Here is a 57100-nt window from a genome sequence, read left to right as displayed (position 1 = left end):
TACCCGATTTCACCGCTTGATTGGACCCGTTGAGGGAACCATTGGAGTCCTACCATCTCCAGACATGACCTCCCTCATGAAGCCCCCCATAGCCACGGCCCGGCCACGCCGTACCGCCCACCTGCGCACCACCGCGAGCGCGGCGGCGGCGATGTTCATGGTCGGCACCCTGGCGGCGGTCTCCGGCGTCATCGGGACCTACCCGGTCTATGGCGGCCAGGCCCTGCGCTACGCCCTCGCCGCCGTGATCCTGCTCGCCGTCGCCCGTGCCCGAGGACTCGGTCCCGTACGGCTCGCCCGCCGCGCGGGACCCGTGCCGGCGATTACGCCCCCCGTGGCGCGGGATCGGACGGCGCGGGAGCCGGTGCGGTTGGCGCCGGGTGGGTGGGCACTGCTCGGACTCCTGTCGCTGACCGGGCTGGTGATCTTCAATGTGTGCGTGATCGAGGCAGCGCGGGCGTCCAGCCCCTCCCTCGTCGGGACCATCGTGGGGACCGTGCCGCTCGCGCTGGCCGTCCTCGGACCGCTCACCCGGCCTGCCGACGCGAGGTCGCTACCGTCTCCCCGCCTCATCGGCGCGGCGATCGTGGTGGTCGCGGGAGCCACGCTGGCCACGGGCCTCGGCAGCGGCAACCTGCCCGGCCTCATGTGGTCGCTCGGCGCGCTGGCGTGCGAGGTCTGCTTCTCGCTCCTCGCACTGCCGCTGCTCCCCACGCTCGGGGCCATCCGGGTGTCGGCCTACTCCGCGGCCCTCGCCGTGCCGTTCCTGCTGGTCATGGGCGCGATCGTGGACGGCGGGGCGATGCTGCGGATGCCGACGACGGCCGAGGCCCTGGGCCTGGGCTACCTGGCGGTGATCGTGACGACGGTGGCGTTCTTCCTCTGGTACACCGCGCTTCCCCGGCTGGGCGCGGACCGAGCCGGGCTGTTCGCCGGGATGATCCCGGTAGGGGCCATCGTGACCACGCTGGTCCTCGGCCTCGGCACGCCGTCGGCGGCCGACCTCGCCGGAGCGGCGGTCGTCATCGCCGGACTCGCGCTCGGGCTGCGGACGGGTTCGAGCTAGCCGGGCGCGGATTCGCGGCTCCGACAACCGCAGCGCCTACAGCTCCGACCTCGACCACACCCGCCCCCACCACCGCGGCGGCCCGACGGCGGACGCCAACCTCGCGGCGCTTCACCGACGCCACCACAAGATCAAGGCTCTGCCGGGCAACCACGTCACACAGCCACGCCCCGGCACGCTGCTGTGGCGCACCCGCACCGGCGACTGCTACCGCGTCACCCCCGACGAGTTCTAGGGGTCGCGAGCCGTACGCTGTGACGACCACCAGTAGAGGCAGACGCAGAGGGATCCGAGGACGATGCCGGAGTTCGACTACACCGACCTGCTGCCGCTTGGGCCGGACGAGACTCAATACCGCCTGATCACGACCGAGGGCGTGCGGGTCACCGAGGCGGCCGGACGGAAGTTCCTGGAGGTCGAGCCAGAGGCGCTGCGCCTGCTCACCGAGACCGCCATTCACGATATTTCGCACTATCTCCGGTCGTCTCACCTCGCCCAGCTCCGGAAGATCATTGAAGATCCCGAGTCGAGCGGCAACGACCGCTTCGTCGCGCTCGACCTGCTGAAGAACGCGAGCATCTCGGCCGGCGGCGTGCTGCCGATGTGCCAGGACACCGGCACCGCGATCGTGATGGGCAAGCGCGGCAGGCACGTCCTCACCGACGGCGCGGACGCCGAGCACATCAGCCGCGGCGTGTACGACGCCTACACCCGGCTGAACCTGCGCTACTCGCAGATGGCGCCGCTCACCATGTGGGACGAGAAGAACACCGGGAACAACCTGCCCGCCCAGATCGAGCTGTACGCCGAGGACCCGGGCGGCCACCCGGACGAGTACAAGCTGCTGTTCATGGCCAAGGGCGGCGGCTCGGCCAACAAGTCGTTCCTCTACCAGGAGACCAAGGCCGTCCTGAACGAGAAGCGGATGCTCCAGTTCCTGGAGGAGAAGATCCGCTCGCTCGGCACCGCCGCCTGCCCGCCGTACCATCTGGCGATCGTCGTCGGCGGGACCAGCGCGGAGTTCGCGCTCAAGACGGCGAAGTACGCGTCGGCGCGCTACCTCGACAGCATCCCCACCGAGGGCTCGACGAGCGGCCACGGCTTCCGCGATCTGGAGTTGGAGAAGAAGGTCTTCGAGCTGACCCAGAAGCTCGGCATCGGCGCCCAGTTCGGCGGCAAGTACTTCTGCCACGACGTGCGGGTGATCCGCCTCCCCCGGCACGGCGCGTCCTGCCCGGTCGCGATCGCGGTGAGTTGCAGCGCCGACCGCCAGGCGCTGGCGAAGATCACCCCCGAGGGGATCTTCCTGGAGCAGTTGGAGACCGACCCGGCGAAGTTCCTCCCCGAGACGACGGACGAGCACCTTTCCGACGACGTCGTGAGCATCGACCTCAACCGCCCGATGCCGGAGATCCTCGCCGAGCTGACGAAATATCCGGTCAAGACGCGGCTTTCGCTCACCGGACCGCTCGTCGTCGCCCGCGACATCGCCCACGCCAAGATCGCCGAGCTGCTCGACAACGGCGGGGAGATGCCGCAGTACCTCAAGGACCACGCGGTTTACTACGCCGGGCCGGCCAAGACGCCGGAGGGCTACGCGTCCGGCTCGTTCGGCCCGACGACGGCCGGGCGCATGGACTCCTACGTGGAGCGCTTCCAGGCCGCCGGAGGATCGTTCGTGATGCTGGCCAAGGGCAACCGGTCGAAGCAGGTCACCGAGGCGTGTCAGAAGTACGGCGGTTTCTACCTCGGCTCGATCGGCGGCCCGGCCGCCCGCCTCGCCCAGGACTGCATCACCAAGGTCGAGGTCCTGGAATATCCGGAGCTGGGCATGGAGGCCGTCTGGAAGATCGAAGTCGTCGACTTCCCGGCCTTCATCGTCGTCGACGACAAGGGGGACGACTTCTTCTCCGACACCACCGGCCCCGTCCTCACCATCGGCCGCCGCTGAGCCCGCGCCGGGCGCGGAGGGGGAGGCCCTCGCCGTACGGGGACCTCCCTCACACGCGCCCGGGCGGAGACGCTCAGGCCGGGACCTGCGGGACGGGCTCGGGGTCGGACGCCGGCGCCTGCGCCGACGTCCCGGTGCGAAGCCGCCGGATCGCGAGGACCAGCAGCACGACACCGGCGAGCAGGGGCAGCCCGACGCGGATCCACTGGGTAGCCCCGCCCCACGGCTCGACCGGCCACTGGGTCGCCGTGCCCGCCGTGATGTCCCAGGTGATCAGGATCGCGTTGACGAACGCCCCCGGAAGCACGCTCCCGGTCCTGCGGAAGAAGTAGGTCGAGATCAGCGCCACCGCCGCGAGCACCGGCACGAACTGGTACGCCACGATGATCAGGAGCGGCTGGTCCGGGATCGCCAGGGTCCCGCCCGCGAGGAGCGGGGCGTAGTCGGCGACGAGGAGCACGACCAGGCCCGCCACCAGCACTGCGATGTTCGCGGCCAGCTCGCGGCGGGGGCTGCGGTCAGCGGGCCGAAGCTGGTTGTGCAGGACCAGGCCGAGCACCACGAAGAACACCGTGAACGGGATCAGGTAGCTCAGGAAGATCCGGAAGTGCGTGGCGTCCATGAGGTGGAGCTGCACGACGTAGATCCGGAAGTCGGTCGTGAACGCCCAGTCGGAGAAGGCGAGCAGCGCGTAGAGGCCGGCGACCACGGACGCCGCGAACACGATCGACCGGCCGATGCGGCGCGGCCGCAGGCCGTAGTCGGCGAGGCCCGCCCCGCGGTTGCTCCGGACGTGCCAGACCAGGAACAGCACCAGCGACACGAGGGCGTTCCCGATGGCCCACCCCATGATGCCCGTGGTCACCGTCTGCGGGAACAGCCCGCTCGCCGGGATCAGATAGTTGGCGAAGTCCTGGAACCAGAAGAAGGTCACCGCGGGGATCGCCGCCGCGACCAGGGCCGCCGCCCACCACGGGGTGCCCCGCCGCACGCCACGGGCCGGTGCCGCCTCGGCGGACAGCACGGCGAAGTACGGCGTCCGCAGGAGCAGCGCGCCGAAGGGGAAGAGGAACAGGATCCCGCCGACCAGGGCGATCAGCGTGCCGAGCTCCTTGAGCCACCAGACCTGGCCGGAGGCCGGGTGCCCGCCCTTGAGGGTGCGCGCCATCCAGTCGGTGGCGTGCGAGACGGACTCGAAGCTGAAGGTCAGGCCGGGGTGATTGTTGGCCGGCCGGTAGACCACGCGCGCGTTCCCCGTGTCGATCGAGCCGTAGACCTTGCCCGCGACCACCGGCGCCGCGCTGCCGAACAGGCCCTTCATCTTGGCGGAGGACTGCGCGTCGCCCGGGTTGGCCACGCCGTACATGAGGGGGGAGAACTCCTCCCACTTGCCGTAGATCAGCGCGGTGTTGCGCGGGAACGACGTGTCGCCGTCGGGGGCGGGGACGCCCTTGTCGCCCGGCGACGAGCCGACGAGGACGAGCGACTTGTAGCCGTCGGGGATGGCCTTGGCCGCCGAGAGCACCGTCCAGCCGCCCATGGAGTGGCCCTCGAGACCGATGTTGTCCTTGTCCACGATGTCGAGGGAGCGCAGGTAGGCCAGCGCGGCCGGCCCGCCGTAGCCGTACGCGAACGCGGGCGCGTCGGAGAAGCCGTGCCCCTGCTGGTCGAGGGCGAGCACGACGTACCCCCGGCGGGAGAACTCGATCGCGAACGCGTCCTGGGTCTCCCGCGAGTTGATGTACCCGTGCACGGCGAGGACAGCGGGCGCGGGGGTCTTCGCGGTCACGCCCCGCGGGACGTAGAGCAGGCCGGCGAGCTGGTGCCCGTCGTTGCCGGTGAACCGGACGTCCTGGACCGACACGGCGCCGCCGGCGGTCTGCGTCCACGCGGCGATCCCACCGCCGAGCAGGACAAGGGCTAGAGCCAGGCTGAGCAGGGCCCAGAGCCCTGAGCTCCTGCCTTGTGTGGGGGTCATGTGCCTACCAGACCTTTCGTTGTAGTACGGCCGGAGGCGTCGCCTATCCCCCCGAGACGGGCAGCGCCGCCGGCTACTGATCGGCGAGCCGCTGTTCGGCGTCGCCGAACAGGCAGCGCCGCCGATGCTGCCGGGCGTGGTGGTCCCACCTGCCCGGCGTACGAGGGAGGGGTCACGGCCCTGTGACCGCCGTCCCGGATGCGCGGGACATACCGCCTGGACGGTATGTCCCGATCCACGCAGGTGCACCTCTGATGAACTGCCGGGCTCCTCCCCGGCCGCCGGTCACGCGCCCACCGGGCCCAGCGTGCCGGTCTGTCGGGCATGCGTGCTGCGGTCCAAGCACGAGGAACCTCACAGTCTGCGAATTCGTTCGGTAATGCCGAACGATATGTGCAGTTTATTCACCCGGCGCTTTACGTCAATGACGTGTCCGAAGTGTTACCGGCCGAGGTCGCGGGTGATGGCCCGCGCGGCGTCCCTGACATAGGAGACGATCTCCATGCGCGGCGCCCCGCCCTCGGCGAGCCGTTCCATGGCGCCCCTGACGCCGATCGCGCCGACCGTCATGCCCCGCCCGTCGCGGATGGGGGCGGCGATGGCCACCTCGCCCTCCACGAACTCCTCGATCTCCGCCGCCCACCCCCGCGCCCGGATCGCCTCGAGCTCCTCCTCAAGGTCGGCCACGGTGACCAGCGTCCTCCCCGTGAAGCGCTCCAGCGGACCCGTGATCGCCTCCCCGTACGGGTCGTAGGCGAGCAGCGCCTTGCCGAGCGCCGTCGCGTGGCCGGGCAGGAGGGTGCCCACCTGAAGCACCTGCAGGCTGTCGTCCGGGCGGAACACGTGGTGGACCACGAGGACGCACCCCTCGTGGAGCGTGCCGATCCAGGCGCTCTCCATGCTGCGGCCGGCCAGCGCGTCCGCCCAGTTGAGCGAGCGGGCCCGCAGCTCGTTCACGTCGAGGTAGCTGCTGCCGAGGTGGAGGAGGGTCCCGCCGAGCCGGTACTTCCCGGTGGTCTCGTCCTGCTCCACGAACCCGACGTGCACGAGCGTGCGCAGGATGCCGTGGAGGGTGCCCTTGGGCAGGCCCATGGCCCGGGCCAGCTCCACGACGCCGAGCTGGCGGGGCCCGGACGCGAGCAGTCTCAGGATCGCAGCGGCCCGCTCAACCGACTGGATCATCTCTCCCACGCTGGGACTGTATCCCGAGTCGACAATGCCGAACATCGGCCTCGCGGCCGTCCGGGGTCCTCGAACCTCTGTGGTCGCCGTGAGACGCTTCGTCCCCGGCCTTACCATTGGCCGCCGCTGACCCTACATGCCGGGTGTCAGAACATTTGACAGAAGATCCCAACAATTTCCCGGCATGGTCTCTACAGGACGCATTACCCGAATCGGTAAGCTGCCACCCATGCGTGCGCCGTCCGGATACCAGTTAGCCGCGCGCTACCGGCTTGTCGAGCCGGTAGGCCGCGGTGGAATGGGCACCGTCTGGCGTGCGCGAGACGAGCTCCTCGATCGTGACGTCGCTGTCAAGGAGGTACGGCTGCCGCTGGTCCTCGACGAGGACCTCCGAGCCGAGCTCTGCGCGCGCACCGAGCGGGAGGGACGCGCGACCGCCATGGTCGCCCACCCCTCCGTCATCACGGTGTTCGACGTGGTGACCGAGGACGACCGCCCGTGGATCGTGATGGAGCTCCTCAAGGCGCAGTCGCTGGAGGAGATCGTCAGGCGCGAGGGCCCGATGGACCCCCGGCGGGTGGCCGAGATCGGCAGGCAGGTGCTCGGCGCGCTGCGGGCCGTCCACGCCAAGGGCATCCTCCACCGGGACGTGAAGCCCAGCAACGTCCTGGTGACCGAGGACAGGGCCGTGCTCACCGACTTCGGGCTGGCCGCCCTGGAGGGCGACGTCTCGATCACTCAGGCGGGCATCGTGCTGGGCTCGGCCGGATACATCGCGCCCGAGCGGGTTTTGGGTGACAAGGCCAGTCCGGCCGCCGACCTATGGTCGCTCGGCGCGACGCTCTACACCGCCGTCGAGGGCCGCGGCCTCCACGGCCGCCGTACGGCTGCCGCCGCCCTGGCCGCTCTCACGAGCGGCGCCCCGATCCCCATGGAGAAGGCGGGCCCGCTCGCCCCGGTCCTGCGCGGCCTGCTCCAGATCGACCCGGAGGCCCGCCTCGACGGCGTCCGGGCGGCCCTGACCCTCGCGAGGATCGCCGCCGGCGGAACCGCCGAGGAGATCATCCCCCAGCACCGGCCGGTCCGCCCCTCGATCCCGCCGGCCGTACCGACGATCGGGCGCAAGCCGCCGCACCGCGGGCAGCATCGGGCCGAATCGCGGCCCGCGCCCAGGCCGGTGCCCCCGGGACAGCCGCGCGATCCCCGGGACTCCGGCCCGCACCGGGTCTCCGGCCCGCACCGGACGTACGGCGCTTACGGTCGTGACCTCCGCGACCCCCGCGACTTCCGGGACCTCGGCGCCTCCCGCGAGATGGCCACCGTGCCCGCGCAGCGGCGCCGACCGGCCGAGGGCGTCCACCGCAAGCCGCCCGAGCCGTCTCTGCACCAGATCGGCTACGGCCCGATGATGCGACGCCTCGCCAAGGTGATCACGATGGTTTTGCCCCGCCGGTACTGGCCGAGAAGATTTCTCATGTGAGTAGAAAGCGATTCTCCAGGGAGAATCGCTATCTTTCTTCTCATGCCGGAACAGCAACCGCGGCTGCTCGCTGATCGCTACGAGCTGATCACCCCTATCGGCCGGGGCACGATGGGCACCGTCTGGCGTGCCTTCGACCGGTCGCTCGGGCGTGAAGTCGCCGTCAAGGAGATCCGCCAGGATCCGACGCTCAGCCCACCGCAACGCCGGGAGCTGCGGGAACGCATGATCCGGGAGGGCCGCATCGCGGCCAGGGTCAGCCACCCGTCCGTCGCCACGATCCACGACGCGATCGAGGTGGACGGCAGCCCGTGGATCATCATGGAGCTCGTCGAGGGCCGCTCGCTGGAGCAGGTGATCGACGAGGAGGGCCCGCTACCGCCCCGGCTCGTGGCGGAGATCGGCTACGACCTGCTCGGCGCGCTCCGCGCCGCCCATTCCCAGGACATCCTGCACCGGGACGTCAAGCCCAGCAACGTGCTGCTGACCGAGACGGGCCGGGTCGTCCTCACCGACTTCGGCATCGCCAAGGCCCAGGGCGACAGCCCCCTCACGCAGACCGGCATGGTGATCGGCTCCCCCGGCTACACCGCGCCCGAGAGGGCCAGGGGCGACCACACCGGCCCGGAATCCGACATGTGGTCCCTCGGGGCCACCTTGTACTTCGCGGTCGAGGGACGGCCCGCCTACGAGCGCGGCTCCGTCGGGGAGACCCTCGCGGCCCTCATGACGGAGACCGCCGACCCGCCCACCCAGGCCGGCCCCCTGCGTCCCGTCCTCGACGGCCTGCTGCAGAAGGACCACACGGTACGGCTCACGCCCGAACGAGCCGCCGCGATGCTCCGGATCATCGCCGACACGCCGGCCGCCGCCCCGGCCGGCGCCTCTCCACAACCCGCGCCGCCCGTGAACGCGCCCGCCAAGGCCGCGCCCGCCAAGGCCGCGTCCGCCAAGGCCGCGTCCACGAGCGCTCCCGCCGGACCAGCCTCTCCCACGGACGTCTTCCCAGTCTCCGGGGCCGCCACCGCCGGGGGCGCGTCTCGCGTGGACGGCTCCTCCTCGGAGGACGCGGCCGACCAGACGATGGTGATAATTCGCCCCAAGGGCGGTCTTCGCATCCCTCCTCCGGCTTCCAGTCCGAGCCCTTCGGCCGATGGTGCCATTCCGGCGGCGCCATCAGCCGCCGCCGACGCTCCCGAGGCCATGTCCGCACCCTCCGGTAGCGAGGCGCCCCCTGGTAGCGAGGCGCCCTCCGGTAGCGAGGCGAGCGACGACGACACGGACACGACAGCCCCTCGGAGGTTGCCTGCCAATCGACCTCACACGACTCCTCCACCCGCAGCCACGGCAGGAGCGGCAGCGAAACAGGGCCGAGGTGAGGCGGACTCAGGACAGCCGGAGGCTCACCCGGGAGAGTCAGGACAGCCCGGACATCCCGCGTCCGGTGACAGCGGCAACGGGCACCGCCCCGGCGGGCTGGGGACGGACCTGTTCGCCATGCAGGGCTCTCAGGAACCGGACGCGGGCGGCCGGGTCCGGGTGCTCGTGCTGGCTGTGATCGCCCTCGTGGCCTTCCTCGCGGTCGTGGTCCTGGCGATGGTGGCCTTGGGCCGTTAGCTCGGCCTGGGCTCGTTCCATGCCGGGTGGGAGAGACCTCGCCGCGGGTTCTTGATAGGACTTACACCATGGAAGATTTCCGGATCGAGCACGACTCCATGGGCGAGGTGCGGGTCCCGGCCCAGGCCAAGTGGCGGGCGCAGACGCAGCGGGCGGTGGAGAACTTCCCGGTCTCCGGCCGCGGGCTCGAACCCGCCCACATCGCCGCCCTGGGGCGGATCAAGGCGGCGTGCGCCAAGGTGAACGCCGACTACGGGGTGATCGACAAGGATCTGGCGCAGGCCGTACAGGACGCCGCGAACGAGGTGGCCGAGGGGCGGTGGAACGACCAGTTCCCCGTCGACGTGTTCCAGACCGGCTCGGGCACGTCGTCGAACATGAACGCCAACGAGGTCATCGCGACCCTCGCCGAGGAGCGGCTCGGCCGGCCGGTCCACCCCAACGACCACGTGAACGCCGCCCAGTCGTCCAACGACGTGTTCCCCTCCTCGATCCACGTGGCGGCCACCTACGCGGTGGTCCACGAGCTGACGCCCGCGCTCGAGCACCTGGCGACGGCGCTGGAGGAGAAGGCGTCCGAGTTCGCCGGCGTGGTGAAGTCCGGCAGGACCCATCTGATGGACGCGACGCCGGTCACGCTCGGCCAGGAGTTCGGCGGCTACTCTACGCAGATCGAGCTCGGGATCGAGCGGATCCAGGCCCTGCTGCCCCGCCTGGCCGAGCTGCCTCTGGGCGGCACGGCCGTCGGGACGGGCATCAACGTCCCCGACCCGGGCTGGGCCGGGGCCGTGATCGGGGAGCTGAGCCGCGCGACCGGGCTGCCGTTCACCGAGGCCAGGGACCATTTCGAGGCGCAGGGGGCGAGGGACGGCCTCGTCGAGCTGTCGGGCGCGCTGAAGGTCATCGCGGTCTCGCTCAACAAGATCGCCAATGATCTCCGCTGGATGGGCTCGGGCCCGCGCGCCGGCCTGGGCGAGATCAACCTGCCCGACCTCCAGCCGGGCTCCTCGATCATGCCGGGCAAGGTGAACCCGGTGATTCCGGAGGCGGTCACGATGGTGGCCGTCCAGGTCATCGGCAACGACGCCGCGATCACGATGGCGGGGGCGTCGGGCGCGTTCGAGCTCAACGTCATGCTGCCGGTGATGGCCCGCAACGTGCTGGAGTCGATCAGGCTGCTGGGGAACGTCTCGCGGCTGCTGGCCGACAGGTGCGTCAGCGGGATCACCGCCAACGTCGAGCGGCTCAGGGAGTACGCCGAGTCGTCGCCGTCGATCGTCACCCCGCTGAACCGGTACGTCGGCTACGAGGAGGCTGCCAAGATCGCCAAGCAGGCCCTCAAGGAGCGCAAGACGATCAAGGAGGTCGTCGTCGAGCGTGGCCACGTGGCGAACGGCACGCTGACCGAGCAGCAGCTCGACGAGATCCTCGACGTGCTCTCCATGACCCGGCCCACATAGGGCGGCAGGGATCTATGTCGGCGGCCGCCATGTGCCGGACCGGCCCCGGTTTCTAGGGTGAGACGCCATGAGCCTTGATGGGCGTACCGCCCTGGTGACGGGCGCCGGAAGCGGCATCGGCCGGGCGTGCGCCCGCCGCCTGGCCGCCGAGGGCGCGCACGTGGTCGTGGCCGACGTCGACGCCGACGCCGTCGAGAAGGTGGCCGCGGAGATCGGCGGCACTCCGGTGACCGTCGATCTGTCGGATCCCGAGTTCCTGGTGGCCTGGCGAGGACAGCTCCCGCCGTCGCCGGACACCCGGATCTCCGCCGACATCGTCGTCAACAACGCCGGATTTCAGCACGTGGCCCCGATCGAGGAGTTCCCTCCCGAGGTCTTCGCCAAGATCCTCCGGGTGATGGTGGAGGCGCCGTTCCTGCTGGCCCGTGCCGTACTGCCCGGCATGTACGCCCGGGGGTGGGGACGGATCGTCAACATCTCGTCGGTCCACGGCCTGCGGGCCTCGCCGTACAAATCGGCATATGTCACGGCCAAGCACGCCCTGGAGGGGCTGTCGAAGGTCATCGCCCTCGAAGGCGCGCCCCACGGCGTGACGTCGAACTGCGTCAGCCCCGCCTACGTCCGCACCCCGCTCGTGGAGAACCAGATCGCCGATCAGGCGCGGACCCATGGGATCAGCGAGGACGAGGTCGTGGAGCGGCTCATGCTCGCCCCGACGGCGATCAAGCGGCTGATCGAGCCGGACGAGGTGGCCGGGATGGTCGCCTATCTTTGCGGTCCACAGGGGTCGTTCATCACCGGAGTCTCGATCCCGCTCGACGGAGGATGGAGCGCGCGCTGACGTGAACGTCTATCTCGAACTCCTCGCCCGGGAGGCCTCGGCCGTGGAGTTCGAGGGGCCCGTACTGCAGGCCCGCGCGGCCGGGGCCGACTCCGCGACGCTGGAGGAGCTGGAGCAGGCCAAGGTCGCCGCGCTCAAGGTCAGGGCGATGCTGCGCAGGAGGGCCAAGCGGGAGGCCGAGCTGTCGGCCCTGTTCGACACCGCGAGCGACCTGGCCGGACTGACGGACCTCGACGCCGTCCTGGAGGCGATCGTCCGCCGGGCCAGGCAGCTTCTCGGCACCGACACGGCCTACATGACGCTCAACGACCCCGAGCGCGGCGACACCTTCATGCGGGTGACCGACGGGTCGGTGTCCGCGCGCTTCCGGCGGCTCCGGCTGGCGATGGGCGCCGGTCTCGGCGGGCTGGTCGCCCAGACGAGCACGCCGTACAACACGGCGGACTACTTCGCGGACGCGCGGTTCCAGCACACCACGACGATCGACGAGGCCGTGCGGGAGGAGGGCCTGGTCGCCATCCTGGGCGTGCCGCTGCGGCTCGGCCCCCAGGTCATCGGCGTGCTGTTCGCCGCCAACCGCAGCGCCCGGCCGTTCGTACAGGAGGAGGTGGCGCTGCTCGGCTCGCTGGCCGCGCACGCCGCCGTCGCGATCGACACCGCCCGGCTGCTGCAGGAGACCCGGGCCGCCCTGGCCGAGCTGAGCGAGGCGAACACGCTGATCAGCGCGCACAGCGCGGCCATCGAGCGGGCGGCGGACGCGCATGACCGGATGACCGGGCTGGTCCTGCGCGGCGGGGGCGTCGAGGACGTCGCCGCGGTCGTCACCGAGGTCCTCGGGGGCAGCCTGACCGTGCTGGACGACGAGGGCCGCCCGCTCGTGGGGCAGACCGGCGACCTCGACGCCGGGGTGTTCGACGCGGCCCAGTCGTCGCGGGCGCTGGGCCGTACGGTGAAGCGGGGCGACGCGTTCGTGGCCTCGGTGGACGTCGGAGCCGCGCCGCTGTGCACGCTGGTGCTGCGGACCGACAGCCCGGTGGCCGACACCGACCAGCGCATCCTGGAGCGGGCGGCGCTGGTCACCGCGCTGCTGCTGCTGTTCCGGCGGAGCGTGGCCGAGGCCGAGGGGCGGGTGCGCGGCGAGCTGCTCGACGACCTCATCTCCCGGCCCGAGCTGGCGGGGCTGCGCGACCGGGCGCGGCGGCTCGGCGTGGACCTCGACGCGCCGCACGTGCTGGTCGTCGCGCGGCACGACGCCGGCCGGAGAGAGGGGCAGCGCGAGCGCGCCGCGTTCTGGGCGTCATCCCAGGCCACGCTCGCCCACGGCCTGGCCGCCGCGCGGGGCGACGAGGTCGTGCTGCTGCTGCCAGGGGACAAACCCGGCCTGATGGCCCGCCGCGTCGCCGCCGAGCTGAGCTCCTCCCTGGGCCGGCCGGCCACGGCGGGAGCCGCGAGCGGCAGCCTCACCACGGTCGCGGCCGCCTACCGGGAGGCCCAGCGCTGCGCCGGCGCGCTCGCCGCCCTCGGCCGGGCGGGCGACGGGGCGAGCGCCGAGGAGCTGGGCTTCGTCGGCCTGCTGATCGGCGAGGGGCGCGACGTGCCGGGCTTCCTGGCCTCGTCGCTCGGGCCGGTGCTCGACTACGACGCGCGGCGCGGCACCGCCCTGGTCAGGACACTCGCGGCCTACTTCGGCGCGGGCGGCTCCCTGTCCCGTACGGCCGACGCCCTGCACATCCACGTGAACACGGTGACCCAGCGGCTCGACCGGGTGGGGCAGCTCCTCGGCGCGGACTGGCAGGAGCCCGAGCGATCCCTGGAGATCCAGCTCGCCCTGCGGCTGCACCGGCTGCGAACCCACATGACCGGCGGCTGAGCTGTGTGTGGCGGCCCCATAGGAGTGACCCCGGTCACTGCATACCTTTGCGGAACCCCCTATGCGAGGAGTTCCCATGAGTAAGATCGGAAAAGTCGTCGGGGCCAGCCTGATCGGTACCACGATCGAGTGGTACGACTTCTTCCTGTACGGCTCGGCCGCCGCCCTGGTCTTCAACAAGTTGTTCTTCCCCACCGAGGACGAGCTCACGGGCACGCTCCTCGCGTTCCTCACCTACGCCATCGGGTTCGTCGCCCGGCCGCTCGGCGGGCTGGTCTTCGGCCACTACGGCGACCGGCTGGGGCGCAAGCAGCTGCTCGTCATCAGCCTCCTGATGATGGGCGGCGCGACATTCCTCATCGGCTGCCTGCCGACCTACGCCACGCTCGGCGCGGCGGCCCCGCTGCTGCTGACGGCGCTCCGGCTCGTGCAGGGCTTCGCCCTCGGTGGCGAGTGGGGCGGGGCCGTGCTGCTCGTCTCCGAGCACGGCGACCCGCGCAACCGGGGCTTCTGGGCCTCCTGGCCCCAGGCCGGGGCTCCGGGGGGCAACCTGCTGGCGACCGGTGTGCTGGCCCTCCTCGCCGCGGTCCAGCCGGACGACGCCTTCCTCGCCTGGGGCTGGCGGATCCCGTTCCTGCTCTCCGGCGTGCTCGTGCTGATCGGCCTGTGGATCCGGCTGACGGTGGCCGAGTCGCCGGTGTTCCAGGAGGCCACACGGGAGCCCGCACCGAAGGCCCCCATCCTCGGCGTGCTGCGGCACCACTGGCGGGACGTCCTGGTCGCCATCGGCGCCCGGCTCGCGGAGAACGTCTCCTACTACGTGATCACCGCGTTCGTGCTGGTGTACGCCACGACCGCCGCGGGCCTGCCCAAGGGGACCGTCCTGAACGCGGTGCTGATCGGCTCGGCCGTCCACTTCATCACGATCCCGCTGTGGGGCGCGCTCTCGGACCGGCTCGGCCGCCGCCCGGTCTACCTGATCGGGGCCGCCGGGGCCGGCCTGTGGGCCTTCGCGTTCTTCCCGCTCATCGACACCAAGTCGTTCGGCCTGGTGACCCTGGCGGTGACCGTCGGCCTGCTCTTCCACGGCGCGATGTACGGCCCGCAGGCGGCGTTCTTCTCCGAGCTGTTCGCGACGCGGATGCGCTACTCGGGCGTGTCCATCGGCTACCAGCTCGCCTCGATCGTGGCCGGCGCGCTCGCCCCGATCATCGCCGTCGCCCTGCTCAAGTCCTACGACTCCAGCCTCCCGGTCTCCGTCTACGTGGCGGGCGCGGCGGTGCTCACCCTCATCGCGGTCTTCACCGCCAGGGAGACCCGCAGCCGCGACCTGGCCGCGATCGAGCCGACCTCCGGCGCCGTCCAGCGCGTGGCCCAGGAAGCCTGATGCCGGCCGAGTTCCGCGCGGCGTTCCTGGCTCACCTGCGCGGGCGGTAGCCGATCCGGCCTGCGATCTTCCTGAGCAGCGACGGGGCGGGCGACGTCCCGGCGGGCAGGACCCTCACCTGCCCGCCGCGGCCCACCGCCAGGCCGAAGAGCAGCTCCACGTCCTTCTCGGCGACCCGCAGGCTGGGCCGCCACGCACCGGGGCCGAGGCAGTCCTCCCCGCCCAGCCTGCTCACCGGGACCCGGGCGATGAGCTGACCGGCGAGCCGTCCCGGAATGCCCGGCTCCACCAGCGCGGGCACCGCCATGCTCCGGTGCCGCCCGTCCTGCTCCCGGAGCACCAGCTCCGCCGCCGGCCCGCCACTCGGCGGCACGTACGGCACGGGCACGACGACGAACACGTGACCGTCCTGGCGGGCGACGGACGCCCTCGACGACACCAGGGCGATCGACTCGGCGAAGGACTTCGGCTCCACGCAGACGCTGAGCTCGCCGCGCTCCGACCAGCACGGCACCACGAGCCTGCGGGGCTCGTCGGCGAGCACGCCGGCGCAGTTCATCTGCGCGTCGAGGCGGGCGACGCGGGTGCGGCCGGGGTGGACGCCGCGCATCCGCACGTGGACCTCCCACACTCCCGGGCACAGCGGCCGGCCGAGAGCGGCCGAGCCCACGTCGAGCCGGGCCTCGCCGCTCGCCCAGATCCTCACCTGGCTCCCCACGACCGCCCGGCCGACGGCGCCGCTCACGGGCAGGAAGTAGGTCTCGCCGGTCTGCGCGTCGCGGATGTAGACCTCCATGCGGGCCTTCGCCACCGCCTCGCTGACGTCGGCCGTCTCCTGGTCGAGCAGCCCCTCCATGGGCACCGGAGGCGTCCACAGGAGGCGGCCGTGCTCCACGCGGAACCACAGCGGGGTGCCGTCGCCCCGGACGATCTCGACGCTGAGATCGAGGGTGAGCACGCTCTGGTCCCAGCGCACGTCCCGGAGCTCGGCGCGCAGCCGGGTGCCCCGGAAGGCCCCGGCCAGCTCGACGAGCGCCTCCGGCCTGCCGTCCCGCAGCAGCGCCACCCGGGCCCGCTGGTGCACCGGCAGATGCACGTCGAGGGACGGGGGGAAGCGCTCGACGGTGAGCTGACGGAGAAACGAGTACAGCACCGTCCGCTCCTCGAAGGGAGCGTCCACGAAACGGCCGCCGCCCAGGCGACGGAGCCCGAGCACGCGGAACCAGTGCGCGTAGATCCGGTCTCGCTCGAGGCCCGGCTCGGTGTGCGAGTCGATGACGTCGAAGAGTCCCCGCAGGCCGTCGAAGAGGGCCTCCGCGTCCGGCTGCTCCTCCTCCGCGCGCGCCAGGTGACAGCAGACCTCGTCGGCGAGGATCGCGACGACCTTCGCCGCGAGGTACGCCTTGGTGACGAAGGACTGCTCGGACAGCGGGCGGTCGGGGAAGCGCAGGTGCTGCGACTCGAGGAAGTCGCGGCTGAACAGCTTGTGCGCCGTCGGCAGCGTGAGCAGGTGGTCGCGGAGGATGTCCGCACGGGCCCTGTTCTCCGCGAAGACCGACAGCGGCGGCCCGTCGTCCACCAGCCGGCCGACCAGCACGTCGGCGTCGGTCTCGACCGCCATGCCGTACATCCGCTCAAGGGCGCCGGGCTCCAGCCTGTCGTGCTGGTTGAGCAGGTAGACGTACTCGCCGTGGGCGACGGACAGGCCCACGTTGCGGCCGCGCGCCGGCGAGCCGCTGTGATCGAGGTGGAGCACGCGGACGTTCGGGCGGATCGCGGCGATCGCGTCCAGCCGCCTGCGGGTCCCGTCGGTCGACCCGTCGTCCGCGAAGATCACTTCGTACTCTTCGGGCGGCAGCGACTGCTCAAGCAGCGAACGCACGCACGCGCCGAAGGCGTCGTCCGCCAGCCCGGGGTTGAACACGGGCACAACCACGCTGACCTTCACACCCATGAGCCCAAGGGTGCATTGCGGACGGGCGGAACCCCGTCAGGCTTGCCGAAAGGTCGACCAAACCTGACCAGAGTTTCGGCAGGGCGGCCTGGAGCTGCCGGGGTTAGTGGGGTTGGTGGGCGGCCGTGCACCCGCACGCCTGGCCCTCGAAGAGCGAGACCGATCTCGCTCTTGTAGTTCGCCCGCGCAGCGCAGCCATTCCCCCCGATATCCGTCCGGAACGACGAAAAGGGGCCCACGCGGTCTACTCCGGGTCGGCGATCTCCGAGACCCGCGCCCCATCCAGCTCCTGGCCGTCCCACCGGGCGGCGTCAAGGGTGAGGATGTCTGCCTGCCACAGCCGCGCCAGCATCACCGTGTGCGCGTCCTCCCACCGCTGCTTGTCGCCCAGCCGCGCGGCGACCCGGCCGAGCTCCAGCGCGTCGTCGAAGTCGCCCAGCCCGCCGTACGCGCCGTGCTCCAGCCGCGCGATCCCACGCACCGCCGGTAAGAACCCCGATTCGTCGCCTCCGCCCATCTCCGCGGCCACCGACGCGACGACCAACGCCGGCACCACGAGCGGCAGCCCACGCCCGTCCAGCCCGAACAGCATCGCGATCAACGGCAGGTCCCCCCGCGCGATCTCCGACACCACGGTGGCGTCCAGGACGTAGCCGGTCTCAGTCACCGGCGGCCTGGCGCTCGGCCTGCTCCCGCTGCGACAGCAGGTGGGCGGTCATCCGCTCCATACGCGCCGAGGCGTCCGGGTCCTCAAGCACCGCCTCCACTGCGGCGAGCACCGCGGCGTCGGCCGCGCGGTCGGCCTCGGCCCGGCGGGCGAGCGCGGCGTTGACCACCGCCGACACCGACTTGGCCCGTCCCGCCTCCACCTCGCCTTGAGCGTAGGCGTAGAGCTGCTCGTCGATCGTTACCGACACCGGCCTCGTACTCATGCGATAACTATACGATGATCGCGATCGGGCGTGCAGGAGCCCCGGCAAAGCTTCATCGCGACGTCCTCTGGGCGCGGGCTTCCTGGGCGGCGATCGTGGCCCCCGTCAGCGTCGGCCGGGTGTGGGTCAGTGTTGGTCAGTACCAGCCGGTGGCCTGGGAGTGGCCCCACGCGCCGCAGGGCGACTTGTAGCGGCCGGCGATGTACCCGAGCCCCCACTTGATCTGCGTGGCGGCGCTGGTCTGCCAGTCGGAGCCCGCGCTGGCCATCTTGCTTCCCGGAAGGGCCTGTGGGATGCCGTACGCGCCGCTGTAGCGGTTCATGGCCCGCTCGTTCCAGTGGCTCTCGCGGTCCCACAGCTTCTCCAGGCAGCCCCACTCGTCGCCCCAGCCGCGGGCCGCGGCCATCTCCTTGCCGAGCGCCTTGTTGCTGCCGGGGTCGGGGCTGGAGCCGGGCGGGAAGTCGGCCGGGCTGAAGCCCCCGCCGCCGGGCGCCTTCGGCGCGATCTTGACCGGATCGAGCTTCTGACGGCCCTCTCTGATGGCCTTCAGCCTGCCCCGCTTGAGCGCCTGCACGGCGGCCGCCTTGAGGGCGTCGTCCTCCGGGTTGGGCGCGTAGGGGTCGGCCTTGATGAGGTCGCCCAGGGTCAGCGGCTGCCTGGGGGCGTTCGCGTTCTCGATGGCGACGTGGACCACGTAGGCCGTGCCGCCCGCGAGAACGGCGACCGTGACGCCCATGATGGCGACGCGCTTGGGGGTCAGCCAGCCAGGACCCGGCCGCCCGTCCGTGCGCCTGGCACGCGCCCGCGACTTGGGCGGGTGATCCCTCAGCTGCTGACCAGAACTCACGGCCTATGAGCTTGCCCTGTCTTGGGGGGTGTTGCGCAACCCATACATGGAAGAGGTTGGTGTTCTCTTGACCTAACCCGGCGGCCACTTGGGCTTTCCCGGAAATTGTGAGTTTGGTCACAGGTCATCTCGGGAGGCCGGGCCGCGGAACCCATAGAGCCCCTTCCAGCCTGCCGTTCTTTCATGGGGATCATGTGCCGTCATTGTCACAATGTTGTGACCTAGCGGGGAACACGCCACGTCAGACCCATAATGACCGCGTGGCAGGCATCCTCCTGGTCGAAGACGACCCCTCGGTCCGGGCCGGGCTCGAGCTCGCGCTCACCCGTCAGGGCCACTCCGTGACCTCGTACGCGACCGGGGAAGAGGCCCTCGACCACGTCCGCGCCCGCAGGCCGGAGATCGTCATCCTCGACGTGATGCTCCCCGGCATCGACGGGGTCGAGGTATGCCGCCGCATCCGCAAGCTCGACTCCCTGCCGATCATCCTGCTCACCGCCCGTGGCGACGACCTCGACGTCGTGGTCGGGCTGGAGGCCGGCGCCGACGACTACGTGGTCAAGCCCGTCGAGCCGCGCGTCCTCGACGCCCGCATCCGGGCGATCCTGCGGCGGCTGGAGTCGGCGTCGTCCGACCGGGTGAGCTTCGGCGACCTGGTGATCGACCGCGGCGCGCTGAAGGTGAGCCTGAGGGGCCGCGAGATCCACCTGACCCCGACCGAGCTGCGGCTGCTGCTGGAGCTGGTCCGCCACCCCGGCCAGGTGCTCAACCGCCGCTACCTGCTCCGCGCGGTCTGGGACCACACGCACGTGGCGGACTCGCGGCTCGTCGACGCGTGCGTCCAGCGGATCCGGGCCAAGATCGAGCCGGTTCCCGCCGACCCGATCTTCATCCACACCGTGCGCGGCTTCGGGTACCGCTTCAGCCCGCCATGACCTGGCTGCCCACCGGCCTCCGGGCCCGGCTGGTCATCACGTTCACCGTCGTCGCCGTGACGGCCTCCGCGATGGTCGCCGGGCTGGGATACCAGCTCGTCCGCAAGGAGCTGATCGAGCGGGCCGTACGCGGCGCCGTCGCCGACGTGCGGGACAAGCTGTCCAAGATCACCCTGCCGGTCGGCGCCAGCGACGTGGTCTGGCCGAGCGACACCACCGTCACCGACGAGGACCTCGCGGGCCTCGTGAGCGCGCTGAACGGCCCCGACCGCACGGTGATCGTGACGTACGGCGACCACCGGCGGACGAGCGCCGGCGGGCGGTTCACGATGTCCGACGTCCCCGACCAGCTCCGCTGGCAGGCCGCCAGGCGGCTGGTCTACCAGCGGGTCCGCCTCAGGGACGAGCCCTGGCTGATCGTCGCCACCCAGATCCAGCGGGTCGGCCAGAGCGGCGTCCTGCGGACGACCGGCCTCTCCGCGTACGTCTTCGTGTCGCTGGGCGACGAGGAGGGCGTCCTGTTCCGGTTCCGCAACGCCCTCGCCCAGGCGGGCGGCATCACACTGACGATCGCCCTGACCGTGGCGCTGCTGTCGGCGCGCCGGGTGCTGCTCCCCGTGCGCAGGCTCGGAGCCGCCGCCAGGGCCCTCGGAGCGGGCGACCTGCACATCCGGCTTCCCGTCCGGGGAAAGGACGAGCTGGCGGAGCTGACCGCCACGTTCAACGAGACCGCGGCCGCTCTGGAGAACACGGTCTCCGAGCTGCGCACGCTGGAGTCGATGTCCCGGCGTTTCGTCGCGGACGTCTCCCATGAGCTGCGCACCCCGCTGACGGCCATGACGGCGGTGACCGACATGCTCTCGGAGGACGCCGAGGAGCTTTCCGAAGACGCGGGCGAGGCCGTACGGATCGTCGTCCGGGAGATCGGCAGGCTGCGCGTGCTGGTGGAGCACCTGATCGAGGTGAGCCGTTTCGACTCCGGGGCGGCGGTGCTGAGACGGGAGTCCGTGGACGTGGGCGACACGCTGGCCGACTCCCTGGAGGTTCGCGGCTGGGCCGACCAGGTGAAGCTCAGTGTCCCCGTGGGCCTCGCGTTCTTCCTCGACCCCCGCCGGTTCGACGTGATCGTGGCCAACCTCGTCGGCAACGCCCTGCACCACGGCTCCCCGCCCGTGCTGGTGAGCGCCCGGCTCGTGAAGGGCGGCCTGCAGGTGGCCGTCCGCGACCACGGGCCGGGCATCCCGGAGCAGGCGCTCCCCCACGTCTTCGACCGGTTCTTCAAGGCCGGCCCGGGCCGCGCCCGGAGCGTGGGCAGCGGTCTCGGGCTCGCCATAGCCAAGGCCAACGCCGAGCTGCATCAGGGCGCCATCACGGTGGAGCGGTGCGAGCCCGGCACGCTGTTCACGCTGTGGATCCCACGACAATGACACGACAATGAGGGGCATGCGGAAACTCTCGCGCCAGGCCCTCGCCGGCGCGCTGACCGCCGTTCTCACCACCGTCACGGCGGCGTGCGGGATCGAGCCGACCAAGGTGATCGACGTGGGCCCCGCACCCGTCATCAGCGGGGCATCCACCCCCGCCAGGGTCTACATGATCCGCGACGGCAAGCTCTGGCTCACCACGGTCGCCGCCGCCTCACCGCAGGTCAACGACCTGATGGCCGCTCTGTTCAAGGCGAGCGGGCGGCCGGTGAACGGCCGGTCGACGGCGCTCACCGGGCTGACGCTGGCCCAGGTCCAGCTTGTCCGCTACACGCCCGACCCGAGCAGCCGCAACGACCCCGACAACACCCTCAGTCTGCGCATGCGGATCTTCGTCAGCGGCTGGAAGGTCTCCAGGACCGCCATGGCCCAGATCACCTGTACGGCACGGCTCCGCTCGGAGATCTGGGCCGTGGAGATCGCTCACACGACTCCCGGCAACACGGGACCGTTGAAGATCCACACGTGCCGGGAGTACTGGGATCTGGCCCCCAAGGACGGCCATCTCCCCCCGTGATCGATCGTCAGACGGTGATGTCCTCCAGCATCTCGGTCACCAGCGCGGCGATCGGGGAGCGCTCGGACCTGGTGAGCGTGATGTGCGCGAACAGCGGGTGGCCCTTGAGCTTCTCCACCACGGCCACCACGCCGTCGTGCCGGCCCACCCGCAGGTTGTCACGCTGGGCGATGTCGTGGGTGAGCACGACCCGGGAGTTGGCGCCGATCCGCGACAGCACGGTCAACAGCACCCCGCGCTCCAGCGACTGGGCCTCGTCCACGATCACGAAGGCGTCGTGCAGCGACCGGCCGCGGATGTGGGTCAGGGGGAGGACCTCCAGCATCCCGCGGTCGAGCACCTCCTCGATGACCTCGGGAGTGGTCACGGCGCCCAGCGTGTCGTAGACGGCCTGGGCCCACGGGCCCATCTTCTCGTTCTCCGAACCGGGCAGGTAACCGAGCTCCTGGCCGCCCACGGCGTACAGCGGGCGGAAGACGATGACCTTGCGGTGCTGACGGCGCTCCAGCACGGCCTCCAGGCCCGCGCACAGGGCGAGGGCCGACTTGCCGGTGCCCGCGCGGCCGCCCATGGAGACGATGCCGACCTCGGGGTCCATCAGGATGTCGAGGGCGATCCGCTGCTCGGCCGACCGGCCGTGCAGGCCGAAGACCTCGCGGTCGCCCCGGACCAGCCGTACCGACTTGTCCGGCATGACCCGGCCGAGCGCCGAGCCGCGGCTGGACAGCAGCCGCAGGCCGGTGTGGCACGGCATGTCGCGGGCCTCTTCCAGGTCGGCCGTGCCGGCCTCGAAGAGCGCCTCGACGTCCTCGGTGGTGACCTGGAGCTCCGCCATGCCGGTCCAGCCGGACTCGACCACCATGCCCGCGCGGTACTCCTCCGCGCTCAGGCCGATGGAGGCGGCCTTGACCCGCATCGGCAGGTCCTTCGACACGAGGACCACGTCGCGGCCCTCCGCCGCGAGGTTCTGCGCGACCGTCAGGATGCGCGTGTCGTTGTCCCCGAGGCGGAACCCCGCCGGGAGGACCGATGGATCACTATGGTTGAGCTCGACCCGGATTGTGCCCTCGCCGACAGGCATGGGCTCATCCAGCCGTCCGTACCGCACCCGAAGGTCGTCGAGGAAGCGAAGCGCCTCGCGGGCGAAGTAACCCAGCTCGGGGTGATGCCGCTTGGCCTCCAGTTCCGTTACGACGACGATCGGAAGGACGACCTCGTGCTCGTCGAAGCGGCTCATCGCCGCCGGGTCGGCGAGCAGGACTGAGGTGTCCAGGACGTAGGTGCGGGATGTGGACGGGTTACTCGAGGACACTGCCACGCGTTCTCCCCCGGGCGCTGTCAGGCGCCCTGCCTTGACTGGTGGTGAACGGACCGGGCCCGTGACCTGCCGAAGCGGGCCGGGACTCCGGCCCTCCTCGCAAGGTCGTGACGCAAGGACGGGCCCTCTCCCGAGGTAAGAGCCATCGATCCGCTCGATGGCCGCTTACCTACCACGGTACGTAATGAACCTCCGTCGCCCAATAGTTGAACGCTGACCGAAAGAGGCCGTTCACGTCCCGTTCTAGGAGCCGTACCGACGGTGACGCGCGGCATATGAGCGGAGTGCCCGCAGGAAGTCGACTCTGCGGAAGTCAGGCCAGTAGGCCTCGCAGAAGTAGAACTCGGAGTGGGCGCTCTGCCAGAGCAGGAATCCGGAGAGTCGCTGCTCTCCCGAGGTCCGGATGACAAGATCCGGGTCGGGGAGGCCGCGCGTGTAGAGATGCTCCGCGATGTGCTCGACGTCGAGAACCTCGACGAGTTCCTCGATGCTCGCGCCCTTGCTTGCGTGCTCCTGGAGGAGGGAGCGCACCGCATCAGCGATCTCACGTCTTCCTCCATACCCAACCGCAACGTTCACAATCAGGCCGGGGCGATGCGATGTGGTTTCTTTCGCATCTTTGAGGACACGGGCGGTGTGATCGGGCAGCAAATCGAGCGACCCCATCGGCTTCACATGCCAGCCCTGATCGACGATGTCCTGCACAAGACCCTCGATGACCTGCAGCAACGGCTCCAGCTCGGCCTTGTCCCTGGTGAGGTTGTCGGTGGACAGCAGCCACAGCGTCACGTACTCGACGCCGGCCTCCCTGCACCACACCAGCAGTTCTGAGATCTTGTCGGCGCCCTTCTGATGGCCGCGGTTGACGTCGCGCAGGCCCATGGCCCGCGCCCAGCGCCGGTTGCCGTCGACGATCACGCCCACGTGCCGGGGGATCTGGTCAGGGGAGAGCTTCCGTTCGAGCCTGCGCTCGTACAGCTTGTACACGAGATCGCGCACGCTCATGAAGCCCTCTTCCCTTGCGACCCTGGAGCTCGGTCAGGCAATTATCGCGGTCGCCGCGAGGTGCCCGCGCCGCCCACGACGGGCGCGGACTGGTCCGGTAGGCGTCCCTCCGAGCTCAGCCAGTCGAGGAACGCCTGGGCGTCGGCCCGCGACCCTCCGGCGGGTTTGGGACGGCCCTCGGCATAGGCGGCGAACTCCTTGGCGAAGGCGCCGCCGAGCGCCCTGACGAGGCCGGGGAGGACGCGGGCGACCGATCCCCTCCGCTTGCCCATCAGGCTGTGCGCCTGGATGCGGACGCGCCCCACGTCGAAGCCCTCGGGGATGGGGCCTCCCGCGACCAGGGCCGCCAGCAACTCCGCCTGCGCGGCGGCGAGCGACTCCCGGGCGCCCGGGTCTCCCATGTCCGCCGCTCGGTCAGGCACGGGACATCGCCGCCCGGATCCGGCCCAGCTCCCCCGCCAGCGTCGCGTCGCTCGGGTAGTCGTCGTCCCATTCGAGCAGCACACCCGGAGGCCGTGCCCGGGCGCACAGCTCCGACAGGAGGTCCAGCACCTCGTCCGGCGCCGAGGCGGTGTGGGTGTCGTGCCACACGCCGTCGCGGGCGTGCCCTCCGGCCACGTGCACATAGGCCAGCTCGGCCAGGGGCAGGCCGTCCAGGGCGTCCCGCGCGTCCAGCCCGAGGTTGACCTGGTTCGTGTACAGGTTGGCCACGTCGATCAGCAGCTTCACCCCGGTGCGCTCGACCAGCTCCCCGAGGAACTCGGCCTCGGTCAGTTCGTCGTCCGGCCAGCCGAACAGGGCCGCGACGTTCTCCAGGGCGAGCGGCACCGGAAGGGCGTCCTGGGCGAGCCGTACGTTGCCGGCGACTACGGACAACGCCTCCCGGGTGCGCGGGACCGGCAGCAGGTGCCCGGCCTCCAGGCCGCCGCCCCTGACGAACGCCAGGTGCTCGCTCACGAGGGGGGCGCCCAGCGCCTCGGCGCAGGCGGCGAGGTGCCGGAGCCGGGAGGCGTCGGGTCTGTCGGCGCCTCCGATGCCGAGGCCGACGCCATGCGGGATGACCGGCACACCCCGAGCCCGCAGCACCGTGAGCGACTCGGGGATCCGCGCCGGGTCGACGTTCTCGGCGATCACCTCGACGAAGTCGACGCCGAGCCGCTCAACGGTCAGGTCGATCTCCGGTCGCCACCCGATCCCGACTCCCAGCTCCACCGGCTGGGCGCGCTCAGCCACCGCCGCAGCCTCCTCCGCCACAGCCCGAACCGCAGCCACTGGAACCACAGCTCGAACCCCCACAGCTCGAACCACCGGAGTCTCCGCCGCCCCCGAAGTCACCGCCCCCGCCGCCGGAGTCACCCCATGAGGCCGATCCACCGTCCGACCCGGACGCCGATCCGCCGTCCGGCACGCCGCCTCCGCACGTTCCGGCCGCGCAGGTCGCGCCCGCGCCTCCGGCCCCGTGGTGGACGATCTCCTCCCGGCCGATCTCGGCGGCCACGGCCTGGTCGCCGAACTGGCCGAGCCCGTAGAGCGCCACCGCGCCCGCCATCGCGGCGTACGCCGCCGCGTCGCCGGGCTCGTAGGCGGCATGGGGCTGCCGGATCCGGGCGGTCTGGAGCGCGTCGAACCCCGCCCTCGTGAGCAGGCCGCGCAGCGAGCGCGTGTGCCGCCGGTACACGAGCAGGCCGCGCACGCCGGAGACACCCGCGAAGATCACCGCGAGCAGAGTTGGGACGTTCCAGGGGACGAGACCCGTCAACGCCACCACGAGCGAGAGCACCTCGACGCCGAAGGCCAGCAGGGTCAGGCCGCGCAGGCGCGCGTGGATCCGGCGCGGCTCCGTCAGGGAGCCGTCCGGAAGGAGGAGCCCCCGGCCGATCAGCCGGTGCTTGAGCCCCGTCATGGCCACGCCCCCGGCGACCTCGTGCCGGATCTCGCCGGCCGTACGGCCTCCGGGGGAGGATGCCTGGTCGAGGACGGCCTGCTCGACGGCGTCGCGGGAGGAGGTGGGGGCTCCCGCCACGATGGTGATCCGGCCTCCGCGCGAGACGCGGATCCGGTCCTGCGCGGAGAGCAGCGCGATCGCCGTGTTGATCACCCGGCGCGGCCCTCCCGCGAGGTAGGCCAGCTCGTAGTGGTCGATGTCGGGCCGGCCGAGGGCCGTTACCGAGCGGATCCTGCCGTGCACGCGGTTGAGCGTGGACACGGTCGAGCCGACGAGCACCGCGACCACGGTCGCGGCGATGAGAAGCACGAGCTCCATGTCCGCCCTCCTGGGGGGAGGAGAGGGCGCCGTGCCACGGCTCCTGTGTCCGGTACGGCGGGTGTCCCGTCTACTTGGTAGACGTTCTCATCGGCCCGGAAGTTTCGCCAGTTGGGCCCACGCCGTACAGGCGGATCAGCCGAGGCGCTTCACCAGTGCGCGGTACTCGTCCCAGAGCTCCGCGGGCAGGTGGTCGCCGAAGGTCCCGAAGAACGCGGGGACGAGCGCGGCCTCCTCGCGCCAGACGTCGGCGTCGACGCTGAGCAGGAGATCCAGATCGTCCCGCGAGATGTCCAGGCCCTCGGTGTCGAGCGCGGCCGGCAGGTTGCCGATCGCGGTCGGTACGGCTTCCGCCTCCCCGTTGAGCCGCCCGACGATCCACTTGAGCACCCGCATGTTCTCGCCGAAGCCCGGCCACACGAACCGGCCGCTCGCGTCCTTGCGGAACCAGTTCACGTAGTAGATCCGCGGCAGCTTCGCCCGGTCGGCCGTCTTGCCGATCTTGATCCAGTGGGCGAAGTAGTCGCCCATGTTGTAGCCGCAGAACGGAAGCATCGCGAACGGGTCGCGGCGCAGCTCGCCGACCTTGCCCTCGGCGGCGGCCGTCTTCTCCGAGGCCACGTTGGCGCCGAGGAACACCCCGTGCTGCCAGCTCAGCGACTCCGTGACGAGCGGCACGGCGGTGGCCCGCCGGCCGCCGAACAGGATCGCCGAGATCGGCACGCCCTCCGGGTCCTGCCATTCGCGGGCGATGGTCGGGCACTGCTCGGCCGGGGTGGTGAAGCGGGCGTTCGGGTGGGCGGCGGGCTCGGCGGAGTCCGGCGTCCAGGAGCGGCCCCGCCAGTCGGTGAGGTGTGCGGGCGGCTCGTCGGTAAGGCCCTCCCACCACACGTCGCCGTCGTCGGTCAGCGCGACGTTGGTGAAGATGCTGTTGCCCCAGAGCGTCTTGACCGCGTTGGCGTTCGTGGACTCGCCCGTACCGGGCGCGACGCCGAAGAAGCCGGCCTCGGGGTTGATGGCGTGGAGGCGGCCGTCGGCCCCGAAGCGCATCCAGGCGATGTCGTCGCCGATCGTCTCGACCTTCCAGCCCGGGATGGTCGGCTGGAGCATGGCGAGGTTGGTCTTCCCGCACGCCGAGGGGAAGGCCGCCGCGACATATCGGGCCTCCCCCTTGGGTGGGGTGAGCTTGAGGATCAGCATGTGCTCGGCGAGCCAGCCCTCGTCACGGGCCATCACGCTGGCGATGCGCAGCGCGTAGCACTTCTTGCCGAGCAGTGCGTTGCCGCCGTAGCCGGAGCCGTAGGACCAGATCTCGCGGGTCTCCGGGAAGTGGCTGATGTACTTGGTCTGGCTGCACGGCCACGGCACGTCGGCCTTTTTTTCGGAGGGGCCGGGCCGCAGCGGCGCGCCGACCGAGTGGACGGCCTTGACGAAGTCGCCGCGCCGCTCGATCAGGCGGAGGGCGTCCTCACCCATCCGGGTCATGATCCGCATCGACACGACGACATAGGGCGAGTCGGTGATCTCCACGCCGAGCTGGGAGATGTTCCCGCCCAGCGGGCCCATGCAGAACGGCACGACGTACATCGTCCGGCCGCGCATGCACCCCTTGAAGAGGGTGGCGAAGGTCCGGCGCATCTCGTCGGGCGCGATCCAGTTGTTGGTCGGCCCCGCGTCCTCGGGCCGCTCCGAGCAGATGAACGTGCGGTCCTCCACGCGGGCGACGTCGCTGGGGTCCGAGGCGGCGTGGAAGCTGTTGGGCCGTTTCACCAGGCGCGTCAGCGTGCCCTGCCGTACGAGCAGGTTGGTCAGACGGGTCCATTCGGCCTCGGAACCGTCGCACCATTCGATCCGGTCGGGCTGGGTGAGCTCGGCGATCTCACTGACCCAGGCGGCCAGCTCGGCGTGAGTGGTCGGAAGGGGTACCTCTACTGAAACGGACACGGGGCGGCTCCTTATCCTCTCAGGGCCAAGTCATCATCAACGGTGAATAGCCGCCGAATCCAATTGGCGTAGACCACAAAGTTTCCACGCCGTTAATTCGGTGATATTCACCGTCACGAAGCCCAGAATGGACGTTGGGCCAGGCTGGGGCCGTGATGGTGCGTGGGAGCCTACCCACTTTGGCCACTTCCGAAGAAACATGCCGTTTCCCTTACCCACCTCCCGCGAGTTACACATTGGTATAGGCCAATGTGAATGGTCCAGACCTTTGCGTGAATTGGTTTAGTCCACCAGGCCGGGGCCTTCCGCGCGGACCCGGTCGACGTGCTGGAGCGCATCTCGCAGGTCAGCAAGCCATGTGTCGGTGTGCTTGCCGACGAGCCTGACGCACCAGGCCAGCGCGTCGCTGCGACTGCGCGCCACTCCCGCGGCGACCAGTGTGTCCAGCACCTGCCGCTCGGACTGGCGGAGGCGGGTCATGACCGGCACGGAGAGAGTGGTGAACATCACTGTCTCGCCGTCGACCACGACGCCCCAGGAGACCTTCCGGCGGAAGCGGTGCTCGGCCTCTCGGGCGATCTCGACCCGGCGCTCGCGGGTCTCCTCGCGGAAGCGCTCGACATACCCCTCCGCGGCGGCGGTGCGCTCCAGGTCAGGAAGCCCCTGGGCGACCGTGAGCGGCGGAAGCGTGCCGATGATCGTGATCTCCTCGCGGTCGAGCACGATGTGGGGGCGGTCGGCGAACCAGCCCTCCGGAAGGCGGCCGGTGAACCAGGCCCTCAGCTGTTCCTCTGCATTCATGTAATCAAGATTACAGCGACCCTCCGCCGTAAGCCAATGGGTTGACAGTGACGGCGGGCTCCCCTCGGGCGCGCCCAAGGCGGTGCGGGACTCGATCACCGGCGCCGCGGCGCTCGCCGCGAGAGCGGCCAGCGCCGCGGCGCTCGCCGCGAGAGCGGCCGACGCGTCTCTCCTGCAGGCCGCCCAGGTCTCGTTCGTCTCGGCGATGGACCAGGTCCTCCTCATGGCGGTCTTCCTTCCCGGCCGTACGGCGAGGCCCGGCGGAGCGGCAGAATCGGAGCATGAGCTCACCACGGCGCGCTGACCTGGCGCCCCGCTCCCCCGAATGTGCGGTAACGAGCCTCCGGGAGCGCAAGAAGGCCAAGACTCGGCGGACGATCCAGGAGCAGGCCCTGCGGTTGTTCGCCGAGCAGGGTTACGAGGCCACCACCGTGGAGCAGATCGCCGAGGCGTCCGAGGTCTCGCCCAGCACGTTCTTCCGCTACTTCCCCACCAAGGAAGACGTGGTCATCCAGGACGACTACGACCCCCTGCTGATGGAGACGCTCAAGCACCAGCCGCCGGACCTGCCGCCCATCCGGGCGATTCGCCTGGCCTTCCAGGAGGCCCTAGCCCAACTCTCGGCCGAGGAACAGGCGCAGATCCTGTTCCGGGCCAAGCTGTCCATGAGCGTCCCGACCCTGCGCGCGCGGACCGCGGACGGCCTGTTCGCCACGATCGACATGCTCACCGGGGCCGTTGCCGAGCGGTCCGGCCGTGATCCCGGCAGCCCAGCCGTACGAGCGCTCGTCGGCGCGGTGATGGGGGTGATGTTCTCCGCCATCTTCGCCTGGGTCGAGCAGGACGGCGCCACTCCCCTGCCCGTCATCCTGGACGAGGCCCTCGGCTACCTGGAATCCGGCCTGCCGATCTGATCTTCGCCGCTAGGATGATCGCTCTGTCCATGAACGGGGCTTTCATCCCGGAGGAACTCGTGTCTCACCGCAGGTCAGCGCCCGCCCTTGCTCTTTCTCTGCTCGCGTCCGCGCTGGTCGCCGTGCCGACGCCCGCCTCGGCGGCGGCCGGGGACACCGAGATCACGGTTGTGACCTGCGCACCGTTCTGGACGCTCAGCCTGGAGAGCGGGGGCCTCTGCGGCGCCGAGGTGCTCGACGCGCTGTTCACCGGGCTCACCGAATTCGATCCCGCGACGGGCCGCTCGACCTACGCGGTCGCCAAGTCGATCACGACGAAGGACAATCGGCGGTTCACGGTCACGTTGCGCAAGGGCTGGACGTTCCACGACGGCACCCCGGTCAAGGCCCGCAACTTCGTCGAGGCGTGGAAGCAGACCGCCTCCTCGAAGGGGTCCTCGTCGTTCCTCTTCGAGGACATCAAGGGGTATGGCTCGCGGAAGATGTCCGGCCTCAAGGTGGTCGACGACCACACCTTCACCTCGAGTTGGACAGGCCTTTCGGGCCGTTCGTGAAGAAGCTCGGCCATGTGGCCTTTTCGCCGCTGCCCGACTCCGTCCTCACCAAGCCCTCGTCGTTCGCGGCTCATCCGGTCGGTAACGGCCCCTTCCAGCTCACGTCCGGGAAGCCGGAGTCCGATGTCGTGGTCGAACGTTTCGACGGCTACGCCGGGACGGTGCGCACCAACGTCTCAAAGATCACGTACAGGCTGTTCTCCGACGAGAACGCGACCTATCGGGACCTCCTGTCCGGCGACGTGGACTTCCTTACCATAATCCCGTACTCGAAGGTCGCGAGCTACAAGAAGGACCTGAACGGACGGGTCATCGACCGGGCGGGAAACACGCTGCAGACCATCGACTTCCCGATCTCACTGGGGACCAACGCCGACTTTCGCAAGGCGATCTCGATGGCGATCGACCGCAAGATGATCTCCAAGCGCCTCACCACCGGGATGGACGTCCCCGCCCACTCGTTCGTCTCGCCTCTCGCGGAAGGGGCCCGGCATGACCCCTGCGGGCGGGCCTGTGACTACGACCCTTCCCTGGCGCGGAAGTACCTCGCCAGGGCCGTGGCCAAGGGATTCCGGCCGCCGGCGACCCTGCCGCTGTACTACAACGCCGACAGCTCCTACGCGGAGTGGGTGAACGCGGTGGCGGCGAGCGTGAACAAGACCTTCAAGGGAAAGGTGAAGATCGCCCCGAAGGGGATCAAAACCTACGACGAGTTCATGAAGGCACGGTCGGCCGGGACTCTCCACGGGATCTTCCGCGCCACCTGGCAGATGGACTTTCCGCACATCCAGAACTTCCTCGGGCCGCTCTACGCCTCCGACGGGCTCTTCAACTACTCGGTCTATCGGAACAAGAAGTTCGACGCGCTCCTCAACGCGGCCGACCGGCAGGTCTCCCCAGCCAAGGCGATCAAGCTCTACCAGCGGGCCGAGTCGCAGTTGGTCAGCGACATGCCGGCCATCCCGCTCTGGTTCTACAGCGACCTGTCGGGCTACTCCGCCAAGATCACAACGGCGAGGCTCACGCCGTACGGCTGGCTGGACCCGAGCTCGGTGAGGGTCGGGTAGAGCCGGGTGCGGTCAGCGGACGCGGGCGGACACCGGGGGGCTGATCCGCACGACACCGGCCAGGTTGCGCGTGTAGATCTTGGCGATCCGCACGACGTCGCCCGTGTGGGGGGCGTGGAGCATCTTGTCCCCGCCCCAGTAGATCGCCACGTGGGAGATGTAACCGGGGTTGGTCGGGTCGTTGCGCCAGAAGAGCAGGTCTCCGGGCTGCGCCTGGGAGAGGGGGATCTGCGGCCCGCTCGCCCACTGCTGCGCCGCCACGCGCGGCATCCGCACACCCGCCTGCCCGTAAGCCCACTGCACCAGCCCCGAGCAGTCGAAGCTGTCCGGCCCCTCCGCCCCCCAGACGTACGGCCGGCCGAGCTTGCCGATCGCGGCCTGCAACGCGACCTGGAGCTGCTGGGTGGACATGAACGCGGTGGAGGGCCACGCCGTCCCGCCCCCACCCGGGCTGGTCCTGGGCGCGACGGTGACGGGGTTGATCGTGGCGACCTGGCTGCCCTTGGGCAGGATCTTCAGCAGCCTCGCGCGCAGCTTCCGCGAGTCGGCCCTGGGCGCGCTCACGACCAGGGCGTTTCCCTCGGGAATGCCCAATGACCTGGCGGTCTGCCGGGACACGATCGCGGCGATGGCGCCCATGCCGACCGTGGCGTACGCCCCGACCCGCAGCCGCCGACCTCCCCCGTCCACGACGGACCCCAGCTTCAGGCCCCCGTCGTGGCCGAGCTCGAACGAGACGGCCATGTCCCCGGCGGCGATGTTGGTCCAGAGCGCGTCCGACCCCGCCGTGGACGACGGCGTGTACGCCCGGAACGTCGACGGGTCGACGCCCATCGTCGGGACCCGCTTGCCGTCCACCGTCACCTCGGCGGCGTCGGTGACCTCGGCCGCCGCCACGCCTTTCTGGCGGCGCACCCCCTCCACGACCTTGGGCGACAGGGCACGGTTCGCCACCACGAAGAGATGGGGCTGGACCAGCCTCTTGAGCGGGGCGACCGACGCCGTGGCGGCCTCCGCCTGCTCCGGCTTTCGCTCGTCCACCGCCGCGACGTAGTCACCGTGCTGACGGGCCGGTCGCTGCGGATACCGCACGGCCACCGCCTGCGACTGCGGCCCGCTGAGCTCTTCAAGGATCACCAGGTCGGCGGCGAGGACCGAGACCAGCGACACCGCGATGATCGGGACGTTGCGGCGCAGGTTGCGGGACCGGCGCGGGTGATCCCGGAACGGGTCCCAGAACGGGGCGCGCCATGGGTTCCGCCCAGGCATCCTGGGCCGGTAGGCCAGGTCCTGGCGAGCCTCAGACAGGACTCTGCCGAGGCTCTTCCGGACACGGGTGAAGACGCGCGCTCGATGGTCGAGCACGTTCTCACCCCTTCCACGGCAATGGTCCGTTCCATGAACGAGCCTGCCGTACGTCCGGGAATCCCGCAATCAGCGGCGGGACTCCCGGCACCTGGTGTCCCTGATTACCTGCTCTTGCACTAGTTGCCGATGTACGGCACGGCCTCGAGGATCTCTACGGTGTTCTGCCGGCCGTTGGGCAGCGTGTAGGTCGCCTTCTCGCCGATCTTCTTGCCGTTGATCGCGGCCCCGAGGGGGGACTTGGGCGAGTACACGTCGATGGGGGCGCCGCTCTCCTCGCGGGAGGCCAGCAGGAAGGTGACCTCCTCCTCGTCGCCGTCGAAACGGACCGTCACGGTCATGCCGGGGCCGACGACGCCTTCCGCGCGCGGGGCCTCGCCCACCTTGGCGCTGTCGAGGATCTGGCGGAGGTGGAAGATGCGGGCCTCCATCTTGCCCTGCTCGTCCTTGGCGGCGTGGTAGCCGCCGTTCTCCTTGAGGTCACCCTCTTCCCGGGCGGCTTCGATCTTCTTGGCGATGTCCGTGCGACCCGGGCCCGAAAGGTACTCGTACTCCTCCTTGAGGCGGTCATACGCCTCCTGCGTCAGCCAGGTGACGTTTTCGTTCTGGGAGACGGCCACGGGTTCTCCTTGTTCCTGTAGGTGACTCGAAAGGCTGACAAGTTAACGCCTTCGAACGCTTCCCCAAAGATTCCACTATACGAGATTGCAGTACTGGACGTGCACTGCTGTGGCCTGGGCACTGGTCTTCAGCCGCTCAGTGAACGCCAGGTCGGACTTCCCCCGGGGAACGTCGATCTCACGGCTGCCCACCTCGATGTGCTGGGTGTCGACCGCCCGCAACCGGCACGTCGCCTCGCGATCGGCGGGCTTGTGCACGGAGAAGGTTATCTGGGCGGAGGTGGGCGCGCTCGCGTCGAAGGCGATGACTTCGGCCCGCACCTCGGGGTTGCCGCGCGCGGCCACCATGACGTATCCCCAGCCACCTGCGATGATGGCGACGATCGCGCCGATGATGAGGTATGCCAGGAATCGCCCGGGACCGGCCGGACGCTCCTCGAAGTCGTCCGGCGTCCCGAGGATCGGGCGAGCCCCCGGGCCGCCGGCTGTGCCGTTGACCTCGTCGCTGGGCATGGCGGAATCTCCCTGCGCTCTCTCGGTGTTGTCCGAGACAATGTTCATAGAGGGCCATGGCGGGGTCGCGGCACGCGACGAATCCGAAGCACACGGCCAATTAGAAGCTAACCTCTCTGGGGAGCTACAGAACACCATGAGGAGAGCCGTGAGTGCACCGCTGAGGCTGATGGCCGTTCACGCGCACCCCGACGACGAGTCGAGCAAGGGCGCCGCCACGATGGCCCGCTACGTCGCCGAGGGCGCCGAGGTCCTCGTCGTGACGTGCACGGGCGGTGAACGCGGCTCGATCCTCAACCCGAAGATGGACCGCCCGGACATCCTGGAGAACATCGCCGAGGTGCGCCGCCAGGAGATGGAGAAGGCCCGGGACATCCTCGGCGTGAAGCAGCGGTTCCTCGGCTTCGTGGACTCCGGACTGCCGGAGGACGAGAACGAACCGCTTCCAGAGGGGTGCTTCGGCCTGCAGCCGATCGAGGTGGCGTCCGCGCCGCTTGTGGCCGCCGTCCGGGAGTTCCGGCCCCATGTGATCTTGACTTATGACGACAACGGCGGCTACCCGCATCCCGACCACATCATGACGAACCGGGTGTCCGTGGAAGCCTTCGAGGCGGCAGGGGACCCCGACCGCTACCCGGGCACCGGGGAGCCGTGGCAGCCGCTGAAGCTCTACTTCCACATGGGCTTCACCCGCGAGCGTTTCGAGGCGCTGCACGACGCCATGACCGAGCGCGGGATGGGCTCGCCGTACGGCGACTGGATCGCCCGGTGGGAGGACCGCCCGCAGAAGTGGGACGTCACCACCCGGGTGCCGTGCGCCGACTACTTCGAGACCCGTGACCTCGCCCTGCTGGCGCACGCCACCCAGGTCGACCCGGACGGGTTCTGGTTCGTCTGCCCGCGCGAGATCCAGCAGGAGGTCTGGCCCACCGAGGACTACCACCTGGCGCGGTCCCTGGTGGACACCACCCCTCCCGAGGACGACCTGTTCGCGGGGATCCACGCGGGGGTCTCCCCGGCCTGCTCGTAAGCTTGAGGTGTGAACGCCACTCCCGACTACACCAACGTCGGTCCCGGGATCCTCGCATTCCTTGTCGTCGCTGCGATCGGTCTCGCACTGTTCTTCCTCATCAAATCGATGAACAGGCAGTTCGCCAAGATCCAACCGCGGGACGACAAGCCCGAGGACCGTCAGAACGGAGCCGGTGAGTGATCGAGGTCGTCGACAACCCCGGGGCAGCACGTTACGAGATCCTGGTCGACGGCCGGATCGCCGGCTTCGCGCAGTACCGCCTGCGACCCGGAAAGATCATCTTCACGCATACGGAGATCCGCGACGAGTTCGAGGGCCAGGGCCTGGGCGGCAAGCTCGTCTCCACGGCCCTGGACGGGTCGCGGGCCGCGGGCCTGGAGGTCACACCGCTGTGCCCGTTCGTCGCCGGGTACATCCAGCGCCACCCGGAGTACCGCGACCTCGTGGACGAGAACTACCGCGAGTTCGTGTCCTCCACCGACGAGCCGTAGAGCCGGGCCGGGCTCCGGCTTCAGTCCGCCGACCAGGCGCGCTCCAGCGCCTTCGGCAGGCCCCACCAGCCCAGCGGCGTGAGAACCTCCGCCTTGTCCACGATGCCGAGGTGCGCCCACAGCGGCGTGACCGCCGTGAACAGCATCTCGGTGGCCTCCAGGTCCTCCGGCTCGTCCGGCTCGACGTCGATGTCCTCGGAGTCGGCGATGAACCGGGCGATCCGCTCGGGGGACGCGAGCACCCCCGGCCCGTAGCGGGCGAGCGCGGTCACGGCCGCCAGCCAGTCGGCGTGGTGGATGGCGCACAACGAGGCCAGTATCGAGTCCTCGTGGCTCAGCTCGCCCTCCATGTCGAAGAAGCGGGCGGCGTCCTCCTCGTCCGGAAGGTCGGAGATCGGCGCCGAGATGCCGGCGGCCACGGCGAGCCAGAGATCCTCGTCACGCTCGGGAAGGATGCCGTCGTCCAGGCCCGCGCAGGCGCGCAGCACGTTGCCCGGGTAGCCGGTCTGGGTGAGCGTGACGCGGAGCCGCCCGGCGGCCGACCGCAGGTCGGCCGCCGGAAAGGGAGGCTCGGGCAGCCCTTCGAGCACCCGGCGCAGCTCGCTGAGCGCGAACGCCTCCTCCTCGTCCCAGGCCGCGAACAGCTCCTGGTCCTGTTCGTCGCTCACCACGACGCTCGGCACCCGGCCGTCGGGCAGCGGTGTGCCGAGCCAGCGATCCTGGAGCTCCTCGTAGGCGTGGCGGGCGTCGGTGTCTCCGGCGGCCAGCGCGTCCGCGTCGATCTCGCCCGCGGCGACCCGCTGCTCCAGGAACTCGACCATGCGCTCGTACATCTCGGTCGCCACCGGGCCGCGCTCGCTCTCGTCGGGCCACACGAAGTAGCTGCGGGTGAGCAGGATCGGCTCCGTCCCGCTGGACTCCAGCCAGCGCTGCACGTCGCCCACCGTGGCGACCCCGGACTCGATCCGGGCGAGGATGCTCTTGGCCGATTCCCAGAAAGTGACGGACAGCGGGTTGCCGGCGGCCAGCAACTCCCTGCGCAGGTCGGGGAGGGAGACCAGGGCCTGCCCCGACGGTACGGCGAGCAGCGCGCGTGCCACGTCACGCCGCGTCAGCGCCGTCGCCGGCCGACCCGAATGGTTGACCGCGAAGTCCAGATCCAAGCTCACGCCCCGTGAGCCTACGCCGCACGACGCCGGAACACATCCCCGGCCGCCCCCGGCGGTTCATCGCCGCCCCGCCGGACGGATCTCTCACCCCCTTGCTCAGGCCGTACGGCGTGGCGCGACAGAGATTACTACTGTCAGCACTTTAATGATTACCCACAGTTAGTTTATTGTCTGGGCATGGCCGCGAGACTCGCTAAGGCGCACTACTCCCCCGCGTTGTTCGACCTCGCGCGGGACGTCACCGGCGGACTGCCGATGAAACTCGTCGAGCTCTGGATCGAGAGCGAGCAGAGCTCCGACGCCGCGCTGCGCCTGCTGAAGGAGCACAAGGTCCTGGGCTACACCGTCGTCTCGGACTCCGCCGGCCTGACGAGGCTGACCCGCCAGAAGGGCCTGATGGAGATCCTCGCCCTGATCGACCGGCCCAAGCAGATCGTGTACGGCCATGGCACCGCCATCGGGGGCGAGGGCGTGGGCATCTGGGCCGCCGACAACACGCAGATGCTCTATCCCCCTTCGACCGGCGCCGATGTGCTGCTCTCCACTCTGCTCACCGTCCAGGACGAGATCGCGCGCCGCTGCCAGGTCCAGATCGGCCTCGGGGCGCACTTCGGCGAGTTCTACCGCCTGGCGGGCGGCCTCTACGGCGGCGAGGCCGCCGCGATCGAGGAGATCACGGAGAACGACACCGAAGCGGGAGAGATCGCCGTCAGCCAGGCCGTCATCGATCAACTGCCGGACGGCCACGCCTTCACCCTCATCCGCAAGGACGGCGAGCACCCCGCGATCGGCGCGATGCACCGCGTGATCGACGGCCCCCGCCTCAACGACGTGCAGCCGGCCGGCGGGCACTACCCGATCCCCTATTCCGAGGTCTTCTACACCGGCCTCGTCGCCTACGCGAGCCGTCTCGACGACGCCGCCGCCTTCGGCCGCCGGCTCGCGGACAGGCATCTGCGCGACAGCACGGTCGTCCTCGTCGAGCACCAGGCCCACCTGGCCAGAGCTCACGAGTCCGCCCTGCTCGACGAGTTGGCGCTCTCCGCGCTGATGAAGGACACCGGCCTGCGCCATCTCCCCGAAGACGGCGCCTGCGAGGTCAAGGTCTCCGGCCGTCTGGGGATCTACCTCTTCGACGACCCCGCCACCGCTGTCGGCTTCGCCCGGAAGTTCCGGCGAGACCTGGAGGAGCGGCAGATCACCTGCCGGATCGGCATCGACGCCGGGCCCGTCCTGGTCAGCGGACTCCCCGGCGGCGGCATGGACATCGCGGGCATGCCCGTCAACATCGCCTCCAAGATGGCTCAGGACGTGGGCCGGCCAGGCCGGATGTATCTGAGCGAGGCGCTGAGGGAGCATGCCGGCCCCGCGCACTTCACCGCGGTGAGCTACACCGTCTCAGGAGTCCAGATGACCGCCTTCGAAGGCTGACCCACGCGCACGGGCCCCGCAAGGGCGACGTGCCGTTCGTGTTCAGCGTCCGCTGCCGCCTGTCACTTTCGCCACCGCAGTCAGGCGAGTAGCTCCCGGGCTCCCCGGGCACGCCGTACCCTGGTGCGGGAACGATGAAAGGCGGTGTCGATGAGCGCTCAGCCCGTCCACCAGCACTCGGCCGACATGCCGCGTGTCCCCAGGACCATCGGCGGCATCTCGAACGCCCTCCGGGGCGGCCGCCGAGCTCAGTTCTTCGCTGAGTTGCTGGAAGCCCAGCAGGGACCGGAGCTCGATGGCGTGCTCACCGCCTGGTGGGGGCGTGCGATGCTCGACACCGATCCCCATCGTGACCGTATTCAGGCGGCCGCCGAGGCGGGCACGCTGCCGACCACGACCATGGACGACATCGCCCGCCGCAGAAAGGAGTGCACCACGCCGTGAGCGCGGATGACGACCTCTGGCCTGTCATCCCTTCCGACCTCGTGGGCGACACCCTCGCCGACCCCGCCGTCTCCGCGGAAGTCTTCTCCACAGTGGCCGCGCTAACGGTCGCGATTCGCGAGAATCCCTGGCTATCCGGGAGCGATCAGGTAGGTGCCGACCCCGACTGGCGGGAGATCTTGATCCCCAGGGGTTACGGCATCGCCGAGTACCGCATCAGCCGGAGAGACCACCACGTAATCCTTACCCGCATCTGTCTCTTCTGACGGTGTGAGAGGCTGATCGTATGAATCGGCTGGGTGGTGAGACCTCTCCCTACCTCCTCCAACATGCCGGCAATCCGGTGGATTGGTGGCCATGGGGAGAGGATGCGATGCGAGAGGCGAGCAGGCGGGACGTGCCCCTGCTCATCAGCGTCGGCTACTCCGCCTGCCACTGGTGCCACGTCATGGCGCATGAGTCGTTCGAGGACACGGCGACCGCGCGGCTCATGAACGAGCTGTTCGTCAACGTCAAGGTCGACCGGGAGGAGCGGCCCGACGTCGACGCGGTCTACATGGCCGCCACCCAGGCGATGACCGGGCATGGCGGCTGGCCGATGACGGTCTTCGCCACGCCCGACGGCCACCCGTTCTACACGGGGACCTACTTCCCGCGCGCCCAGTTCCAGCGGCTCCTCCAGGGGGTCTCCGAGGCCTGGCGGAACGACCGGGAGGCCGTCGTCGCCCAGGGGTCGGCCGTCGTCCAGGCGCTCAACGAGCGGGCCGCCCTGCCGTCGGGCCCGCTGCCGACCACCGAGACGCTGGAGCATGCCGTACGGAACCTCGCGGGGAGCTTCGATCCAGAGAGCGGCGGCTTCGGCGGCGCGCCCAAGTTTCCGCCGTCGATGGTCCTGGAGTTCCTTCTCCGGCACGGCACGAGCGACGCCCTCGCCATGGCCGGCGCGACGATGGAGGCCATGGCCAGGGGCGGCATGTACGACCAGCTCGGCGGGGGCTTCGCCCGCTACTCGGTTGACGCGGGCTGGGTGGTCCCCCATTTCGAGAAGATGCTGTACGACAACGCCCTGCTGCTGCGGGTCTACGCCCATTGGTGGCGGTCGACCGGGTCCGTACTGGCAAGACGCGTGGCCCTGGAGACCGCCGACTGGCTGCTCCGCGAGATGAGCACGCCCGAGGGCGGCTTCGCCTCCGCGCTCGACGCCGACAGCGAGGGGCCGGACGGCGCCCACGGAGAGGGCCTGTTCTACGTCTGGACGCCCGAGCAGCTCCACGACGTGCTGGGAGCCGACGACGGAGCCTGGGCGGCCTCGTTGTTCGAGGTGACGGGCACGTTCGAGCACGGGACCTCCGTCCTCCAGCTCCTCGCCGACCCCGACGACCAGGCCCGGTTCGACCGGGTCCGTACGGCACTGCGCGCCGCCCGTGAGAAGAGGCCACGGCCCGGACGGGACGACAAGGTCGTCGTGGCCTGGAACGGGCTCGTCATCGCGGCGCTCGCCGAGGCCGGAGCCCTGTTCGAGCGGCCCGACCTGGTAGAGACCGCCCGTGCCGCGGCCGTCCTGCTCGCCGACCTGCACATGGGCGGTCCCGACGACCCGCACGGCGACGGGCGGGGGCCGGCGCGGCTGCTGCGGACCTCCCGGGATGGACGGGCGGGGACCAACCCCGGGGTCCTGGAGGACTACGCGAATGTGGCCGAGGGCTTTCTCACGCTCTACGGCGTGACCGGCGAGACCCGGTGGTTCCACCTGGCCGGCGATCTCCTGGAGACCGTGCTGATCCGGTTCCCCGACGGGGCTGGGGGGTTCTTCGACTCGGCCGACGATGGTGAGCGGCTGTTCCAGCGGCCCCAGGACCCGACCGACAACGCCACGCCGTCGGGGCAGTTCGCTGCGGCGGGCGCGCTGCTGTCCTACGCGGCGCTCACCGGGTCGGCCCGGCACCGGGAGGCCGCCGAGGCGGCGCTCGGAGCGGTGTCCGTGCTGGCCGACAAGTACGCCAGGTTCGCCGGGTGGGGGCTGGCCGTGGCGGAGGCGGCGCTGGCGGGCCCCGCCGAGGTGGCCGTCGTCGGCCCCGCCGGCGACCCCCGGACCAGGGCGCTGCACCGCGCCGCCCTCATGTCCAACGCCCCGGGCCTGGTCGTCGCCCTCGGCCCGGGAACGCCGGACGTCCCGCTGCTTGAGGGGCGGGGCATGGTCGGCGGCGAACCGGCGGCGTACGTGTGCCGTCGCTTCACCTGCCGGGCTCCCGTCACCGCCCCCGCCGACCTCCGCGCCGAACTGGCCCGCTAGTCATCCATCAGACGGCGAGGGAAGCTTCGCGGCGATGACGTCGGTGTACTCGATCGTGGGTGGTTGAGCAAAGTGTCCCGGTTCCTGGGCGAGCCTCGCCCGACCGGCCTCCAGGTGGGCCTGGCGGCCGGTCTCGTCCGGGAACGCGTCGACGACGGCGAAGGTCGACGGTCCGAGGCGCAGTGCGAGCCAGACGGTGGTGTCCGGCTCCTCTTCGACCTCGGCGAGCGCCGCCTTGAGCTGGGCCTCGACTTCTGCTTCGTGTCCGGGCTTGGCCTCGATCCGAACGAAGAGCCCTACTTGGACCATGACATTTCTCCTTTGTTTTTGAACTACAGGTACAGAAAATGGGCATGTTGAAGGCGGCCGTAAACCGCGAATCTCAGAGGGTCGCGAGCACGGCGTCGAGCATCCTCGTCAGCCGCCCCGAATCATCGCCGATCCTGGCCAGCACACTCATGCCGATGACGGTGCCCAACAGCAAACTCGCGACCTCACGGGGGTCGCGGGCCGCATCGATCTCCCCGTTGCGCTGACCTCGCTCGATCGCCGCTTGCAGCACTGTCTCCATCTGACCGAAGACGCCGGCGACCACCTTGGCGGCCACCTGATCGGTGCCCGCCAACTCGGTCGCGGTGTTGACGGCCAAGCAGCCACGCCCGTACGCACCGCCGGGATCGGTTTCCGTCAGCTTCATCAGGGCCACACGCAGCCGCGGCTTGACCTCGCCGGGCTCCTCCAGCAGTTCGCTCAGGGTCGCCACCCGCCGCTCGCCATAGCGCCGCAGGGCCAGCTCGAACAGAGCATGCTTGCTGGTGAAGGCGTTGTAGAGGCTCCCTTTCCCGATGCCGAGCGCCTCGACCAGGTCCTGAGGTGTGGTCGAACCGTACCCTTTGCGCCAGAAAACCTCTATCGCCTTGTCCACGGCGACGTCCGGTTCGAACTGTTTCGGCCTGCCCACGTAGGTAACCCTAGCATTTTTATGGACCTGTGAGTCAAATATTTAGAAGTCGTCGTCGGGGGCGTCGTCGGGTGGCGGGCCGCCACCGTTTCCAGGACCACCGTTTCCAGGACCACCGTTTCCAGGACCGTCGCCTCCGGGGCCGCGGCCTCCCGGACCGTCGCCGCTGGGGCCTCCGCCGGGATCGCCACCTCCGTCGCCGTGGTCGCCGCCGCCGGGCTGGTCACCGGGGCCTCCGGGGACGCCCACGCCCGGATCGCCCGGCTGGCCGTTACCTGTGCCGCCCTCCGAGGGGTCCTGATCCGGCGCCCAGGTGTCTCCCGGGTACGGCGACGCGGTGCCCGTGCCGGGCGGGGCGGACCGGCTGTTGCCGTACCCGTCCCAGTAGTAATAGGGATCCCAGGACACGGGATCCGGGAACTCCTTGACGGGCTTGCCGTCCATCGCCTCGCTCATGAACTCTTTCCAGATCTCGGCGGGCAGCGTTCCGCCGTACAACTCCCCGTAGCCGGGCACGGTCACCGGCTTGTTGTCGTCGCGGAACATGTTGACCGCGACCGAGAGTTGCGGGACGTAGCCGGTGAACCAGACGGCGGCCGACTCGTCGGTGGTGCCCGTCTTGCCGGCCACCGGCCGGTCGTAGAGGCGGGCGGCCGTGCCGGTGCCGCCCTGCACGACCTGCTCCAGGGCGTACGTCGTGTCCGCGGCGGTGTCCTCGCTGAACGCCCGCGTCCCCGGGGTGGTGACCTTCTTCTTCTGCCCCTTGGCGTCGGTCACCGACCGGATCACGTGGGCGGCGTGGTGGACGCCGTGAGCGGCGAACGTGCCGAACCCGGACGCCTGCTGGACGGCGCTCACCGAGGCCACGCCCAGCGGGAACGTCGGGGCGGACTCGTGCGGCGCGAGCTGCCCCGCGGGGATGCCCGCGGCCTCCGCCGCCTCCGCGACCTTCTTGAGCCCGACAATCTGCCCGAGGTCGACGAAGGCCGTGTTGACCGAGTGGCGGGTCGCGTCGACCAGCGTGATGGCCGAGCCGTACGACCTCCCGCCGGAGTTGGGGATCTCGGCCGAGGCGACCCGCATGGGCGAGTTGCCGTTGACCCTGGTGCCGAGCCCGTAGCCGGCCTCCAGGGCGGCGGCCAGCGTGTACGGCTTGAAGGTCGAGCCGGCCTGGACCTTGGCCGAGAAGGCGTTGTCGTACTGGTTGGTCTCGTAGCGTCCGCCGTAGAAGGCGACGACCTCGCCGGTGTCCGGGTCGACGGCGGCCAGGCCGGTCCTGACGTTCTTGGGCGTGTCGTCCGGCAGGATCGACTTCACGGCCTGCGCGGCCAGGGCCATGAGCTTCTTGTCGAAGGTCGTGGTGATCTTCAGCCCGCCGTGGTTGATGTCCTCGTCGGTGTAGCCCATCCGGTTCAGCTCGGCCCGCACCTGGGCCAGCATGTAGCCGTTCTGGCCGCCGAGCGAGAGGGGGGCCTTCTGGGTGGCCAGTTCGGGGAACGTCTGCCGCCCGGCCTCGTCTCGGCTGAGCGCGCCCGTCTGCACCATGCCGTCGACCACGGTCTTCCAGCGGGAGCGCACCGCGTCGAGGTCCGCGCCCTGGGGGTCGGCGAACCTGGACGGTTGCTGGATCACCGCGGCGAGGTAGGCGCCCTCGGCGGGAGTGAGGTCGCGCACGTCCTTGGCGAAGTAGGCCCGGGAGGCGGCCTGTATGCCGTACGCGCCGCGGCCGAAGTAGATCGTGTTGAGGTATTGCTCCAGGACCCAGTCCTTCGACTTCGAACGGTCGACCTTCAACGAGATCATGATCTCTTTGAGTTTGCGCCCGATGGAACGTTCCTGGCCGAGGCCGCTGTAGTAGTTGCGGACCATCTGCTGGGTGATCGTGGAGCCGCCCTGGAGCTGGTGGCCGGTGAGCGTGGACCACATGGCCCGTGCCGTGCCGGAGAGGGAGACGCCCTTGTCCTGGTAGAAGGTCCGGTTCTCCGCGGCGATGACGGCGCTCCTGACGACCTGCGGCACCTGGCTGAGCGGCACGTTCTTCCGGTTGACGCCCTCGGTGGCGAGCACGGTCTTGCCGTCCCGGTAGTAGATGGCCGAGCCCTGGGCCGTGGCGAGCGGCTGGGCGGTGTCGGGAATGGGGGTCAGCGCCCACACGGCGGCGACGATCGCGGTGAGAGCGAGGACGCCGGCGGCGAAGGTGGTGAGAAGGATCCGGAGCAGCCGCCGCCGCTTCTTCCTCGGGCGCGCGGGAACCGGCACGGCGGGCGGCGTGAACGGGCCGTGTCGCCCGGCGTTCTCCTCCCCGCGGGCCGGTTCGTCCGGCTCCACAGGACCTTCCTCGCCGCTGTGCACGCGTTACCCCCGATATGTCCGCTTACACCCGTGAGCTGGGCGGATGGAACCACGGTAAACGATGGATAACGATGCTCGGCACATTCCGATACCGCCGCGCGGGACAGGCCTAACTCCCGGCGGCGGCCACCAGGGGAAGGGTCCGGTACGGCACGGGCGTGTCGAGGGCGATCACCGATGACGTCCGTACGACGCCTTCCACGTCGACGATGAGGTCGATGACGCGCTGGAGGTCGGCGTTGTTGCGCGCGACCACCCGGCAGAGCATGTCGCCGCCGCCCGTGATGGTGTGGACCTCCAGCACCTCGGGGACGAGCGCCAGCCGGTCGGCGACCGGAACGTGCCCGCTGACCTGGCGGATCTGCAGCGTCACGAAGGCCGTCACGTCGTAGCCCAGCGCCGCCGGGTCGATCTCGGGGCCGTAGCCCGTGATGACGCCCCGGGCGGCCAGCCGGTCGAGCCGGGCCTGGACCGTGCCCCGCGCGACATTGAGCCGGCGGGAGCACTCCAGCACCCCGATCCGGGGCTCGGCGGCCAGCAGGGAAACGAGACGGGCGTCGAGCTGATCAATCGTCACAATATTTGCCTCCGACCGGGGTTAGCTGGTGAGCAAATTGTCCATCAAATCATCTCACTCTTGCACAATTTGGTCATCCCGGTCGAGAGTGGACTCATGAACGATGTCTTTCCGGTACACGGCATGGACGCGGTCGTCTTCGCGGTGGGCAACGCGAAGCAGGCCGCGCACTACTACTCGACCGCCTTCGGCATGCGCCTGGCGGCATACCGGGGGCCCGAGACCGGCAGCCCCGACGAGGTGGCGTACGTGCTGGTGTCCGGCTCGGCGCGGTTCGAGCTGCGCGGGTCCGTACGGCCGGGCACGCCGCTCGCCAGGCACGTGGCCGAGCACGGCGACGGCGTCATCGACCTCGCGATCGACGTGCCGGACGCGGAGGCCGCCTACCGGCACGCCCTGGAGCGGGGGGCCACGGGAGTGGCCGAGCCGCACGTCCTGGAGGACGATCACGGCAAGGTGGTGCTGGCCGCGATCGCGGCGTACGGCGAGACCAGGCACACGTTCGTCGACCGGTCGAACTACGCCGGCCCCTACCTGCCCGGGTACGTCGCCGCCCAGCCCCTCGTGGCCCCTCCGGACGTCAGGAACGGCAGGCTGTTCCAGGGGGTCGATCACTGCGTCGGCAACGTTGAGCGCATGGACGAATGGGTGGACTTCTACGAGCGGATCATGGGCTTCACCAAGATGGCGGAGTTCATCGGCGACGACATCGCGACCGAGTATTCGGCCCTGATGTCCAAGGTCGTCGCCGACGGCACCCGCAAGGTCAAGTTTCCGCTGAACGAGCCCGCGGCCGGCAAGAAGAAGTCGCAGATCGAGGAGTACCTCGAGTTCTACGGCGGCCCGGGGGTGCAGCACATCGCGCTGGCCACCAACGACATCCTCGCCACGGTGGACTACATGCGGCAGGCCGGCGTGGAGTTCCTCGACACGCCCGACTCCTACTACGAGGACCCGAAGCTCCGCGCCCGCATCGGTGAGGTCCGGGCGCCGGTCGAGGAGCTCAAGAAGCGGCGGGTCCTGGTCGACCGCGACGAGGACGGCTACCTGCTGCAGATCTTCACCAAGCCGGTGGTGGACCGGCCCACCGTTTTCTTCGAACTGATCGAGCGCCACGGCTCGCTCGGCTTCGGCAAGGGCAACTTCAAGGCGCTCTTCGAGGCCATCGAGCGGGAGCAGGCCGTCCGCGGCACCCTGTGAAGCCTTTGCGTGTCCACGGCTTTGCCCGGAAGGCGGCGTGGTGACCTACCAGCCATGGGCGCACCACCGCCGCCTCCGGGCGGCCCGTACGAGGGTCCGTACGAGGAACCGCGGGTGCCGTGGACTCCACCGCCGTTCGGCCCGGCGGCCCCGCCGCTCGCCGGGCGGTGGCGCCGCCTGTTCGCCGGGGTGACCGACGGGATCATCGTGGCCGCGCTCTCCGCCCCGTTCACCTGGACCGAATGGAAAGTCGTCTCCGACACGGCGACGGGCACGGCCTCCCGGGTGAACGTCACCCACACCTTCCTCGCCGGCCTCATCGGCTTCCTCTACTTCTGGCTGCTCCAGTCGTTCTGGAACGGCCAGACGCTCGGCAAGAAGGCGTTCGGCATGCGCGTAGTCCGGGAGACCGGGGAGCCCGCCGCGAAAGGACAGATCGCCGTCCGGCAGGTCGTGGAGATCCTCCTGGCCTGGCTGTGCTGCCTCGGGATCATCGATCTCGCCTGGATCCTGTTCGACCGCAGGAAGCAGGCCCTCCACGACAAGGCCGCGAAAACCCTGGTGGTGGATGCCTGACCTGGGAACCCACCTCACGTAAGGTGGCTTGACATATGGCTGCTCACCGATTCGCGACAACGCTGACCACCGCCGTCTCCCTGATCGCCCCGTTCCTGGGCCTCGCGACGGCCTGCTCGGCGTCCGAGGGAGCGGCCGCCGCGGCTGCGCCCACCCTTGACGCGGCCTCGGGAGGCGTCAAGGCCCTGCCTGCCGGGGACACGGTGGGCGCTCCCGGAGTCGGCGACTCCGACTTCCCGCAGGACGGCAACGGCGGCTACGACGTCGACCACTACGGCCTGAAACTCTCCTACGACCCGGCGTCCAAGCGGCTCGAAGGCAGCGCTGCCATCCGGGCGAGAGCCGTACAGGATCTGACCGCCTTCGACCTCGACCTGCACGGGCTCACCGTGAGCCGGGTGACGGTCAACGGCGCGGTCGCCCAGTTCGGCCGGCGCGAGGACGAGTTGACCGTCACCGCCCCCGGGCGGATCAAGAGCGGCGCCCGGTTCGACGTGACGGTCGATTACGCGGGCGTGCCCGACCCCGTGCGCAACTACGCCGGATTGGGCACCTACGGGTTCATCGCGACCACGGACGGGTCGTTCGTCACCTGCGAGCCCAACGGGGCCAAGACCTGGTTCCCGTCGAACGACCACCCGTCGGACAAGGCGACCTACGACTTCAAGATCACAGTGCCCGAGGGGCTGACGGCGATCGCCAACGGCGAGATGGACGCCCAGCCGAAGACGAGCGACGGCAGGACGACGTTCGCCTGGCGCGAGAAGCACCCCATGGCGACCTACCTGGCCACGATGACCACCGGAAAATTCGAGGTCCGCACCGGCACCAGCGACCTGGGGATCCCCGTCTACGCGGCCGTCGATCCGGCGTTCCACGGCTCGCTCGACAACCTCTACACGGCCTCCGCGAAGATCACCGACTACTGGACGACCATGTTCGGGCCCTACCCGTTCTCCTCGACGGGCGGCGTGGTGGACAACTACTCCGCCGGATACGCCCTGGAGAACCAGACGAAACCCATCTACGGCGGCTTCACCCCCGACACCGGGATCATCGCCCACGAGCTGGCCCACCAGTGGTTCGGGGACTCCGTGAGCATCACGCGGTGGAAGGACCTGTGGCTGAACGAGGGCTTCGCGACCTACGCGGAGTGGCTCTGGTCGGAGCACCGGGGCGGCCAGACCGCCGACGCGCTGTTCCGGTCCTACTACGCGAACAACCTCGACCCGATCTGGAACGTCCCGCCCGGCCGGGCCCAGCGGACCGACCTGTTCAACGGCTCGGTCTACACGCGGGGGGCGATGACCCTCCACGCCGTGCGCAGGGAGATCGGCGACGCGACGTTCTTCGCGCTGCTGAAGAAGTGGACCGCCGCCCACCGGTACGGCAACGCCACCACCGAGGAGTTCGTCGCGCTGGCCGAGCACATGTCCGGCAAGAAGCTCGACGGCCTCTTCGACGCCTGGCTGTACCAGCCCCGGCGTCCCGCGCCGGTGACCTGACGCGGGGCTCGGGATCGGGGCTCGGGATCGGGGCTCGGGATCGGGGCTCAGGAGAAGATCAGCTTGTGGCCGTCGCGCCTGAGCGCGCTCAGCACCTCGTCGCAGTGCGCCGGACCCCTGGTCTCCAACTGGAGCAGGACCTCCGCCTCCTCGAGGTGCAGGCGGGCGCCGACCCGCTCGTGGACCACGTCGAGCACGTTGGTCCCGAGCTCGGCCAGCCTGCCGAGGAGCGACGCGAGGGCGCCCGGCCGGTCCGCCAGCCGGATCCGGAAGGCCAGGTAGCGCCCGGCGGCGGCGAGGCCGTGCCGGAGGACCCGGGCGAGCAGCAGCGGGTCGATGTTGCCGCCTGAGAGCACCGCCACCACGGGCGGCTCGAAGGCGTGCGGCTGGTCGAGCAGCGCGGCCACCCCGGCGACCCCCGCGGGCTCTACGACGAGCTTCGAGCGCTCCAGGCAGAGCAGCAGCGCCCGCGACAGCGACTCCTCCGAGACGGTGACCACCCTGTCCACCAGGTAGTGGATCAGCTCGAACGGCAGCTCGCCGGGCCTGCCCACCGCGATCCCGTCCGCCATCGTCGAGGAGGGCTCCACCATGATCGGATGCCCGGCCGCGAGCGACTCCGGGTAGGCGGCGGCGCGCTCGGCCTGAACTCCGACAACCCTGATCCCCGGCCGCAGTGACTTCACGGCGAGCGCGACCCCGGCGGCCAGCCCGCCGCCGCCGATCGGCAGCACGATCGTGGCCGCGTCGGGAAGCTGCTCCAGGATTTCCAGCCCGATCGTGGCCTGGCCGGCGACGACGTCAGGGTGGTCGAACGGGTGGATGAAGACCGCGCCGGTCCTGTCGGCATGCTCCCGGGCCGCCTGGAGCGCCACGTCAACCGTGTGCCCGGCGAAGATGACATCCGCGCCGTACGCCCGGGTCGCCTCGACCTTCGGCAGCGGCGCGCCCTCCGGCATGTAGACGGTGGACTTGGCGCCGAGCAGCCCAGAGCTGAGCGCCACGCCCTGCGCGTGGTTGCCGGCGCTGGCGGCGACCACGCCTCGCGCCCGTTCCTCGTCGGTCAGCCGGGCGATGCGCACGTACGCCCCGCGGACCTTGAACGACCCGGACCGCTGAAGGTTCTCGCACTTGAGGTGGACCGCACCCCCGACCGTCTCCGACAGCACGCGGGAGTGCACAACCGGAGTCTGGGCTGCTACGCCCTTGAGGAGCTCGCGTGCGGCGACGACATCGTCGTACGTCACCTGTGGAACAGCCATGAGGCCATCTTCCCAGGATCACCAACACCATGAACGCAAGGGACCCAGCGATCGCTCCCCGAGCCCACCCCATCCGCGAGGGGGCGCGGTAGTGGCTCTTCCGCGGCCAACCCGTGTGCGAGGGGCGCGGCCGCGTCTGGACTGAGGAGTCGAGTGGGGAGCGAGGAACGAGCGACCCCGAGCGACGAGGGAAGACGCGGCCTCAAAGGCGCCCCGAACCCGCCGTGCCGAAGGCGCGGCAAATTAGACACAGAGGGGCGCGGCGGTGTCTGGACTGAGGAGCGAGTGGGGAGTGAGGCACGAGCGACCCGAGCGATGAGGGCCGTGCTCATCGCGCGCCTCCGGCACGACCACGCGGCCTCAAAGGCGCCCCGAACCCGCCGTGCCGAAGGCGCGGCAATTAGACGCAGAGGGACGCGGCGGTGTCTGGACTGAGGAGTCGAGTGGGGAGCGAGGAACGAGCGACCCCGAGCGACGAGGGAAGACGCGGCCTCAAAGGCGCCCCGAACCCGCCTCGCCGAAGGCGCGGCAATCAAGCAGGCGACCAGTACCTGTCTGCGGCGAGGACGAGGGCGGCGGCGCCGATGAGTCCGGCGTCCTGGCCGAGTGAGGCGGGGACCACCCGGACCCGCCCGGCGAAATCCATGCGCGTGTGCTCGCGTAGCGTCTTTTCGAGGGGGTCGAAGAGCAGCGGCCCGGCCTGGGAGAGCCCGCCGCCGACGGTCACCACGTCGAGGTCGCACAGGTTGGTGGCGGAGGCGATGGCGAGGCCGAGCGCGCGCCCGGCGCGGGTCATGGCGGCCAGCGCGATCGGGTCTCCGGCGGCGGCGTCGCCGGCGAGCCTGCGTGCGGTGGCGGTGGCGGCCTCCTGGTAGAGGCCCTCGCCTTCGTCGGCGCGGGCCCCCGGAGTCCAGCCCTGCTCGAGGGCCCATTCGGCGAGGCCTGGGCCGCGGGCGATCGCCTCCAGGCAGCCACGGCTGCCGCAGCGGCACGGTGTCCCTTCGGGCTCGACGACCACGTGCCCGATGTGGCCGGCGTTGCCGGTTCCGCCGTCGATGAGGCGGCCGCCGAGGATGAGCCCGCCTCCGACGCCGGTGGAGACGACCATGCCGAGCATGTTGTCGCTTCCCTGGCCGGCTCCGCGCCAGTGCTCGGCGATGGCGAGGCAGATGGCGTCGTTGTGGATGCGGACCGGCAGGCCGGGAAACCGGGCGGCGATCCGCTCGCGGAGCGGGAAGCCCCGCCAGCCGGTGATGTTGAGCGGTGACACCTCGCCGGACGGCCAGGTCATGGGGCCGCCGCAGCCGATCCCCACGCCGGTCACGTCCTCGGGGGCGCCGAGGCCGTCGAGCAGGGCGTCGAGCGCCTCCCACAGGCTCTCGGCGTCACCGTCAGGAGGGGTGGTGGCCCGGGCCGAGGACACCAGCTCCCCGTCCGGCCCGACGAGGCCCGCCGCGAATTTCGTCCCGCCGATGTCGACGGCCAGCACCAGGTCTGCCACTTTCACGCTCCCGCGGCCGGAGCCGCCTGCGAGGAGAACACCAGTATGGATGCGGTGAAGCCGTGGACGTGGTTGTGGCCCCCGACAGGGCCGACCTCGCCCGCGGCGAAGAACCCGGCGACGCCTATGGGGCCGAGTGTGTCCCGTACGGCGAGCGCGTCGTGGTCGGCGGAGCCGAACATCGCCGAGCCGCGGCCGTTGCAGGAGAACAGCAGGGCGCCGTCGACCCGGCCGGCCCGCTCCACGTGGGCGTCGAGCAGTTCGTAGAGGTCTTCGTCGGCGGTTTCGGCGTCCCTGACCTGGAAGCGGACGGTCCTGCCGACCTCCAGCACGTCACCGATTGCGACGGCCTCCCGTTCCGGGTCGATGCCGAGCACCCCGCGGATGAGGAAGTCGCCGCGCTCGTGGCGCTCGGCGTACTCGTCCATGGCGACGCCGATCTGTAACCCGGAGGCGACCAGCTCGCGGTCGTCCTCGTCGAGGGCGCTGACGATGTCCTCCAGGCGGGCGAGGGCCGGCTGGCCGGCGAGCTCGAGAAGCAGGTTGTCCTCCGCGCGGGTGACCACCATGGACGGCCCGATCGGACGGCATCCCTGGCTCACCACGGTCCCGATGCTAACCGGGCCGCCGAGGACCACTCCGATCGCCCCTTCCTCGTGGATCTCCCCGTCGGCGAACAGCCGTACCGACCCGCGGCCCTGCAGGCCGTTGGCCAGGCCGCCGATGATCGGGAGGCTGCCCAGCGCCTCGCTCGAGTGCTCGATGAACGCGTCGGTGGGGAAGCTGTAGGGGTCGGCGAGCAGGATGGCCACCTGATCGTCGGCGCCGCGCTCGGGGAGGCCGACGACCACGAACCTGTCGTCCGCGCGCAGAGTCTCCAGGGCGAATGTGGTGATCTTCGTGTCGCCGAGGGACGCGGCCCAGGCGCTGACCGCGGGCTGCAGCTCCACTCCCTGCCCGGCCCCGATCACGCCTGTCGCGCTGCACCCGATCACGTGGGCGCCCGGCACCATGGCCATGGCCCGCTGTCCCGCGCGGCCGACGTCGTCGGGATCGTCGCCGCAGATGAAGAAGCACACCAGGTCAGGCGGGCCGGACAGGCCGGCCAGCGCCTGGCGGATCGCGGCCTCGGCGGTGTCCACCAGGTTGGTCCCCACGGCGAGACCGTCGGCGAAGCGGCTCGTCATTACCGCCATCGTCTCGCCCCCTCAGTTGGGAGTAGTCCTTCTTGCCGATTCTCCCCACTACGCGGACAACAACGCACACGATGCGTCACACGATGGTGAAGATCCGAAATCCGGATCCGGCCAACCGGGATGCCGGATCCCACTATGGGGACGTAGTCTCGACAGCGTGCACAAATCGCCCGCGCCTGCGTCCAGCACTCTGCGTGAACTGCGCGAGAGTGGACACGTCCACCGGACGGTCAAAGCCGAGATCCGGGAGAACCTGCTGGCGCGGCTGCGCGCCGGCGAGCCCCGGTTTCCCGGCATCGTCGGCTTCGACGACTCGGTCCTGCCGCACCTCGAACGGGCCCTGATCGCGGGCCACGACCTGGTGCTGCTCGGCGAGCGCGGCCAGGGCAAGACCCGGCTCATCCGCACGGTCACCGAGCTGCTCGACGAGTGGTCGCCGGTCGTCGCCGGCTGTGAGATCAACGACCACCCCTACGACCCGGTGTGCGTGCGGTGCCTGCGGCTGGCCGCCGACCTCGGCGACGGCCTTCCGGTCGCCTGGAAGCACCGTGACGACCGCTACGGCGAGAAGCTGGCCACTCCGGACACCTCGGTCGGCGACCTGATCGGCGACGTCGACCCCATCAAGATCGCCGAGGGGCGCACGCTGGGAGACCCGGAGACCGTCCACTACGGCCTGGTGCCCCGCACGAACCGGGGCGTGTTCTCGGTCAACGAGCTGCCTGACCTGGCCGAGCGGATCCAGGTGTCGCTGCTCAACGTGCTGGAGGAGCGGGACATCCAGGTCCGGGGCTACAACCTGCGGCTCCCTCTGGACATCCTGCTGATCGCCAGCGCGAACCCCGAGGACTACACCAACCGCGGCCGCATCATCACGCCGCTGAAGGACCGGTTCGGAGCGGAGATCCGCACCCACTACCCGCTGTCGATCGAGGACGAGCTGGTCCTGATCCGGCAGGAGGCCGCGCTGTCCGAGCTGGGGGCCGATCTCCCCGACCACCTGCTGGAGGTCATCGCCCGGTTCACCCGGCTCGTCCGCGAGTCGACCGCCGTGGACTCCCGTTCCGGCGTCTCCGCGCGCTTCTCCATCGCCGCCGCCGAGACCGCCGCCGCGTCAGCCGTACGGCGGGCCGCGCTGTCCGGCGAGGAACGGCCGGTGACACGGGTGTGCGACCTGCCCGGCGTGGTTCACACGCTGCGCGGCAAGGTCGAGTTCGAGGTCAGCGAGGAGGGCCGGGAGATCGAGGTGCTGGCCCATCTGCTGCGCCGGGCGACGTCCGAGACGTTCCGCGGGTCCCTGGGCGGGATGGACCTGACGCCGCTGCTCGACAAGTTCTCCGAAGGCGTCCAGGTCGAGTCGGGCGAGCTCGTCCCGGCCACCGAGCTGCTGCGCCGCGTCGGCAAGGTCGACGGCCTGTCGAAGATGATGTCGCGGCTCGGCATGGGCGAGGGCGACGAGTCCCCCGGCCACGCCGCCGCCGCGCTGGAGTTCGCCCTGGAGGGGCTTTACCTGATGCGCCGCCTGTCGAAGGACGAGCTGGCGGGCGGAGCGGTCTACCGGACATGAGGGCGTAAATAGATGGCTTACCGGTACGGCGCATATGACGACGGGCCCGATCCGCTGGCTCCGCCGTACGACGTGCGCTCGGCGCTCGACGACATGGGCGACGCGATCCTGTCGGGCTCGACTCCGCTCGACGCCCTGCGGGACCTGCTGAAGCGCGGCCTGCCGGGCGCCCCGGACCGGCGCGGCCTGGACGACCTGCTCCGCCAGGTACGGCAGCGCCGCCGTGAGCTGCGGGAGAACACGCGGCTCGACGGGACGCTGGAGCGGGCCCGCGCCCTGCTCGACAAGGCGATCGGCCAGGAGCGCTCGGAACTGTTCCCGGATCCCTCCGACGACGCCCGGTTCCGGGAGGCGGCGCTCGACGCGCTGCCCTCGGACACGGCCAGGGCCATCCAGGAGCTGAGCTCCTACGACTGGCGCTCGGCCGCCGCCCGGCAGACGTTCGAGGAGCTGCGCGATCTGCTGCGCAGGGAGGTGCTGGACAGCCAGTTCCGCGGCATGCGCGACGCGCTGGCCAACCCCGACCCGGCCGCGATGGAGCGGGTCCGCCAGATGATGTCCGACCTCAACGACATGCTGGACCGTGACTCGCGAGGCGAGCACACGCAGCAGGATTTCGACCGGTTCATGGAGAAATATGGGGAGATGTTCCCCGAGAATCCCCGGAACCTGGAGGAGCTGGTCGACACACTGGCCCGGCGAGCGGCGGCGGCTCAGCGGCTGCTGGCCTCGCTGACGCCGGAGCAGCGCGAGGAGCTGGCCGCGCTGATCGACCAGACGTTGGAGCAGGCCGGGCTCGCCGAGCAGATGCGCCGCCTCGGGGACGCCCTTTACTCCCGTCGCCCCGACCTCGCCTGGGGAACTCCCGAACGGGTCTCCGGTGAGGACCCGATGGGCATGGGCGACGCCGTGACGGCGCTTCAGGACCTGGCCGACCTGGGCGATCTGGAGACCTCTCTCCGGCAGGACTATCCGGGCGCCCGGCTCGACGACGTCGATGAGGACGCCATCCGGCGGGCACTGGGCCGCTCCGCCGTGGACGACCTGGAGGCCCTGCGGCAGGTCGAGCGGGAGCTGGAGGCCCAGGGCTACCTCCGGCGCCATCGCGGCAAGCTGGAGCTCACCCCCAAGGCGGTCCGCCGCCTGGGCGAGACCGCCCTCCGGCGGGTCTTCTCGTCGCTCGAAGCGGGCCGCCGCGGAGACCACGACCAGCGGGACGCGGGGACGGCCGGCGAGCTCACGGGGGCGAGCCGGCCCTGGCGGTTCGGCGACGAGCAGCCCCTCGACGTCGTGCGGACCGTGGTCAACGGCGTGCGACGCGGCGGGAGCCGTACTGGAACTCTGACCGGCACGCCCGCGCGGGTCGAGCTGTCCGTGGACGACTTCGAGGTGGCGGAGACCGAACGGCGGACCGCCGCGGCCGTGTGCCTTCTGGTCGACCTGTCGTACTCGATGGCCCTGCGCGGCACGTGGGCGGTGGCCAAGCAGACCGCGCTGGCGCTCCAGGCGCTGGTGGCCACGAAGTTCCCCCAGGACGCGGTGCAGATCATCGGGTTCTCGAACTACGCCCGGGTACTCCAGGCCGAGGAGCTGGCCGGCCTGGAATGGGACATGGTCCAGGGCACCAACCTGCATCACGCGCTGCTCATCGCGGGCCGTCACCTCGACCGGCACCCGGATTTCGAGCCCGTGGTCCTCGTGGTCACCGACGGCGAGCCCACCGCTCACCTCATGCGCAACGGCGTGCCGCGCTTCGATTGGCCGCCGTCGGCGGAGACTCTGGAGCTGACGCTCGCCGAAGTGGACAAGATGACCCGGCGGCGGGCGACCCTCAACGTGTTCATGCTGGCGGCCGACGAGCGGCTGCGGGACTTCGTCGACGAGGTGGCCCGGCGCAACGGGGGACGGGTGTTCGCCCCCAGCGCCGAACGCCTCGGCGAGTACGTCGTCAGCGACTTCCTGCGAGCCAGACGGCGCAAGTGAGGCCGATCCGATCAATCAGGCGATAACCTCAGGCCCATGTCGTTTCCCGACAAGCTGCTGCTGTGGCTGCACATAGGCTTCGCGATCTTCGCCATCGGCCCGTTGACGGCGGTGACAAGCGTCACGCCCCGCTACATCCGGGCGCGTGACGTCAACGTCCTCCGCTACCTGAGCCGGTCGACCCGGCTCTTCGGCCTGCTCACGCTCGGCGTGTTCCTCTTCGGGCTGCTCCTGGGCCGGAGCGCGCTCGCCAAGCCGTACCTGTCGGCCTCGATGACGCTGTTCATCGTGGCGGCGGTGCTGCTGGTGATCATCGACCGTGATCAGCGGAGTGCCATCCTGGCGCTGACCACCGAAAGCCGGGAGGACGACGCGAGGATGCAGACCGGGCGGATCGCCGCTCTCTCCGGCGTCACCGCCCTGATCTGGCTCGTCATCCTCTTCCTGATGGTCTTCTTCAACCCCTAGCCCAAAGCGGAGGACAGGTCCGCGAGGAGGTCGTCGATCGTCTCGATGCCGACGGACAGGCGGACGAGGTCGGCGGGGACCTCCAGGGGAGACCCCGCGGCCGAGGCGTGGGTCATCCGGCCGGGGTGCTCGATCAGCGACTCGACGCCGCCGAGCGACTCCCCGAGGGTGAACAGCCTGGTCCGGTTACAGATCTCGACGGCCGCCTCCTCGCCGCCGGCCACCCGGAACGAGACCATCCCGCCGAAGCGCCTCATCTGCTTGGCGGCGACCTCGTGGCCGGGGTGCTCGGGCAGCCCCGGGTAGAGCACCTGGGACACCTTCTCGTGGGACAGCAGCAGGTCGACCACGCGCTCGGCGTTGTCGCAGTGCCGGTCCATCCGGACGCCCAGCGTCTTGAGGCCGCGCAGGGTCAGCCACGCGTCGAACGGCCCGGCGACCGCGCCCATCGCGTTCTGGTGGTAGGCGAGCCGGTCCCCCAGCTCCGCCGAACCGGTCACCAGGGCGCCGCCGACGACGTCCGAGTGCCCCCCGACGTACTTGGTCGTCGAGTGGACCACCACGTCGGCGCCCAGCCCCAGCGGCTGCTGCAGGTACGGCGAGGCGAACGTGTTGTCGACCAGCAGCAGCGCGCCCGCCTCGTGGGCGATCTGCGCGAGCCCGGCGATGTCGGCGATGCCGAGCAGCGGGTTCGTCGGGGTCTCCACCCAGATCGCCCGGGTGCCGGGCCGTACGGCGGCGCGGACGGCGTCAAGATCCCCGACCGGGACCGGGTCGAAGGCCAGGCCCCACCGCTCCAGGACCTTCGCGAACAGCCGGTAGGTGCCGCCGTACGCGTCGTCCGGGATGAGGACGTGGTCGCCCGGCTTGCACACGGTGCGCAGGAGCGTGTCCTCGGCGGCCAGGCCGGACGCGAACGCCAGCCCGCGCGCGCCGCCCTCGACGGCGGCCAGGGCCTCCTCCAGCGCCGTCCTGGTCGGGTTGGCCGAGCGGCTGTACTCGTATCCGGCCCGCAGGCCGCCCACGCCGTCCTGCTTGTAGGTGGACACGGCGTAGATGGGCGGCACCACCGCGCCCGTATAGGGGTCCGCCTCCTGACCAGCGTGGATGGCGAGCGTCTCGAAGCCTTCGTTCATGAGGACGAGCGTAGCCGCTGGGCCGCCGTGCTCCCGGCGACCCGCCCCGGCCGTGCCGTACCCGTCACTGCCGGCTGTGCCGTACCGCCG

At 70.4% G+C, this 57100-nt stretch carries 51 protein-coding genes and 3 pseudogenes (1 of these 54 running past the window's edge); 27 read left to right on the top strand and 27 right to left on the bottom strand.

The features are described from left to right. The first annotated feature begins 64 nt into the window (after positions 1–64). Positions 65–1066 (top strand): DMT family transporter, encoded by a 1002-nt coding sequence (locus ABH927_RS13960; RefSeq protein ID WP_370021515.1) that lies wholly within the window; start codon positions 65–67, stop codon positions 1064–1066. Positions 1067–1364: 298 nt separating this feature from the next. Next, complete coding sequence (locus tag ABH927_RS13955; RefSeq protein WP_370021513.1) at positions 1365–3017, top strand: fumarate hydratase; 1653 nt, start codon at positions 1365–1367, stop codon at positions 3015–3017. A gap of 73 nt (positions 3018–3090) precedes the next feature. On the opposite strand, the gene ABH927_RS13950 is transcribed toward ABH927_RS13955, so the two are convergent. The 3 genes and pseudogenes from ABH927_RS13950 to ABH927_RS13940 all read right to left on the bottom strand — a co-directional run. Beyond that, positions 3091–4995 (bottom strand): alpha/beta hydrolase family protein, encoded by a 1905-nt coding sequence (locus ABH927_RS13950; RefSeq protein ID WP_370021511.1) that lies wholly within the window; start codon positions 4993–4995, stop codon positions 3091–3093. Between the two features lie 441 nt (positions 4996–5436). Further along, positions 5437–5754 (bottom strand): annotated as a pseudogene (locus ABH927_RS13945) (IclR family transcriptional regulator C-terminal domain-containing protein); the annotation flags it as partial. A gap of 318 nt (positions 5755–6072) precedes the next feature. Then, a pseudogene (locus tag ABH927_RS13940) lies at positions 6073–6177 on the bottom strand (helix-turn-helix domain-containing protein); the annotation flags it as partial. A gap of 229 nt (positions 6178–6406) precedes the next feature. Here ABH927_RS13940 and ABH927_RS13935 point away from each other — a divergent pair. From ABH927_RS13935 to ABH927_RS13910, 6 genes are all read left to right on the top strand, one after another. After that, positions 6407–7657, top strand: a complete 1251-nt coding sequence (locus ABH927_RS13935) for a protein kinase domain-containing protein (protein ID WP_370021509.1) — start codon at positions 6407–6409, stop codon at positions 7655–7657. Positions 7658–7699: 42 nt separating this feature from the next. After that, the gene (locus tag ABH927_RS13930) at positions 7700–9274 is read left to right on the top strand and encodes a serine/threonine-protein kinase (protein WP_370021507.1); all 1575 of its coding nucleotides are present in this window, start codon (positions 7700–7702) and stop codon (positions 9272–9274) included. Positions 9275–9342: 68 nt separating this feature from the next. Next, positions 9343–10734, top strand: coding sequence for a class II fumarate hydratase (locus ABH927_RS13925; RefSeq protein WP_370021505.1), 1392 nt, complete (start codon positions 9343–9345; stop codon positions 10732–10734). Positions 10735–10801: 67 nt separating this feature from the next. Continuing rightward, the gene (locus tag ABH927_RS13920) at positions 10802–11575 is read left to right on the top strand and encodes a 3-hydroxybutyrate dehydrogenase (protein WP_370021503.1); all 774 of its coding nucleotides are present in this window, start codon (positions 10802–10804) and stop codon (positions 11573–11575) included. 1 nt (position 11576) lies between these two features. Next, on the top strand, positions 11577–13445 hold the full coding sequence (locus tag ABH927_RS13915) for a helix-turn-helix domain-containing protein (RefSeq protein ID WP_370021501.1): 1869 nt from the start codon (positions 11577–11579) through the stop codon (positions 13443–13445). A gap of 76 nt (positions 13446–13521) precedes the next feature. Beyond that, positions 13522–14832 carry an MFS transporter gene (locus ABH927_RS13910; RefSeq protein WP_370021499.1) on the top strand — a complete coding sequence of 437 codons (1311 nt, stop codon included), beginning with the start codon at positions 13522–13524 and terminating at the stop codon, positions 14830–14832. A 31-nt stretch (positions 14833–14863) separates the two neighbouring features. On the opposite strand, the gene ABH927_RS13905 is transcribed toward ABH927_RS13910, so the two are convergent. The 4 genes from ABH927_RS13905 to ABH927_RS13890 all read right to left on the bottom strand — a co-directional run bounded on the left by ABH927_RS13905 (position 14864) and on the right by ABH927_RS13890 (position 18565). Then, positions 14864–16786 carry a glycosyltransferase gene (locus tag ABH927_RS13905; protein ID WP_370021498.1) on the bottom strand — a complete coding sequence of 641 codons (1923 nt, stop codon included), beginning with the start codon at positions 16784–16786 and terminating at the stop codon, positions 14864–14866. Positions 16787–17030: 244 nt separating this feature from the next. Continuing rightward, positions 17031–17453, bottom strand: a complete 423-nt coding sequence (locus ABH927_RS13900; RefSeq protein ID WP_370021497.1) for a hypothetical protein — start codon at positions 17451–17453, stop codon at positions 17031–17033. Further along, positions 17446–17718: a type II toxin-antitoxin system ParD family antitoxin gene (locus ABH927_RS13895; protein WP_370021495.1), complete on the bottom strand. Its 273-nt coding sequence runs from the start codon at positions 17716–17718 to the stop codon at positions 17446–17448. Before ABH927_RS13895 ends, ABH927_RS13900 begins: the two co-directional genes overlap by 8 nt. Before the next feature lie 136 nt (positions 17719–17854). Then, the gene (locus ABH927_RS13890; protein ID WP_370021494.1) at positions 17855–18565 is read right to left on the bottom strand and encodes a lytic transglycosylase domain-containing protein; all 711 of its coding nucleotides are present in this window, start codon (positions 18563–18565) and stop codon (positions 17855–17857) included. 260 nt (positions 18566–18825) lie between these two features. Between ABH927_RS13890 and ABH927_RS13885 the strand changes: the two genes are divergently transcribed. The 3 genes from ABH927_RS13885 to ABH927_RS13875 are packed head-to-tail and all read left to right on the top strand — an operon-like array spanning position 18826 to position 21501. Beyond that, on the top strand, positions 18826–19500 hold the full coding sequence (locus ABH927_RS13885; RefSeq protein WP_370021492.1) for a response regulator: 675 nt from the start codon (positions 18826–18828) through the stop codon (positions 19498–19500). Next, the gene (locus ABH927_RS13880; protein WP_370021490.1) at positions 19497–20927 is read left to right on the top strand and encodes a sensor histidine kinase; all 1431 of its coding nucleotides are present in this window, start codon (positions 19497–19499) and stop codon (positions 20925–20927) included. Before ABH927_RS13885 ends, ABH927_RS13880 begins: the two co-directional genes overlap by 4 nt. Positions 20928–20943: 16 nt before the next feature. Beyond that, entirely contained in the window at positions 20944–21501 is a 558-nt protein-coding gene (locus ABH927_RS13875) for a hypothetical protein (RefSeq protein WP_370021488.1), read from the top strand. A 7-nt stretch (positions 21502–21508) separates the two neighbouring features. Here the strand turns inward: ABH927_RS13875 and ABH927_RS13870 are convergent, their stop codons facing one another. From ABH927_RS13870 to ABH927_RS13840, 7 genes are all read right to left on the bottom strand, one after another. Further along, entirely contained in the window at positions 21509–22819 is a 1311-nt protein-coding gene (locus ABH927_RS13870; protein ID WP_370021487.1) for a PhoH family protein, read from the bottom strand. A gap of 243 nt (positions 22820–23062) precedes the next feature. Beyond that, positions 23063–23824, bottom strand: coding sequence for an isoprenyl transferase (locus ABH927_RS13865; RefSeq protein WP_370021485.1), 762 nt, complete (start codon positions 23822–23824; stop codon positions 23063–23065). A gap of 41 nt (positions 23825–23865) precedes the next feature. Continuing rightward, positions 23866–24246 (bottom strand): hypothetical protein, encoded by a 381-nt coding sequence (locus tag ABH927_RS13860; RefSeq protein ID WP_370021483.1) that lies wholly within the window; start codon positions 24244–24246, stop codon positions 23866–23868. Beyond that, positions 24239–25057, bottom strand: a complete 819-nt coding sequence (locus ABH927_RS13855) for a DUF692 domain-containing protein (RefSeq protein WP_370021481.1) — start codon at positions 25055–25057, stop codon at positions 24239–24241. The genes ABH927_RS13860 and ABH927_RS13855 overlap by 8 nt, the downstream gene beginning before the upstream one ends. Then, positions 25050–26087, bottom strand: a complete 1038-nt coding sequence (locus ABH927_RS13850; protein ID WP_370021479.1) for a TIGR04222 domain-containing membrane protein — start codon at positions 26085–26087, stop codon at positions 25050–25052. The genes ABH927_RS13855 and ABH927_RS13850 overlap by 8 nt, the downstream gene beginning before the upstream one ends. A gap of 135 nt (positions 26088–26222) precedes the next feature. Next, positions 26223–28031: a phosphoenolpyruvate carboxykinase (GTP) gene (locus tag ABH927_RS13845; protein ID WP_370021477.1), complete on the bottom strand. Its 1809-nt coding sequence runs from the start codon at positions 28029–28031 to the stop codon at positions 26223–26225. Positions 28032–28313: 282 nt separating this feature from the next. Beyond that, positions 28314–28832, bottom strand: coding sequence for a hypothetical protein (locus ABH927_RS13840; RefSeq protein WP_370021476.1), 519 nt, complete (start codon positions 28830–28832; stop codon positions 28314–28316). An 82-nt stretch (positions 28833–28914) separates the two neighbouring features. Between ABH927_RS13840 and ABH927_RS13835 the strand changes: the two genes are divergently transcribed. The 3 genes and pseudogenes from ABH927_RS13835 to ABH927_RS13825 all read left to right on the top strand — a co-directional run bounded on the left by ABH927_RS13835 (position 28915) and on the right by ABH927_RS13825 (position 31367). After that, on the top strand, positions 28915–29136 hold the full coding sequence (locus ABH927_RS13835) for a hypothetical protein (RefSeq protein ID WP_370021475.1): 222 nt from the start codon (positions 28915–28917) through the stop codon (positions 29134–29136). Then, positions 29114–29746, top strand: coding sequence for a TetR family transcriptional regulator (locus tag ABH927_RS13830; RefSeq protein WP_370021473.1), 633 nt, complete (start codon positions 29114–29116; stop codon positions 29744–29746). Before ABH927_RS13835 ends, ABH927_RS13830 begins: the two co-directional genes overlap by 23 nt. Before the next feature lie 14 nt (positions 29747–29760). Then, a pseudogene (locus tag ABH927_RS13825) lies at positions 29761–31367 on the top strand (ABC transporter substrate-binding protein). A gap of 12 nt (positions 31368–31379) precedes the next feature. On the opposite strand, the gene ABH927_RS13820 reads toward ABH927_RS13825, so the two are convergent. The 3 genes from ABH927_RS13820 to ABH927_RS13810 form a co-directional block, all read right to left on the bottom strand. Continuing rightward, on the bottom strand, positions 31380–32732 hold the full coding sequence (locus ABH927_RS13820; protein ID WP_370021472.1) for a C40 family peptidase: 1353 nt from the start codon (positions 32730–32732) through the stop codon (positions 31380–31382). Between the two features lie 119 nt (positions 32733–32851). Then, positions 32852–33352, bottom strand: coding sequence for a transcription elongation factor GreA (gene greA, locus ABH927_RS13815; protein ID WP_370021471.1), 501 nt, complete (start codon positions 33350–33352; stop codon positions 32852–32854). A 75-nt stretch (positions 33353–33427) separates the two neighbouring features. Beyond that, positions 33428–33865: a DUF4307 domain-containing protein gene (locus ABH927_RS13810; RefSeq protein WP_370021469.1), complete on the bottom strand. Its 438-nt coding sequence runs from the start codon at positions 33863–33865 to the stop codon at positions 33428–33430. A gap of 148 nt (positions 33866–34013) precedes the next feature. Between ABH927_RS13810 and mca the strand changes: the two genes are divergently transcribed. The 3 genes from mca to ABH927_RS13795 are packed head-to-tail and all read left to right on the top strand — an operon-like array spanning position 34014 to position 35389. Further along, on the top strand, positions 34014–34895 hold the full coding sequence (gene mca, locus ABH927_RS13805) for a mycothiol conjugate amidase Mca (RefSeq protein ID WP_370021467.1): 882 nt from the start codon (positions 34014–34016) through the stop codon (positions 34893–34895). Between the two features lie 9 nt (positions 34896–34904). Further along, positions 34905–35078 carry a hypothetical protein gene (locus ABH927_RS13800; RefSeq protein ID WP_370021465.1) on the top strand — a complete coding sequence of 58 codons (174 nt, stop codon included), beginning with the start codon at positions 34905–34907 and terminating at the stop codon, positions 35076–35078. Further along, positions 35075–35389, top strand: a complete 315-nt coding sequence (locus ABH927_RS13795) for a GNAT family N-acetyltransferase (protein ID WP_370021463.1) — start codon at positions 35075–35077, stop codon at positions 35387–35389. Before ABH927_RS13800 ends, ABH927_RS13795 begins: the two co-directional genes overlap by 4 nt. Before the next feature lie 20 nt (positions 35390–35409). On the opposite strand, the gene ABH927_RS13790 is transcribed toward ABH927_RS13795, so the two are convergent. After that, positions 35410–36558: a hypothetical protein gene (locus ABH927_RS13790; RefSeq protein WP_370021462.1), complete on the bottom strand. Its 1149-nt coding sequence runs from the start codon at positions 36556–36558 to the stop codon at positions 35410–35412. Positions 36559–36735: 177 nt separating this feature from the next. Here ABH927_RS13790 and ABH927_RS13785 point away from each other — a divergent pair, with 177 nt between their 5' ends. From ABH927_RS13785 to ABH927_RS13770, 4 genes are all read left to right on the top strand, one after another. Then, the gene (locus ABH927_RS13785) at positions 36736–37989 is read left to right on the top strand and encodes a hypothetical protein (RefSeq protein ID WP_370021460.1); all 1254 of its coding nucleotides are present in this window, start codon (positions 36736–36738) and stop codon (positions 37987–37989) included. A gap of 150 nt (positions 37990–38139) precedes the next feature. After that, positions 38140–38433 carry a hypothetical protein gene (locus ABH927_RS13780; protein ID WP_370021459.1) on the top strand — a complete coding sequence of 98 codons (294 nt, stop codon included), beginning with the start codon at positions 38140–38142 and terminating at the stop codon, positions 38431–38433. Next, positions 38430–38699: a hypothetical protein gene (locus ABH927_RS13775; RefSeq protein WP_370021458.1), complete on the top strand. Its 270-nt coding sequence runs from the start codon at positions 38430–38432 to the stop codon at positions 38697–38699. Before ABH927_RS13780 ends, ABH927_RS13775 begins: the two co-directional genes overlap by 4 nt. A 20-nt stretch (positions 38700–38719) precedes the next feature. Further along, entirely contained in the window at positions 38720–40726 is a 2007-nt protein-coding gene (locus tag ABH927_RS13770) for a thioredoxin domain-containing protein (protein ID WP_370021457.1), read from the top strand. On the opposite strand, the gene ABH927_RS13765 is transcribed toward ABH927_RS13770, so the two are convergent. The 4 genes from ABH927_RS13765 to ABH927_RS13750 all read right to left on the bottom strand — a co-directional run bounded on the left by ABH927_RS13765 (position 40727) and on the right by ABH927_RS13750 (position 44616). Continuing rightward, positions 40727–41035, bottom strand: a complete 309-nt coding sequence (locus ABH927_RS13765) for a putative quinol monooxygenase (protein ID WP_370021455.1) — start codon at positions 41033–41035, stop codon at positions 40727–40729. 73 nt (positions 41036–41108) lie between these two features. Beyond that, on the bottom strand, positions 41109–41687 hold the full coding sequence (locus tag ABH927_RS13760) for a TetR/AcrR family transcriptional regulator (RefSeq protein ID WP_370021453.1): 579 nt from the start codon (positions 41685–41687) through the stop codon (positions 41109–41111). Between the two features lie 42 nt (positions 41688–41729). After that, a complete protein-coding gene (locus ABH927_RS13755) occupies positions 41730–44015 on the bottom strand; it encodes a transglycosylase domain-containing protein (protein WP_370021452.1) in 2286 nt (761 codons plus the stop codon). A 133-nt stretch (positions 44016–44148) separates the two neighbouring features. Next, positions 44149–44616, bottom strand: a complete 468-nt coding sequence (locus tag ABH927_RS13750; protein WP_370021450.1) for an Lrp/AsnC family transcriptional regulator — start codon at positions 44614–44616, stop codon at positions 44149–44151. A 96-nt stretch (positions 44617–44712) separates the two neighbouring features. Between ABH927_RS13750 and hppD the strand changes: the two genes are divergently transcribed. From hppD to ABH927_RS13735, 3 genes are read left to right on the top strand one after another with little or no spacing between them, the layout of a single operon-like run. Further along, the gene (gene hppD / locus ABH927_RS13745) at positions 44713–45816 is read left to right on the top strand and encodes a 4-hydroxyphenylpyruvate dioxygenase (protein ID WP_370021448.1); all 1104 of its coding nucleotides are present in this window, start codon (positions 44713–44715) and stop codon (positions 45814–45816) included. 54 nt (positions 45817–45870) lie between these two features. Then, positions 45871–46392 carry an RDD family protein gene (locus ABH927_RS13740; protein ID WP_370021446.1) on the top strand — a complete coding sequence of 174 codons (522 nt, stop codon included), beginning with the start codon at positions 45871–45873 and terminating at the stop codon, positions 46390–46392. A 35-nt stretch (positions 46393–46427) separates the two neighbouring features. Beyond that, a complete protein-coding gene (locus ABH927_RS13735; protein ID WP_370021444.1) occupies positions 46428–47897 on the top strand; it encodes a M1 family metallopeptidase in 1470 nt (489 codons plus the stop codon). A gap of 47 nt (positions 47898–47944) precedes the next feature. Here ABH927_RS13735 and ilvA read toward each other — a convergent pair whose 3' ends face one another. The 3 genes from ilvA to ABH927_RS13720 all read right to left on the bottom strand — a co-directional run bounded on the left by ilvA (position 47945) and on the right by ABH927_RS13720 (position 51847). After that, complete coding sequence (ilvA, locus tag ABH927_RS13730; RefSeq protein ID WP_370021442.1) at positions 47945–49159, bottom strand: threonine ammonia-lyase; 1215 nt, start codon at positions 49157–49159, stop codon at positions 47945–47947. Between the two features lie 532 nt (positions 49160–49691). Then, on the bottom strand, positions 49692–50660 hold the full coding sequence (locus tag ABH927_RS13725) for an ROK family protein (RefSeq protein ID WP_370021440.1): 969 nt from the start codon (positions 50658–50660) through the stop codon (positions 49692–49694). Positions 50661–50662: 2 nt separating this feature from the next. After that, positions 50663–51847 (bottom strand): FIST N-terminal domain-containing protein, encoded by a 1185-nt coding sequence (locus tag ABH927_RS13720; protein WP_370021438.1) that lies wholly within the window; start codon positions 51845–51847, stop codon positions 50663–50665. Positions 51848–52013: 166 nt separating this feature from the next. On the opposite strand from ABH927_RS13720, the gene ABH927_RS13715 reads away from it, so the two are divergent. The 3 genes from ABH927_RS13715 to ABH927_RS13705 are packed head-to-tail and all read left to right on the top strand — an operon-like array spanning position 52014 to position 55874. Then, the gene (locus tag ABH927_RS13715) at positions 52014–53423 is read left to right on the top strand and encodes a sigma 54-interacting transcriptional regulator (protein WP_370021437.1); all 1410 of its coding nucleotides are present in this window, start codon (positions 52014–52016) and stop codon (positions 53421–53423) included. A 12-nt stretch (positions 53424–53435) separates the two neighbouring features. Further along, positions 53436–55406: a VWA domain-containing protein gene (locus ABH927_RS13710; protein WP_370021435.1), complete on the top strand. Its 1971-nt coding sequence runs from the start codon at positions 53436–53438 to the stop codon at positions 55404–55406. A gap of 36 nt (positions 55407–55442) precedes the next feature. After that, complete coding sequence (locus ABH927_RS13705; RefSeq protein ID WP_370021433.1) at positions 55443–55874, top strand: hypothetical protein; 432 nt, start codon at positions 55443–55445, stop codon at positions 55872–55874. On the opposite strand, the gene ABH927_RS13700 is transcribed toward ABH927_RS13705, so the two are convergent. Together ABH927_RS13700 and ABH927_RS13695 are read right to left on the bottom strand one after the other, a co-directional pair. Then, on the bottom strand, positions 55871–57010 hold the full coding sequence (locus tag ABH927_RS13700) for a cystathionine gamma-synthase (protein ID WP_370021431.1): 1140 nt from the start codon (positions 57008–57010) through the stop codon (positions 55871–55873). The two genes, ABH927_RS13705 and ABH927_RS13700, sit on opposite strands and share 4 nt — an antisense overlap. Positions 57011–57074: 64 nt before the next feature. After that, on the bottom strand, positions 57075–57100 hold the final stretch of the coding sequence (locus ABH927_RS13695) for a TolB family protein (protein ID WP_370021429.1). The gene runs 979 nt beyond the window's last position; only the last 26 of its 1005 coding nucleotides appear in the window; its start codon lies off the right edge, out of view — the gene reads right to left on this strand; its stop codon occupies positions 57075–57077.

It is taken from the genome of Planotetraspora sp. GP83, from assembly GCF_041262585.1.
GTDB lineage: Bacteria > Actinomycetota > Actinomycetes > Streptosporangiales > Streptosporangiaceae > JAOEGB01.
Note: the sequence above shows the minus strand (reverse complement) of the source record. Positions and strands in the feature narration are given on the sequence as shown.

Excerpts from the sequence above, each read along its gene's own strand:
- hppD (WP_370021448.1), top strand. The coding sequence starts at position 44,713 with ATGAACGATGTCTTTCCGGTACACGGCATGGACGCGGTCGTCTTCGCG.
- ABH927_RS13935 (WP_370021509.1), top strand. The coding sequence starts at position 6,407 with ATGCGTGCGCCGTCCGGATACCAGTTAGCCGCGCGCTACCGGCTTGTC.
- ABH927_RS13925 (WP_370021505.1), top strand. The coding sequence starts at position 9,343 with ATGGAAGATTTCCGGATCGAGCACGACTCCATGGGCGAGGTGCGGGTC.
- ABH927_RS13780 (WP_370021459.1), top strand. The coding sequence starts at position 38,140 with ATGAGCGCTCAGCCCGTCCACCAGCACTCGGCCGACATGCCGCGTGTC.
- ABH927_RS13960 (WP_370021515.1), top strand. The coding sequence starts at position 65 with ATGACCTCCCTCATGAAGCCCCCCATAGCCACGGCCCGGCCACGCCGT.
- ABH927_RS13720 (WP_370021438.1), bottom strand. The coding sequence starts at position 51,847 with ATGACGAGCCGCTTCGCCGACGGTCTCGCCGTGGGGACCAACCTGGTG.
- ABH927_RS13770 (WP_370021457.1), top strand. The coding sequence starts at position 38,720 with ATGAATCGGCTGGGTGGTGAGACCTCTCCCTACCTCCTCCAACATGCC.
- ABH927_RS13875 (WP_370021488.1), top strand. The coding sequence starts at position 20,944 with ATGCGGAAACTCTCGCGCCAGGCCCTCGCCGGCGCGCTGACCGCCGTT.
- ABH927_RS13705 (WP_370021433.1), top strand. The coding sequence starts at position 55,443 with ATGTCGTTTCCCGACAAGCTGCTGCTGTGGCTGCACATAGGCTTCGCG.
- ABH927_RS13765 (WP_370021455.1), bottom strand. The coding sequence starts at position 41,035 with ATGGTCCAAGTAGGGCTCTTCGTTCGGATCGAGGCCAAGCCCGGACAC.
- ABH927_RS13735 (WP_370021444.1), top strand. The coding sequence starts at position 46,428 with ATGGCTGCTCACCGATTCGCGACAACGCTGACCACCGCCGTCTCCCTG.
- ilvA (WP_370021442.1), bottom strand. The coding sequence starts at position 49,159 with ATGGCTGTTCCACAGGTGACGTACGACGATGTCGTCGCCGCACGCGAG.
- ABH927_RS13930 (WP_370021507.1), top strand. The coding sequence starts at position 7,700 with ATGCCGGAACAGCAACCGCGGCTGCTCGCTGATCGCTACGAGCTGATC.
- ABH927_RS13905 (WP_370021498.1), bottom strand. The coding sequence starts at position 16,786 with ATGGGTGTGAAGGTCAGCGTGGTTGTGCCCGTGTTCAACCCCGGGCTG.
- ABH927_RS13910 (WP_370021499.1), top strand. The coding sequence starts at position 13,522 with ATGAGTAAGATCGGAAAAGTCGTCGGGGCCAGCCTGATCGGTACCACG.
- ABH927_RS13950 (WP_370021511.1), bottom strand. The coding sequence starts at position 4,995 with ATGACCCCCACACAAGGCAGGAGCTCAGGGCTCTGGGCCCTGCTCAGC.
- ABH927_RS13840 (WP_370021476.1), bottom strand. The coding sequence starts at position 28,832 with ATGAATGCAGAGGAACAGCTGAGGGCCTGGTTCACCGGCCGCCTTCCG.
- ABH927_RS13920 (WP_370021503.1), top strand. The coding sequence starts at position 10,802 with ATGAGCCTTGATGGGCGTACCGCCCTGGTGACGGGCGCCGGAAGCGGC.
- ABH927_RS13880 (WP_370021490.1), top strand. The coding sequence starts at position 19,497 with ATGACCTGGCTGCCCACCGGCCTCCGGGCCCGGCTGGTCATCACGTTC.
- ABH927_RS13830 (WP_370021473.1), top strand. The coding sequence starts at position 29,114 with ATGAGCTCACCACGGCGCGCTGACCTGGCGCCCCGCTCCCCCGAATGT.
- ABH927_RS13895 (WP_370021495.1), bottom strand. The coding sequence starts at position 17,718 with ATGAGTACGAGGCCGGTGTCGGTAACGATCGACGAGCAGCTCTACGCC.
- ABH927_RS13700 (WP_370021431.1), bottom strand. The coding sequence starts at position 57,010 with ATGAACGAAGGCTTCGAGACGCTCGCCATCCACGCTGGTCAGGAGGCG.
- ABH927_RS13955 (WP_370021513.1), top strand. The coding sequence starts at position 1,365 with ATGCCGGAGTTCGACTACACCGACCTGCTGCCGCTTGGGCCGGACGAG.
- ABH927_RS13810 (WP_370021469.1), bottom strand. The coding sequence starts at position 33,865 with ATGCCCAGCGACGAGGTCAACGGCACAGCCGGCGGCCCGGGGGCTCGC.
- ABH927_RS13710 (WP_370021435.1), top strand. The coding sequence starts at position 53,436 with ATGGCTTACCGGTACGGCGCATATGACGACGGGCCCGATCCGCTGGCT.
- ABH927_RS13740 (WP_370021446.1), top strand. The coding sequence starts at position 45,871 with ATGGGCGCACCACCGCCGCCTCCGGGCGGCCCGTACGAGGGTCCGTAC.
- ABH927_RS13865 (WP_370021485.1), bottom strand. The coding sequence starts at position 23,824 with ATGAGCGTGCGCGATCTCGTGTACAAGCTGTACGAGCGCAGGCTCGAA.
- ABH927_RS13850 (WP_370021479.1), bottom strand. The coding sequence starts at position 26,087 with ATGGAGCTCGTGCTTCTCATCGCCGCGACCGTGGTCGCGGTGCTCGTC.
- ABH927_RS13785 (WP_370021460.1), top strand. The coding sequence starts at position 36,736 with ATGGCCGCGAGACTCGCTAAGGCGCACTACTCCCCCGCGTTGTTCGAC.